A 56,000-nucleotide genomic window follows, 5' to 3' on the forward strand; every position below is an offset into this window, starting at 1 on the left:
CTGCTTCCACATCGGTGGCACCGGATATGGCATCACGGTGATGACCAACGGCGCGACCGGCGTCATCACCCGCGAGTTCGATCCGGGCGGGGTGCTCGACCTGATCGAAGCCCATGGCATCTCGAAAATCTTCATGGTCCCCGCGGCGATGCAGATCATCGTCAATCAGCCACGGGCGCGCGAGGTCGATTTTTCGCGCTTGCGCCACATCGCTTACGGCGCCTCGCCGATCCCGCTCGACCTGCTGCGCCAATGCATCGACATCTTCCAGTGCGGCTTTGTCCAGATGTACGGGATGACCGAAACATCGGGCACCATAGCAGCGCTGCCGCCCGAGGATCATGATCCCGCCGGCAACGAACGCATGCGGTCGGTCGGCAAACCGCTGCGCGGGGTCGAAATGCGGGTGATCGATGCGAGCGGCAACCCCCTGCCCCCGCGCGAAATCGGCGAGATCGCGATCCGGACCCAGGCAAACATGCGCGAATATTGGGGTCGGCCCGAGGCGACGGCCGAGACGATCGACGTCGATGGCTGGCTGCGTACAGGTGATGCCGGCTACACCGACGAGGACGGCTATTTCTACCTCCACGACCGCGTGAAGGACATGATCATTTCGGGCGGCGAGAATGTCTATCCGGCCGAGGTCGAGAACGCGATTTACAGTCACCCTGCCGTTGCCGATGTCGCGGTGGTCGGGGTGCCCGACGATCGATGGGGCGAGGCTGTGAAGGCGTGCGTCGTGCTGCGCGAAGGCCAGGCCGCCGATGCTGCGGAGATCATCAGCTGGGCGCGGACACGGATCGCCGGTTACAAATGTCCCAAGTCGGTCGACTTCATCCCGGCGCTGCCGCGCAACCCATCGGGCAAGATCCTCCGCCGCGAACTGCGCGCGCCCTATTGGGAAGGACGCGAGCGGCAGATTGGGTGAGACCAGTCTCATCGCAATAAATAGGGACAGTCCCTATTTAATCGGGGCCGATGGCTGGAGATTGCCGCGTCGCCTGCGGCTCCTCGCAATGACGAAGAAAATTATTGCGCCTGCAATTTAGCCATTGCAGCCCCCACCGCCGCCGCAATATCGCCCTCCTGCGGATTGCCGCGCAGCGCGAGCCCGCCGTTGGGCTGCAAATTCTCGCCCGTCACAAACGCCTCGTCGCTTGCCAGCCACAGGCACGCGTTGGCGACATCCTCTGCCGTATTGAGCCGCCCGAGCGGGTAACGCGGCAGGAAGGCATCGACCAGCCCCGGCGTCGCAAACGCATCCTTTGTCATCGGCGATTCGGTAAACGCTGGCGACACGATGTTCGCGCGGATGCCCGCCGCCCCGAAATCATTGGCGACGCAGCGGATCAGAGCCTCCGATCCCGTCTTGGTGCCGATATAGGCGGCATGATTGCTGATCGGCGATCGCGTCGTCGCCGACGACACCTGAATGATCGACCCGCCGGTCGGATCGTTCGTCAGCATCGCGCCGACGAACGCCTGCAGGAAATGATGCACCCCGGTGAATTGCAGCGCGACGATGGTCGCCAATTCTTCTTCGGTCACGTCGAGCAACGGCTTGAGCAATCCCCACCCGCTCGCATTCATCGCGATGTCGACCCCGCCCATCTTGGCTTTCGCCGCGTCGGCGAGCGCAAAGACCGACGCTTTGTCGGTGATGTCGCAGAGCGCGGCATGGCCGCCAATCTCCGCCGCGAGGGCGTCGAGCGGCGCCTGTTTGCGCCCCGCGACCAGCACCGTCGCCCCTTCGCGCGCAAAGATCCGCGCCGTCACCTGCGCCATGTTTCCCGTTGACGCGGCGCCGATGATGACGGCGCGCTTGCCGGCCAGCCTGCCCATGTCGATCTCCCTATAGTTTCAAGAGTTGCTTGCCGCGGTTCTGGCCGCTGAACAGCCGCTTCAACGTCGCCGGGGCGTTTTCGAACCCCTGTTGAACATCCTCGCGATAGGTCAGGCGGCCGTCCTGGACGAAGCCTTCGAGCCGCTTACGGATCGCCGGGAATTCTGCTGCCCAGTCGGTCACGATGAACCCCGCCATCGTTGCGCGCCGGAACACAAGATTGAAATAATTCTGGGGTCCCGCGGGCAGCGACCCCGTCTCGTACCGGCTGATCCCGCCGCAAATCGCGATGCGCGCGCCAGTTGCGATCTCGCCGAGCATGTCGTTGAGGATCGCGCCGCCGACATTGTCGAAAATGACATCGACGCCGCCGGGACAATATTCCTTGATCTGCTTGCGCAGGTTACCTGCTTTGTAATCGATCGCCGCGTCATAACCCGCTTCCTCGACGAGCCAGCAGCACTTGTCCTCACCGCCCGCGATGCCGACCACCCGGCAACCCGCAATCTTTGCGAGCTGCCCGACAACCGAGCCGGTCGCTCCCGCTGCACCCGAAACCAGCACCGTCTCGCCCGCGACCGGCCGCCCGACCTTGAACAGCCCGCAATAGGCGGTGACCCCCGTTGTCCCCAGCACCGACAACATCGCAGTGGGTGGCAGGGTGGTCTCAATCTTCACCAGGCCGTCGCCGTTCGACACATGCCATTCGGTCCAGCCGGTCGAGCCCATGACGATGTCGCCCACCGCAAAACCGGGATGCTTGCTCTCGACAACTTCGCTGATCCCGCTGCCGCGCATCACATCGCCAATGGCCATCGGCGCGACATAGTCGGCGATATTTTCCATCCAGCCCTTTTGCGCCGGGTCGAAACCTAGATAGAGCGTCTTCAGCAGCAGTTCGCCCGCCCCCGGCGCACCGATGTCAGTCTCCACCAGCTGAAAATCGCCATCCTCTATCCCGCGCCCGCGCGGATGTCCGTTCAGCAGCCACTGGCGCGATGTCGGCATCGATACTCTCCCTGTTCTTTGTCTGGAAAATGCGCCTGCGCTTGGCCAGCAACCACCGCCAAAAGTGCCAGTCGCGCGGGCCGCACGGGGGCGTAGGGTGCGATCAGGGAGAGATAAGATGCCCGACGTCCGCCGCAGTTTCTGCCGCTTCTGCCATGCGAATTGTGCGATGCTCGTCACCATCGACGAAGGCCGCGTCACCAAGGTTCAGGGCGACGCCGATGACCCGGTGTTCGGCGGCTATACCTGCATCAAGGGTCGCCAGTTGCCCGAGGCGCACCACGGTCCGCAGCGGCTGATGGTGTCACAGAAGCGCGTCGACGGCGCGTTTCAGGATATAGCGATGGAATCCGCGCTCGACGAGATCGGCGCCAAATTGTCGGCGATCATCGCCGAGCACGGCCCGCACGCGGTCGCCGTCTATGGCGGCACTTATGCGTTTCAGAACAGCGCCGGGGTCGGCAGCGCGATGGCGTTTGCGCAGGGGCTTGGCACCCGCAACATCTACACATCGGTCACCCTCGACCAACCCGCCAAAGTCTATACGACGATGCGATATGGCAACTGGATGGGCGGGATGCACACATTTGCCGACGCCGACGTCGCCTTTTTCATCGGCAACAACCCGATCGTCTCGCACTATGGCCCGCCGGGCGGCCTGCCCCCCTTCTCACCCTCGCGGCGCCTGCGCGACGCACTGGAGAAGGGGTTGAAGCTGATCGTCGCCGATCCGCGCGAGAGCGACGTCGCGGCGCTCGCGCATATTCATCTGCCCGTCCGCCCCGGCGAAGATCCTGCGCTGCTCGCCGGGATCATCCATGTCATCCTGTCCGAAGGGCTCTACGACAAGGGCTTCGTCCAGCAATATGTCGATGGCTTCGACGAACTCGCCCGAGCCGTCGCCGACTTCACCCCCGCCGCCGCCGCCTCGCGCGCCGGGGTCGAGGAAGACCAGCTGATCGCCGCCGCCCGCATGTTCGCCACCGGTACCAAGGGCGTCGTATCCACCGGTACCGGCCCCGAAATGGCAGGCCAGGGCACGCTCACCCAATATCTAGTATCCTCGCTCAACATCATCTGCGGGCGGTTCTGCCGCGAGGGCGAAAAAAGCTCCATCCCGCGGGTCTTCACCGCTGTTTCGCCGCGCCGGGCACAAGTCTCGCCGCCGATGACGCCTTATGGTGAGGGCTTCCCCGCGTCGCGCATCCGCGGCCTGACCCATCTCGGCATGGAGATGCCGTGCAATGTGCTGGCTGACGAGATGCTCACCCCCGGCGAGGGGCAGATTCGTGCGCTCATCTCGATAGGCGGCAACCCGGTCGTCGCCTTCCCCGATCAGGACAAGATGACCCGCGCGCTGGACGGCCTGGAGCTCCTCGTCAGCATCGACGTCAACGCCGAGTCCGCCACCGCGAAACGCTCGGACTATATCCTCGCCCCCACCATGTGCCTCGAGCGTGAGGACATCAGCAACCTGTCCGAATGGTGGTACGAGATACCCTATGCCCGCTACACCGAGGCGATGATCGCGGCGCCGGGTGACCTGATCGAGGAGTGGGAAATGCTCTGGGGCCTAGCGCACCGCATCGGCAGCCCGATCCCGCTCGCCGGCGGCCGGTGCCCGATGGATGCCAAGCCGAGCAAACAGACGTTTCTCGATCTGATGACCGCCGGCTGTGTGGTCGAACCGGGCAAAGTCCGCGCCGACACCGTCGATGGCAAAGCGGTGATCTATCCCGACCTCCACCCGATCGTCGAAGCCGGTGACCCCGATGCGCCCGGCCGCTTCGACCTCACCGCCGGGGCAATGCCCGACCAGCTGATCGCCTATGCCACCGCCGACCAGCCGACTCCCGATTTCCCGTACCGCATGGTGTCGCGCCGCAGCCGCCACCGGTTCAATTCGACCGGGCAGAATCTGACCGCCTTGACCGCCAAGCGCACGACCAACCCCGCCTTCCTGCATCCCGACGACATGGCGCGCATCCCGTGCAGCGAGGGCGACATCGTTCGCATCCGTTCGGCAGCGGGCGAGGTGGTCGCAGAGGCGCGCGCCGCGGCGGGTATGCGACCCGGCGTCGTGTCGATGGCGCATGCGTTTGGCGGCCCCGACGTCGGCCCCGACGAGGTCCGTGAGCGTGGCGCCTCCACCAACCGCCTCGTCAGCGAAACCGTCCGTTATGATCCGATCACCGGTCAGTCGCTGCAAAGCGCGATCCCGGTCGCCATTGTTCCCGCCTGAGGAGTTTTCATGCCCGATAACCGCCGCTTCCTGCTCATCCGTCGCCCCAATGGTGAACCCGTGCAGGCGGACTTTTCGCTCGTCACCGAACCCGCGCCCGAGCTGGCCGACGGCCAATTCCTGATCCGCAACCATTATGCCTCGCTCGACCCCGCGATCCGCGGCTGGATGGACGATGCGCCCAGCTATATGCCGCCAATCCCGCTCGGTACGCCGGTGCGCGCGTCGACCGTCGGCGTTGTCGAGGCGAGCAAGGCCGAAGGCTTTGCGCCCGGCCAATGGGTGATGGGCCTGAACGGGATCGAGGAATATTCGGTCGGCACCGTCGGCGGCTTCACCCAGCCGATCGACGCGGGGCTGGTACCGTCGGTCACCAACTATCTGTCGGTGCTCGGCGCGGTCGGGATGACCGCCTATTTCGGCTATATCGAGGTGTGCGAGCCGAAAGACGGCGATGTCGTGCTCGTCACCGGCGCCGCGGGCGCCGTCGGATCGCTCGTCGGCCAGATCGCGAAGATCAAGGGCGCCGGCAAGGTCATCGGCATCGCGGGCGGCGCAGAGAAATGCGCCCGGCTGATCGAGCGATACGGCTTCGACGCGGCGATCGACTATCGCAGCAAGGACGTCCACGCGCTGACCGAAGCGATCCGCGTCGAAGCGCCCGACGGTGTCGATATCATCTTCGAGAATGTCGGTGGCGACATCCTCGACGCCGGACTGATGAACCTGCGTCACGGCGCACGCATCGGCCTGTGCGGCCTGATCAGCGAGTATAACAGCGTCGAAAAGGTCGGCGCGCGCAATATCTGGCAGCTAATCGTCCACCGCGCCTCGATCCGCGGGCTACTCGTTGCCGACTATATCGCGCGCTTTGCCGAGGGCGGCGCCGAGATGGCAACGTGGCTGCAAGCGGGCAAGCTGGTCGCCGACGAGCATGTCGACGAAGGCATCGAAAACAGCTTCGACGCCTTCATGCGGCTGTTTTCGGGGAGCAACCAGGGCAAGATGATTCTGAAGATCGCATGACGGTGACGAGGCGCCTGCTCGTCCTGTCGGGCGGCCATCCTTATGAAGCCGAGCCGTTCGCAGACCTGCTCGCGAGCTTTGATGGCTGGACGGTCACGCATCTGATCCATCCCGAGGCCGAGGCGGCGGTCGCGGCGGGCGCCGCGCGCGAGGCCGACGCGATCCTCTTTTACGACATGCCGGGTTACAGCTTCGGCGGTGGCCGGGTGATCGCGCGCGCGCCATCGTGGACCTATCGCCGCGCGATCACCGACCATTTCGCGCGCGGGGGTGGGGCGGTCGCGATGCATCATGCGATCGCGGGCTGGGCCGCGTGGCCCGAATGGGCCGATATGCTTGGCGGGCGCTTCCTTTACGAAGCGGGTGAGGCGAACGACGCAGCGCATCTCGACTCGGGTTACCGCCACGATGTGCGTTACGAAGCCGTAGTGCTCGAGCCTGATCATCCGGTGATGGCAGGCCTACCGTTACGCTTTCCGCTGTGTGACGAGCTGTATCTGGCGCCCGTCTGGGGCGCGGCGACGCCGCTGCTCCGCGCCGATCATGCGTTCGTTCGCGAGAATTTCTATTCGGCGACACAAGCAGTTGCGGGCCGCATGTTCAGCAATAGCGGGTGGGATCATCCGCCCGAAACCGACGTCATCGCATGGGAAAAGCCGGTCGGCACCGGCCGACTCGTCTACCTCCAGCCCGGCGACGGACCTGCCGCCTATGCGGACCCCAGCCTCCGCCGCCTGCTCGCTAACGCGCTGGACCATGTGGCCCCCACTTTGGCGGGCGCCTAACGAAATTGTGCATCGCGCCGCCGCTGCGGCTGCATATAGTTGCGCGTATAAAAAGAAGATTGAGGGAAGAGGCGCGTGAACGATATCGCCGCAAGTAGTTTTTTCGAGCCGAAGGTCATCGCCGACCCGTTCGATTATTATCGCGCGTGGATGCCGAAGAGCCCCGTCGTGCAATTGTCCGAGGGCATGTTCCTCGTCCTGTCCTATGAGCATTGCGCGCAGGCGACCGGCGACGTCGATACCTTCTCTAATAATTTTCAGGGCACACTGTCGGGCGCGATGGCCGAGGACAGCGACGTATCCGCGATCCTTGTCGAAGGCTGGCCGCAGGTCGATACGCTGCTGACCGCGGACCCGCCGACGCACACGCGCTTCCGCAAGCTCGTCAATCTCGCATTCTCAATGAAGCGCGTCGCCGCGATCGAGCAAGATATGCGGGGCGTCGTCGTCAACCTGATCGAGAAGATGGCGGCAAAGGGCGAGTGCGATTTTGTCCGCGATTTCGGCATCCCGCTGCCCGTCGCGATGATCGCGAGCCAGATCGGCATGGAGGGCGATCTGAGCCGCGTGAAGCGCTGGTCCGACGCCTTCGTCGATCGCCTCGGCCGGATGATCCCCAAGGAACGCGAGCTGGAATGCGCGCGCGAGGTCGTCGAATTTCAGCATCATATGAAGGCGAAGATCGACGAGCGGCGCGCGAACCGCGCCGAAGATCTTCTCTCCGACCTCGTCCATGCCGAGATCGACGGCGAGCGCCCGCTCGAGGATGCCGAAATCCTGTCGATCATGCAGCAGCTGATGGTTGCCGGGAACGAGACGACGACCTCGGCGCTGGCCGGCGGACTGCTCCAGCTGATCGAAAATCCCGACCAGATGGCAAAGGCGGTCGAGGCGGTCGACGGTGGCAATGACCGCGCGATTCTTAACCTGGTCGAAGAAGTGCTGCGCACCGAGAGCCCGACCGCGGGCATGTGGCGCATGGTGCTGAAGGATGCCGAACTCGGCGGAGTCAAAATCCCGCAAGGTGCGATGGTCCAGCTGCGCTATGCCGCGGCGAACCGCGATCCCGCCAAATATCCCGACCCCGACCGTTTCGACATCGAACGCGCCAACGCGCGCAGCCACCTGGCCTTTGGCAAGGGCATTCACATGTGCGTCGGCAACATACTGAGCCGCAAGGAAATGGCGGTCGCTTATTCCGAGCTTCTGAAGCGCCTCACCGACTTTCGCGTCGCGGACGGGCATGTGCCGAGTTGGCCACCCAATATGCTGCTGCGCGGGCTGACTACGCTGCCGATCAGCTTTCGGCGGCGCGCATGAACTTCGATTTCGACGACGACCAGCAGTTGACGCGCGACACGATCGACCGATTCCTCGGCCCGATCGACATCGCGGCGCGGCATGCGATGCGCAAGGTCGAGGGTGGCTATTCGCGCGACCGGTGGCAGGAGGTTGCCGGCCTTGGCCTGCTCGCGCTTGCGGCGCCCGAGGCGATGGGCGGCATCGGTGGAACGATGGTCGACCTGGCGCTCGTTGCCGAGGCGCTCGGCAAGGGGATCGCGATCGACCCATGGCTCGAAAACGGCGTGTTACCGATACGGCTCGCCGCAGCGGCAGGCGATGACGCGCTGGTCGAAGACCTGCTGGCCGGGTCGCGCTTCGCCGCGGTCGCTTTTGCCGAACCCGGTCGCCGCTATGAAACCGAAGCGGTCGGGTCGCGCGCCGAGGGTGGCCAGATCATCGGTGCCAAGACCTTCGTTCTCGGCGCCCCACTCGCCGATACACTCCTCATCACACTCGCCGAAAACCAGCTTGCAAAGGTCGCCCGCGATGCCGTGGGTGTTGTGTTGCAGGACTATCCAGTGATTGACGGATCGAACGCCGCGACGATCGACTTGCACCGTGCACCCGCCGAAATCCTCGACCTGCCCGCGGCGAACTTCGCGCGCGTGATCGGCGATATCCGCCTGCTCGCCGCCGCCGAAATGCTAGGGCTGGCACAGAAGATGTTCGACGACACCCTCAGCTATGTCGGCGAGCGCCAGCAATTCGGCGCCGCGATCGGCAGCTTTCAGGCGCTGCAGCACCGGCTTGTCGAATGTTACGCCGCGCTCGAACAGGCGCGCTCGATGGTGCTGAGGACCGCAATGCTTGACCCGACCACCGACGATATCAACTGGCCGCGCATCGCGGCGGGGGCCAAGGCCTTTGTCGGCGAAGCGGCGATGAAGATTGGGCTTGAGGCGGTGCAGATGCACGGCGGCATGGGCCAGACCGACGAACTGGCGATCGGCCATGCGCTGAAGCGCGTGATGCTGCTCGACAAGTTGTTCGGCGATCAGCACCATTGCCTGCGCAGCTATGCGAGGGCCGCATGAGCGCACTCGCCCCCATCGCCCCGGGTCTGTGGACCGACGAGGCCGAACCACGGCTGATCGGCGGGCGGCGAGCGAGCGGCGAGATTGTCTTTCCCGTTCCCGATGGCGACGCGGCCGCGCTGGTCGAGCCCGTTGCGCTGTCGCGGCATGGGACCTTGTGGTCGTGGACGACGCAAAGTTTCGAGCCGAAATGGCCTTATGCGGGTCCGCAACCCTTCACGCCTTACCTGATCGGTTATGTCGAACTGCCCGGCGAGGTGATCGTCGAGACGCATATCGTGGGCGCCGGCCCCGCCGACCTGACGATCGGTATGGCGATGGATCTCGTCATCATTCCGTTCAACGCCGAGCGATCGACCTATGCCTTCCGGCCGGGGAGCAGTTCATGAACGACGACGTCTATATCATCGGCGCGGGCATCCACCCGTTTGGTCGCACCGACGGTCGGTCGGGGCGCGACCAAGGCGTCTTTGCCGTGCGCGAAGCGCTCGCCGACGCTGGGCTGGAGTGGCGCGACGTCGAATTCGCCTATGGCGGCTCGGCAGCGGCTGGATCGGCCGACATCATGGTCAACGAACTGGGGCTGACCAGCGTCCCCTTCATCAATGTCGCCAACGGCTGTGCGACCGGGGGCAGCGCGTTGACCGCGGCGGGCAACGCGATTGCGGCGGGGGCGTGCGACATCGCGCTGGCGGTCGGGTTCGACAAGCATCCGCGCGGCGCCTTCAATGCCAAGCCGTCCGATTATGGCCTGCCCGAATGGTATGGCGAGACCGGCATGATGCTGACAACGCAATTCTTCGCGCTCAAGATCCAGCGGTATATGGCGTTGCACGGGATCAGCCGCCGGACGCTGGGCCTGGTCGCCGAAAAGGCGTTTCGCAACGGCACGCTGTGCGAGCATGCGTGGCGGCGCTCACCGGTCGATCTCGACACGATATTGAATGCGCCGGTCGTCAACGACCCACTGACCAAATATATGTTCTGCTCGCCCGCCGAGGGCGCCGTCGCGCTGGTGCTCGCGAGTGCCAAGAAGGTGCGCGAACTGGGGTCAGATGCAGTGCGCATCGCGAGCGTCGCCTTTCGTACCCGGCCCGAGGGTTCGTTCGAAGTGTTCGCGCCGTCGGTGGCGGTCGGCGGCGGCGGCAAGCCGACCGAAGTCGCGAGCCGCGCCGCCTTTGAAATGGCGGGCATCGGCCCTGCGGACGTGTCGGTCGCGCAATTGCAGGACACCGAAAGCGGCGCCGAGATCATGCATATGGCCGAGAACGGTTTTTGCGCCGACGGCGAGCAGGAACAATGGCTGGCCGAGGGATGGAGCGAGATCGGCGGAAAGCTGCCGATCAACACCGACGGCGGCTGCCTGGCGTGCGGCGAACCGATCGGCGCGTCGGGCCTGCGGCAAGTTTATGAAAATACGGTGCAACTGCGCGGTCGCGGCGGCGAGCGGCAGGTGCCGAACGACCCCAAGGTGGGGTATAGCCATGTGTATGGCGCGCCCGGCCTGTCGGCCGTGGCGATCCTCGAACGTTAGCGGATTTATGGATCTCGACCTCACCCAAGCCGAACTGGATTTCCGCGACGAGGTGCGCGATTTCCTGCGCACGTCGCTTCCCGACCATGTCCGCGACGGCGCCAAACGCACCCCCGGGGTCTTCGTCGAGCCCGACATCGGCCTCGTCTGGCACCGCATCCTGAACGACAAGGGCTGGGTCGCCTATCACTGGCCCGAAGATTGCGGCGGCACCGGCTGGACGGCGATGCAGCGCTATATCTTCGAAAAGGAATGCGCGATCGCTGGCGCGCCGTCGCTCTCGGTGCTCGGCCTGCGCCTCGTCGGCCCGGTGATCTGCGCCTTTGGCACGCAGGAACAGAAGGACCGCTTTCTCCCTGCCATCCGTGCCGGGACCGATTATTGGTGCCAGGGCTATAGCGAACCGCAAAGCGGCTCCGACCTCGCTTCGCTGCGCACCCGCGCGCGGCGCGATGGCGACGACTATGTCGTCGACGGTTCGAAAATCTGGACCACCCACGCGCACCACGCGAACTGGATCTTTTGCCTCGTCCGCACCGACAGCGAGGTGAAGAAGCAGGCAGGAATCAGCTTCCTGCTGATTCCGATGGACCAACCGGGCGTCACCGTCACCCCGATCATCACCATGGCGGGCGATCATGAGGTCAATCAGGTTTTTCTCGACGGCGCCCGCACCACGGCCGACAACCGGATCGGCGACGAAGGCCAAGGGTGGACGATCGCCAAATTCCTGCTCGAGAACGAACGCGGCGGATCGTTTCACGCGCCGCGGCTGATCCGCGCGATCGACGATCTGGAACAACTCGCGGGGATCGCGCCGAGCGGACATAATGGTTCGCTGGGCGGCGATATTCAGGTCGCGATCCGGATCGCACGGCTGCGGCTCGAAGCCGAAGCGCTGGAAACCACAGAGCTCCGCATCCTGGCCGACATTGCCAAGGGCCGTCCCGCCGGCCCGCAGACCTCGCTGGTCAAGCTGATCTCGTCCGAGATCCACCAGCAGATCGACGGCCTCGCCATGGACCTCCACGGCTATGACGGGCTGCAACTGCCGACCGTCCGCCCGCTCTATGGCAATGAAGCGCCGCCGCCGATCGGCGACGACGACGCACAGATTGCCGCCGCCCGCTATCTCAACAGCCGTGCCTGGACCGTATTCGGCGGTTCGAGCGAAGTTCAGAAAAATATCATAGCAAAGACGGTGCTCCGCTTATGACACATGCATTGCGACTTGCCGGCCCGTATGAGATAGTCCCCGATATGGGAGAACAGGCAGAAAAACTGCCGGTCGACGGGTTCGCACCCCCAATGGATGCCAGAACCCTGGTCGACGCGGTCACGATCCGGAATGTGGAGGATATCCACGATGCCGCGGTGCTGCTGCGCGACTATGCCGCGGCCTTTGGCCTGCGTGCCGCGCTGTGCGACGATATCGCATCGGCGGAAACGATGGTCGATGCCGATGGCGCGGTGCTGGCGGCCGATCTGTTCGGCTGGCTCGGCGATGGCGAACGGTGGTGGGAAGATCATCGGCTGGCGCTGCATTCGCCGCTGCCGCGCTCGTGCCGATACGAGAGCGAGCCGTTCTGGTGCAACAGCGACGGGTTTCGCACAGCGCAGCCCAACCCCTATCTCGAAGAAATCGACCCGGCGCGCTACTTCGCCGCAAACCCGCGTTACAAGGCGGCGATCGTCGTGCCGGTGCATCTGCCATTCGGCCAGATTTCGGCCAACAGCTTTCACCCGACCGATCCCGAGATCGACGATCTCTCCGACTTGTTCGCGGAGATTGGCGACACGCTGGCGCTCGCGACGCGGCGCTTCATCGCTGGCTATGCCTCGGCAATGCGGACCAAGCGGCGGATTCCGTCGGACTGCGAATTGTCGAAGCGTGAGGTCGAATGTCTGCGCTGGGCCGCAATCGGTAAGACCGACCGCGAAATTGGCATGATCATCTCGCTGAGCCACGCGACGGTGCGTTATCATGTCCACCGCGCGGGCGAGAAACTGAACTCGGTCAACCGGGCGCAGACGATCTTCAAGGCCGGGCAACTGGGGTATCTGGGGGCGAATAGCTGAATTAATCTCCCCTCCCGCTTGCGGGAGGGGAGATTAACCTAGGGACCGCAGCGGCTCGCTGCCGTTCCATCCCCTTGCCGCGTCGCGCATCATCGCGAACAATTCTCTAGTTCCCGCCTGCGGTTCCAGCAGCTCGACAAGCGTGCCCGGACCCGTTCCCGGATCGGCGTAGATCACCCCGCCGCTATCGCCGACCGGCGCCTCGAATATGATCTCGGCGCCGACCTCGCCGCACCGCGTCCGCGCCTCAGCGATCGAATCGACCAGCACGCACACATGGTGCAGCCCCTCGCCGACCGCATATTCGCCGCGATAGAGCGACTTCGCGTCATTCTCGGGCCGGATCAGTTCGATCTGCATATCGCCCCAATATCCCAGCGCCATGGTGAAGACCGGATCGCTCGCCTCGCCGCGATAGCGACCGCCGGGAAGCGATACGTTCGGCAGCAGGAAAAAAGGCCCGGCGCCGATCACTTCGGTCCAATGCTTCACCGCCGCGTCGAAGTCCGCCGGCACAAATGCCAGCTGCATGACGTCACCCATCGATGCGATCGTTGCGGGTTTGGTCATGGGGCAATCCTCCTCAAAAGCGATAGCGCACAAGCTTGCGACTCTGTGCGATAAGATAACAGAGACCCGGAAGCATACTGGGCAAAATGTGAGGAGAGCCATGGCCGAGTCCGATCCCCAAATCGCCGCCAAGGATTGGCCCGCCGTCCGAAAACGCAATGGGCGCATCGGGCTGCGCAAGCTGGTATCGATCATCGCCGAGAACCGTACCGATCGCGCCGACGCGCCGCTACCGCTGCACAAATCAGTCTATACCGGCGAAGCGCGCAATGCCGCCGAGATGGAACATATCTTTCGCAATGAACCGATCGTCGCCGGATTGAGCGGCGACATTCCCAAGCCCGGCGACACGCTGGTTTTCGATTCCGTCGGCCCCTCGATCCTCGTCGCACGCGGCAAGGACGGCGTCGCGCGCGCCTTCCTCAACATGTGCACCCATCGCGGCGCCAAGCTGGTCGAGGAAAAAGAACCGTGGAGCGGCCCGCGGCCGCGGCTCGTCTGCCCCTTCCATGCGTGGACCTTTGACCCGACGGGCGAACTTGTCGGGCAGCCCGGCAAGGAAGGCTTCGCCAACTGCGAGATCGGCGCCCGCAATCTGATCGCACTGCCCTGTACCGAACATCTTGGCCTGATCTTCGTGCGCGCCAATCCCGATGGCGAGCCGATCGATGCCGCGGCGCATCTGGGCGATTTCGGCCCAGTGCTCGCACAGCTCGAACTCCACCGCGCCGAACCGGTCAAAAAGGGCATCCTCACTGCCGATTCGAACTGGAAATTCGCGCTCGACACCTATGGCGAGGGCTATCATTTCAAGATGCTCCACAACACGACGATCGGGCAGACGCATTACAGCGACCGCAATGTCTATGAACCGATCGGGCACCATCATCGGGTGAGCTTCCCCGACCTGTCGATCGGCAACCTCGTCGGCAAGGACGAGAGCGAATGGCCCGACACCGAATATGGCGGGGTGCATTTCCTGTTCCCCAACACCGTGATCTTCTTCGGCGCGGTGACTCCCGGAGTCTATTTCACCCAGGTGTTCCGCTTGTTTCCCGATGGGCCGGGCAAGATGTTCTGCCAGTTCGCGGTCTATGCGCCATTCGGGGTCGAAGATGACGCGCACCGCGATATGTGCGTGATGGCGTATGATGCGACCGCCACCGTGGTCCAGACCGAGGATTACCGCGTCGCCAGCAATGGCTATGCAAACCTGCTGACCGCGCCCGCCGATTTCCGCGTCGTTCTCGGCGCGAACGAGCCGGCGCTGCACGGCGTCCACCGCGCGCTCGCCGCCGCCTGCGGCATGCCGCTCGACCAGCTCGCCTGAACCCGGAGCCAAAGATGAACGATCTCAGTCCTCCCCAAGCTTCCGATCGCGACGATCGCTGTCCCGGGACCAGCTACACCGACATGCTGAAGGCCGACACGCGGCGCGTGCCGGATTATCTGTTCACCGAATCGAATCTGGATATGGGCGACGCGCCGATCCCGATCACCCGCTATGTCAGCGAGGATTGGGCAAAGCTCGAACGCGAAAAGATGTGGCCGAACATCTGGCAATATGCGGCGCGCGAAGAGGATATGCCCGACCCCGGCGACACCGTCGTCTATGATATTAACGAGAAAAGCATCCTGCTCGTCAGGCAGAAGGATCTGTCGATCAAAGCCTTTTACAACGTCTGCCTCCACCGCGGGCGCAAGCTGCGCACCGAGAGCGGGCGCGCGGTCAATTTGCGCTGTCCGTTCCACGGCTTTCAGTGGAACCACGACGGCAGCTTCAAGGAAGCGCCGTGCGCGTGGGATTTCACGCATCTGAACGACAAGGATATGAGCCTGCCCGAACTGCGGGTCGAGCGCTGGCAGGGCTTCGTCCTCGTCACCGAAAATCACGACCTGCCGTCGTTCCGCGACTGGGTCGGCCCGGGCGTCGAGCATTATGACAATTGGCGGCTCGATGAATGTTACACCGGCGCGTGGGTCGGCCGCGTTATTCCGGCGAACTGGAAAGCGGTGTCCGAGGCATTCATGGAGGCGTGGCACAGCATCGTCACCCATCCGCAGATCCTGGGCTTCACCGCCGACGCCAACACCCGCTACGACCTGTACGGCGATTTCCTCAACCGCGCGATCACCCCGGCGGGCGCGATGTCACCGCATATCAAGGGCAAGGATCAGTTCTACGTCTTGAAATCGCTGGAGGATTTCATCGGCGCCGGCGACAGCCGGGCGCGCCGCGCGACCGGCGATCCGGCCGATCTGAAAGGGTTTGAGGCCGACGATCCGATGCTGGCGCGCAAGGTGCTGGCACAGGCGAACCGCGACGCCTTTTCCGCGATGAACGGGCATGATTATTCGGCCGCGACCGACAGCGAGATGCTCGACAATTTCACTTATAATGTCTTTCCCAACTGGTCGCCATGGGGCGGACTGGTGCCGAATATCGTCTATCGCTGGCGCCCGTGGGGCGACGCCGACCATTGCCTGATGGAAGTCCGCATCTTGATGCGTACACCGAAGGGCGAAAAGCCGCCGAAGGCGGCGCCGATGCACCTGATCCCCGACGACCAGCCCTTTTCCAGCGCCAGCCATCTGATTGGCGCCGCGCTCGCCGGGGTGTTCGATCAGGACATGGAAAACCTGCCCTATGTGCAGGAGGGGATGAAATCTTCGCCGAATGGGGTGCTTGAGCTCGGCCATTATCAGGAAAGCCGCATCCGCCATTTCCACCGCACGCTGGAAAAATATATGGACGGGACGCTGCCCGACTGATGGCGAAGTCAGGCCCATTGCTGTCGCTCGCGGCGGGGGTGATGCCCGACTTTTCGCCGCAGCAGACGGTGGCGGCGGCATCGGCAAGTGGCTGGCCGGCGGTCGGAATCTGGTACGATCCCGAAACTTGGACGCCGGCCACAAAGATCGAAATCCGCGATCGCATCGCCGACGCCGGACTGGTCGCGCTCGATATCGAAGTCATCTGGCTGAAACCCGGCGTCGACGATCCGGCGCATTTCGCCGCGATCGACGCCGGCGCGGCGGTCGGCGCGCGCAACGTGCTGGTGGTGAGTTCCGAACCCGACCCTGCGCGCACGACCGAAAAGCTCGCGCGACTGAGCGCGCATGCCTCGGCGTCCGGGATGCGGGTCTGTCTGGAATTTGCGGCGTTTACGACGGTCGGCAATATTCAATCAGCGCTGACCATTCTCGACGCAGCGGGATGCGAAGACGTCGGCCTGTTGATAGATCCGTTGCACCTTGCGCGAACGGGTGGATCGCCCGGCGACCTCACTGCAATCGATCCGCACCGCTTTCCCTATGCGCAATTCTGCGACGCCCCGGCGAGCGGCCCGCCGCCGAGCGATGTCCCCGCGATCATCCACGAAGCACTCGACCTGCGGCTGATGCCCGGTGCAGGCGCGCTGCCGCTGACCGAACTGTTGGCAGTGTTGCCCCGCGACACGCCGCTGAGCGTCGAGCTGCGCAGCGCCGCCCTGCGCGATGGCTATCCAGACCCTGTCGAGCGCGCTCGAACGTTGCTGGCCGCGACGCAGCGCTGGCTGCGCTAGCCTAACCCCAATCCTGCCGCTTGGCCCATTCGACCAGCGGCGTCGGGGTCAATCCCAGCCGCGCCGCGGGCGCCGGATCGACGACCAGCGGCGACACCGGCTGATCGTTATACCAACCATAGAATTTGGCCATGCCGTCATAAATGCTGTGCGGCTGCACCTCGCGCGATCCGGTGACGAGCTCGCTCATGCTCGCGGCGAATTCATCGGGCGCGAGGCTGAGAAAGCGGATCGGGCGGCCCAAGGCTTCCGATAAGCGTTCGGCCACTTCGTCGCCGACCAATGTCTCAGGCCCACCGAGCGGCAGGCGTAGCGGCGCGTCCGGCTGTTCGAGCGCCGCGACCATCGCCGCGGCGACGTCGTCCAGGCACACCCAGTTGATCCGCAATGTCGGCGCGGCGGGATAGGCGAAGATGCCGCGCTGCGTGATCGACGGTTTGCTCCACACGCGGATCATGTTGTCCATAAACACGACCGGCTCAACAAAGCAGCAGCGCGCGCCGGTGGCCTGCAACGCCGCCTCGATATCGCGCCGCCCGTCGTGTGCCGACAGACCCAGTTCATGATCGGCGACAAAACAGGCGGTGTTGAAGATGATGTCACGGATGCCCGCCGCCTTTGCCGCCGAGCCGATCGCCTGCCCATAAGCGGCGGCGCGGTCGCGTTCGAATTCGAACGGCAGGTGAAAGGCGAGCGCATCCTGGCCCGCAAAAGCCACGGCCAGTGACGCGCTGTCGCTGATGTCGGCATGGACCGTGGGCAGATCCGGAAACGGCGTCGTCGCCATCGCGTCGGCGCGCCGCGCGCCTGCTGTTACATGATGGCCCGCGGCCAAAAGCGCGCGCACGAGCGGTACGCCCTGATCCGCCGACGCTCCGAGCACGAGCACGCGCATATCAGGCTCGCAAATGGTCGAGCATAGCCGCGGTGTCGAAATAATGGATGCGCATCGACGCCATCTTGCCGGCGTCGTCGAATTCGGTGACCTCGGCGATATGCGTTTCGAAGCGCTTGCCGCTCGATTTGGCGGTTACGGTAAAGTGGAGCAGTGCGACGGCATATTTGTCTCCGCCGACCAGTTCCTGCCATTGGACGACGGGATTTTCCCAAAAGGTCATCACATGCGCGTAGAGTTTCTGGAGCGCATCGCGCCCGCGCCATTCGCCGCCATAGGGCAGCGAGGTGGGCTCGTAGATGACGAGATCGTCAGACATGAAGTCGGCGACGACATCCCACTCGCCCCGCGCGACCGCGGCATACATCGCCTTGCTGGCTTCGAGAGGACTCGTCATTCGATCGTCCCGACCAGCGCCCCGACAGGATAGACCGCGCCTTCGATCCCGACCGGGCGGATGATTCCCGCGACCTGCGCCTCGATCTCGACCGTCGTCTTGTCGGTCTCGACCGTGTAGAGGATGTCGCCGACCTCGACACGCTCGCCGTCGCCGAACATCCATTCGTTGAGGGTCATTTCGGTCGCCGACATGCCGACCTTGGGAATGCGCAGTTCCTCTGCCATGGTGTCAGCCTTTCCAGTTCATCGCGGCGCGCACCGCATCGGCGATCGCATCCTTGTTCGGGATCCACGCCTGTTCGAGTGCATTGGCCATCGGCACCGCAGAGAAAGCCCCGCCGATCCGCGTCACCGGCGCCTTCAGCTTGCCGAACAATTTTTCGTTGAGCCGCGACGCGATCTCGGCGCCGGTGCCATATTGCTTCACCGCTTCGTGGAGCACGACCGCGCGACCGGTCTTCTCGACCGATGCGGTGACGGTCGCCTCGTCATAGGGCGCGATGGTACGCAGATCGATCACCTCGACCGAAATCCCCTCGCCCGCGAGTCGCTCGGCGATTTCGAGCGCGTCGAGCACGGTGCGGCCATAGGTGATGATCGAGCAGTCGGTCCCTTTGCGGGTCACCGCCGCTTTGCCGAGCGGCACGATATGCCCCGGCCCCGGATCGTCCGATTTCAGCCCGTAGCAGAGGATATTCTCGATGAAGATCACCGGGTCGTTGCACGCGATCGCCGCGCGCATCAGTCCCTGCGCGTCGGCGGCGTTCGACGGCGTCACAACTTTCAATCCCGCGACATGCGCGAACCAGGCCTCGAGCATATCGCTATGCTGGCCGCCAAAGCCGACTCCGACGCCGGTCGTGGTGCGGATCACCATCGGCACGTTGGTCTGTCCGCCTGACATGAAGCGCAATTTCGCCGCATGATTTACGATCTGATCCATCGCGACGGTGACGAAGTTCATCAGCATGATCTCGGCGATCGGCCGAAAACCCGCGAGCGCCGCGCCAACGCACGCGCCAACGATCGCCTGCTCTGAAATCGGCGTCGCGCGGACGCGGTTTTCGCCATATTTTTCGCTGAGCCCGGCCGAGATTTTGAACACCCCGCCGCCCTGCTTCGCCGCGACATCCTCGCCGAGCAGGATCACGCCATCATCCTCGGCCATCGCTTCGTCGATCGCGCGGTTGATCGCCTGCGTCATCGTGATCTGGGCGCTCATGCCGCAATCTCCTCTTCGAAGACATCCTTGCGGATTTCCTCCGGCCCGGGCAGCGGACTGTTCGCGGCGAACTCGGTCGCTGCGTCCATCTGCGCGTCGAGGTCGGCGACGATCGCGTCGAGCTCGGCCTCGGTGAACTGATGATCGAGCATCAGCTGGCGCAGCCGCGGCAGCGGATCTTCGGCCGCCATTTCGGCGAGATGTTCGGGCGGCATGTACGAGAAATCGGCGCCGAAGAAATGGCCGAGCATCCGGTAACACATCGCCTCGATCAGCGTCGGACCGTCGCCGGCCCGCGCGCGGTCAACCGCCCCCTTGGTCGTGTTGTACATCGCGATCGCGTCGTTGCCGTCGACCTTCACGCCGTCCATTCCATAAGCTTTGGCGCGGGTGACGATCGAATCGACCTTGGTATGGTCGGCAAAGGCGGTATGCTCGCCGTAACGGTTGTTCTGGCACAGGAAGATCACGGGCAGCTTCCACAGCTGCGCCATATTCATCGCCTCGTGAAACGCGCCGATATTGGTCGCGCCATCGCCGAAGCAGACCATCGTCACCTTGCCATCGCCGCGGTTTTGCGACGCGAGCGCGAGGCCGTTGGCAATCGGTAAGCCGGACCCGACGACCCCGGTGGTCACCATCACGCCGGTTTCGGGATGGGTGATGTGCATCGATCCGCCCTTGCCGCGGCAGGTGCCGCCGACCTTGCCCGCAATCTCGGCGAACAAGGGGTTCAGCGGCACGCCCTTGGCGATCTGGTCGTGCTGGCCGCGATAGGTGGTGACCAGATAATCGTCCTGGTTGAGCGCCGCCATCGCCGCCGCCGACACCAATTCCTGCCCGCGCACGGTGTAATAGATCACCGCGAGCTTGCCGGTCATCAGCAGCGAGCGGAATTTTTCGTCGGCACGCGCGACCCGCATCGTGCGGGTGTAGATGTCGCGCAGCGTATCGCGATCAATCGAGGCTTCGGTCATTCAGTCTCTCCTCAGGCGGGTTCGGCCACGCCCTGTTTATGATTGGCACTGTCGGCAGCACTCGGCCGCAACGCGACGCGGCTCCGCCACGCGACCAGATTGGTCAGCGCGGGATCGAGCCGCTGCCCAACCATCGCGCCGAATTCGACGAACGAAAACAGCAGGATGTCAGCAAGGCTGAACCGGTCGCCCGCCACCCACGGCCCGGCACCAACGATCCGGTCGATGGCCGCCAACCCGTCCGCCGCCTGGCGCTTGAGGTCGCCTGCCGCGTCGGGAAGGCACAGCATCCGCGGCTGAAACATCGGCAGTCCCTCAGCGCCGCGGAACGCCAGCGTCATCGGCACCACCGCCTGCTGGTCGATGATCCGCAGCAGCATCCGCGTTTGCGCGCGCTCTTCGGGGGTTGCGCCGAGCAAAGCTCCGCCCGCCAGCGTCTCGTCGAGATATTCGCAGATCGCGATGCTCTCGGCGATCCGCTGACCGTCATCAAGTTCGAGCAGTGGCGTGTGACCCAGCGGGCTTTTGGACAGAAAATCGCCTTGCCGATTTTCGCCCGTCATGATGTCGACCAACTGACGTTCGACGCTGAGCCCGGTCTCGGCGAGATACATCAGCACGACGCGCGGGTTGGGGCCGATTGATTGATAGAGTTTCATGGTGCCGCGCCGATCAGAACTGGACGCGCTTGGTAAAGCCGCCGTCGATCACCAGATGCGCGCCGGTCATGTAGGGACAGGCGGGCGACGCCATGAAGACGATGCCCTTCGCGACTTCCTCCGCCTCGCCGAACCGGCCCATCGGCATTTGCGCAAGGGTCGCGTCATACAGCGCAGGCACCGCCGACTTGATGACCTCCCAATTGCCGCCGGGATAATAGATTGCGCCGGGCGAGACGATGTTGACGCGGATATTCTGCGCCGCGAGCGCCTGGCTCAGTTGCGAACCATAAGTAATCAGCGCCGCCTTCAGCGCGTTGAACGCCTGCGGGACGATGAAGGTCTCGACCGCTGCCGTCGATGACATGAAGATGATCGATCCCGAACCCGATGCCGCGAGCGCCTCGGTCAGCACCTCGACCCCGTGGACCGCACCCATGACGTCCATGTCGAGTCCGCGCTGCCAGTCGCCGGTCGCGCCCTGCCCCGACGAACTCGCGGTGTGGATGAAGATGTCGCAGCCGCCGAGCGCATCGCGCGCCTTGCCCAGCCATTCGCGATAACCGTCGGGGTTATCGGTCATGTCGAATTGTTCGCCATGAACCTTGCCGGGGCCCGCCGCGTCGATCACCGCGACGGCCGCCTTCACTTTTTCCGCATCGCGCGAGAAAAAGGCGACATCGGCGCCCTCGGCGGCAAAAATCTTGAGCGACGCGAGCCCCAGACCGTGCGCGCCGCCGTTCATAATGACTTTCTTGCCTTTGAGACCCAGGTCCATCGCATCCTCCTCTTGTGATTTTGGGGAGGAGAGTATCGTGCGAACGCGCGCGGCGACATCAGCAAAAATGGGAGCGTCTTGGCTCGCGAGGATATCTCGAACCAACGATCGTGCCGCATATCCTTGAGGAAGGTCGGCTCGACCGCTGAACTTTGCTTTCCAAAAGCAAGAACAATCAGTCAACGTCCAACTTGAGGCGCGAGGCTGTGGAACGCCTCATTCGGATAGAACGACCGCTTTTGAGCAACAGCTCATTCGGGATGGAGGTCGGAATGAGGCGCTAAGCCGCCACGAGAAACGCGGGCGCGAAGCCGGGATCAAGTTCATTGCGAACAGGCGTCAGCGAGTCTCCGACGGTTTGTACAAACCCACGCGAAGCAAAGATCGCACTACGAAAAACTTGGATTTCTGGTGCTTTCGTGGTGATTATATGGCGTCCAGCTAGGTTCCGAAATCGGCATATTCACTTTTATTTTCAATATTTTATATCAGATCTGTCATAAATTCTGGTATTTCTGCCACCGTCGGCGCTGACCCGGAAAGTTCCAGCGCGCAAACAAATGGGGCGGCCTCGTTATGAGTGCCGCCCCAGTTTAGTGGAACCGTCGGGGAGAGGGAGAGGACGGTCCGGAGATTGGTGTCTAGTCTAGCTTGGCGCGCGATCTTAACGCGACGCCATCTGGCTGTCGGTTTCGACTTCGGCGACGCCGGCAATCTTCAGTGCCGAACGGAACTGCTTGGCGGCGGCGCGTTCATTACCGGCTTCGCACAGCTTTTTGCCGGTCGAAACAAAGCGCTTCGCGCTCGCCTGCTTGCCGCCTTCAACGCCAGTGGCAGCGACATGAGCTTGCTCGGCCAGGCCGGCGCAGCGATAGTCGCTACCCGACTGCGCGTAAGCGGGGGTTGCGGATGCCATCAGGCCGGTGAAGGCCAGCGCCGACGCGGCGACGATGGCGAAAGCGGCGGGAAAGCGGCGGAATGAGGAGATCTGATAGGCCATGGGAGAGGTTCCTTTCGTTTCGTTGTGCAACCTTTTTAGTCGCTGTTGCGCACATAGATAATCCATTATAATCTGCAAGTGCTTTGAAGCAGGATTTAACAATCCCCCATGGGGCGCTCGACGGGATCGAAGCTTTCCTGCGCGTCGCGGAAAGGCGCAGCTTTTCCGCCGCCGCATCCGACCTGGGGGTCTCGCCGTCGGCGATCAGCCAGACGATCAAAGGGCTGGAAGTTCGGGTCGGTTCGCCGCTGTTCATGCGCACGACGCGCAGTGTCGGGCTGACGCAGGCCGGCGAACAGTTTCTCGAACGCGCCGCGCCCGCCTATGCCGGCCTTGCCGAGGCGTATGAAGCAGCGCGCAATCTGGGCAACCGACCGGCAGGCCGATTGCGCATCAATTTGATGCGGGGCGCGGTGCAGCCAATGTTCGAACCCATCCTCGCGGGCTTTTGCGACGCCTATCCCGACATCGAGCTCGAGATATTCGGCGACGACGCGCTATCGGACCTGAATGCCGGAGGTTTCGACGCGGGGGTGCGGATGGGCGAGGCGCTCGACGCCGACATGATCGCAGTCCGCCTGACCGGGCCTTTCCGCTTTACCGTGTTCGGCGCGCCGAGTTATTTCGAACGCTTTGGCAAGCCCGAGACCCCCGCCGATCTGCGCCAGCATCGCTGCGTCAGGTTGCGGCTGGCGAGCGGCGGCTTGATTCCCTGGTCTTTCATGGAAGGCAATCGCGAGATCGAAATCCCGGTCACCGGGCCGGTGATTGTCAACGACCAGGCCGCGATCATCATGGCGGTGCGCAGCGGGGTCGCGCTGGGCATGACCGCCGAGCCGGTTCTGAAAGAACATATCGAGCGCGGCGATCTGGAAATCATCCTCGCCGACCGGGCGGCGTCAACGGCCGGACTGTTCCTCTATTACCCCAGCCGCAAACAGGTGATGCCCAAATTGCGCGCCTTCATCGATTATGCGCGCGAATTTCTGCCCGAGGATATCGGGCGATAACGCCGCGCTGCGTCGTCCATTCGGCGCACAAACAAATCCCTTCGTCGCCAGCAGAAAAATTACACTGGCGACTCACCGCTAAATCCGGCAGCCGGTTCTCAACTAAAAAAGTTGGGATACTGACATGCACGAGCTTGCGGCATTCGATCTATCGGCGATTCTTCCCTTCATCCTGATCGGCTTTGCCGCGCAGCTTGTGGACGGCGCGCTTGGCATGGCGTTCGGCGTCATCTGCAACACCTTGCTAGTCGCGGTCATGGGCGTCCCGCCCGCCACCGCGTCGGCGCGCATCCACGTCGTGGAAACCTTTACCACTGCGGTATCGGGCATCAGCCATTTCTTCCATGGCAATATCGAATGGCCCTTGTTCTGGCGCCTGCTCGTCCCCGGGGTGATCGGCGGCGTCACCGGCGCCTATCTACTCACCTCGATCGACGGCAATGTCATCAAGCCCTTCATCCTCGGCTATCTGGTCGCCGTCGGCCTTTGGCTTCTTTTCCGTGGCCTTTTCTACCCGCCCAAATTCAAGAAACCGACGATCATCGCGCCGCTGGGCCTGGTTGGCGGCTTCCTCGATGCGATGGGCGGCGGCGGCTGGGGGCCAGTCGTGACGTCGAACCTGCTGGTCCAAGGCGCCGAACCGCGCAAGGTCGTCGGCACCGTCAACAGCGTCGAATTCTTTCTGACTCTCGCAGTGTCGGCGACGTTCATCTATCATCTCGGCCTTGCCGATATTGCCGGTGCAACGCTGGGCCTGCTGATCGGCGGCGTCGCCGCAGCCCCGCTGGGTGCGTTCATGGCCAAGCGGTTCTCGCCCAAGCTGTTGCTGGTGCTGGTCGGCATCGTCCTGACCGCGACGAGCAGCTTTGGGTTGTGGAAGGTTTTGGCCGGGTAGGTTTTGCGCGCTGGCGGCCGTAGCGGTGTCAACACCGGTCGCGGCGGATCGCGTGGCGGCTCACGACCGGACGCTGTACGTCGAAATCCGTTCGCATTGCGCGAAGTCGCGATGCCCATCGTCGTGGCGCGACATCGAGGGGTGTCTCGACTTCGCTCGACACGAACGGAAAACGGAGGGCGTCCGCTAACGACCAATTGCTGACCTATATTGTCGTCATCCCGGACTTGATCCGGGATCCATCCGCCCTCTCAGTATAGGCGGTGCAAGGCCGCATGGACCCCGGATCAAGTCCGGGGTGACCAAGATATGAGGGCAGCGTCCCACCCCAAACCAGCCAATCCGCTCAATTCGCCGCCTTGGTCTCGTCGATCTTTTCGACCCATTCGGGATAAAAGCTTGGTTCACGCGCCGACCAGCCCGGCGCGGTGGCGGCGGCTTCGCTGATCGATTGCAGCAGCAACCGACGCTTGTCGGGGTGCAGGTGCGGCAGCGACGCGGCAGCGCAAAAGGCGCCCGGCAGCCACGGCCGCGCATGTCCGCCGAACAACCGCTCGTACAGAAACCGGTATGCCGCAAAGCTGGGCAACCGGTCCTGCCCCAAATCGAACGCCGAAACGGCAATCAGCGGCGCCATAAAGCCTTCGAGCGCGTCGAGGCCGCTGTCGTCGGGAATATGGGCGCGGATGTCGGTTATCCGCTGATAGACGCGCGCCTGAACGCGGATTGCGGTTTCTTCGACCATGTCGCGCGACCAGCGGGCGATCGCATCGTCGCGTTCCAGCCCGATATCGAGCGAGCGGCGAATATAGCGCTGCGTCGCCGCCGGAAAGGCTGCAAATTCCTTGATTTCCGCTATCGACAGATCACCGGCTGCCGGTCCCGAACGCGTCGCCATGGTCATGCTCCCGCACGGCGCCCAGGGAGCCATCCCCCCGGAGGTCTGCAATTTGCGCAATCTGCCACTAAAATGGTTAGCGGCAAGTTAACCATGATGTCGGCTGCTATTCAGCAAGTTTGTGGGGCGTTGCGCCGCGCCGCGACCGGGCCTAATCAGCGTGCCTTGAAACCATAAGACACACGCAGGTCCATCATGTCGCACACACCGCAGCCGGTCATTTCCGCCACCGGCCTTTTCACCCCCGCCGAACGCATCGCCAACGAAGAACTTGTCGCCAGTTTTAACCAGTATGTTGCGCTGCACAATAGAGAAAATGCCGCGGCGATTGCGGCGGGCAATATTGCTGAACTGACCGAGTCCAGCGTCGAATTCATCGAGAAAGCGAGCGGCATCGGGTCGCGCTTTGTCGTCGACAAGGCGGGCATCCTCGACCCGGCGCATATGGCGCCGCGCCTGCCCGAACGCAGCAATGACGAACTGTCGGTCCTCGCCGAAATCGGTGTCGCCGCGGCAAAGGATGCGCTGAAGCGCGCCGGGCGCGATGCGGGGGACGTCGATGCGGTGCTGTGCGCGGCGTCGAATATGCAGCGCGCCTATCCGGCGATGGCGGTCGAAATTCAGGACGCGCTGGGCATCGACGGGTTCGGGTTCGACATGAATGTTGCCTGCTCATCGGCGACGTTCGGCATCCAGACCGCCGCCGACTACATCCGCGCCGGCCATGCCCGGAGCGTGCTGGTGGTGAACCCCGAAATCTGTTCGGGCCACCTCAACTGGCGGGACCGCGACAGCCATTTCATCTTTGGCGACGTCGCCACCGCGATCCTGGTCGAGGACAAGGATATCGCGCCCGCCGGGCATTGGGACATCCTCGGCACCAAATTGAAAACCGTCTTTTCGAACAACATCCGCAACAATTTCGGCTTCCTCAACCGCGCCCATGGCGGCATCGATCAGGACGGGCCTAGGACCGACAGATTGTTCGTCCAGGAAGGCCGCAAGGTGTTCAAGGAAGTCGTGCCGATGGTCGCCAACATGATCGTCGAGCAGATGGAAGTGCTGAGCCTCGAGGGTACGGACATGCGGCGGCTGTGGCTGCATCAGGCGAACACCAACATGAACCGCCTGATCGCGCAGCGCGTGTTGGGGCATGAGGCCAGCGATGACGAAAGCCCGACGGTGCTCGACACCTATGGCAATACGTCGAGCGCCGGATCGATCATCGCGTTTCACCTGAATCACGAGGATATGGTCGCGGGCGACACCGGGCTGATCTGTTCGTTCGGGGCGGGCTATTCGGCGGGGACGGTGTTTGTGCGCCGGACCTAAGGCACGAAGGTCGTGAACAAATAGATCGCGAACAGCATCAGGTGGATCACCCCCTGCAGCACCGTCGTCCGCCCGTTCGCCAGCGTCTGTGACGCGACGATCAGCGACAGGAACAGCAGCACCGTCGATTTGGCGTCGAGGCCCAGGCTGATCGGCAGGTCGGTGACGATCGACAGCACCGCGACCGCGGGAATGGTCAGGCCGATCGTTGCCAGCGCCGACCCGAGCGCCAGGTTCATGCTGGTCTGGAGCCGGTCGGCCTTGGCCGCGCGCACCGCCGCCAGCCCCTCTGGCGCGAGGATCAGCGCCGCGATCAATACGCCGAGCACTGCGGGCGGGGCGCCCCAGTCGGAGAGCAGCGCGCCCATCACCGGCGACAGATTCTTGGCAAGCAAGACGACCGCGACGAGGCTGGCAAGCAGCAGCGCGCCCGACATCATCGTGCGATTGATGGTCGGCGGTTGCGCGTGGGCGTCGGGCTCGCCGTCGCCATCAGCGTCGCCGTCGGGCAGGAAATAGTCGCGGTGACGAACCGTCTGCACCAGCGCAAAGGTCGCGTAGAGGATCAGCGAGACCACGGCGACGAAGCCGAGTTGCACCGGCGAATAAAACGGCCCCGATACGCTTGAGGTGAAATTGGGCAGCACCAGCGTGACGACGGTCAGCACCGTCAGCGTCGCGAGCGCGGCGCCGATGCCGGTGCGCTGGAACCGCTGTTCATGGTGCCGGATCGCTCCCAGCAGCAGGCACAGCCCCATCAATAGATTGAGGATAACCATCACCGCCGCGAAAACCGTGTCGCGCGCCAGCGTCTGCGCCTTTTCGGGTTCGGCCTGCATCAAGGTGAGGATCAACCCGACCTCGATCACCGTCACCGCAAGCGCCAGGATCAGGGTGCCGAACGGTTCGCCGACGCGGTGCGCGATCACCTCGGCATGATGGACCGCGGCAATGATCGCGCCGATCAGGATGACCGCGACCAGCCACGAATTGAGCGGCATCGCAAGACTGGCCATCGCCGCAAGGAAGCCCAGAATTGGAAAAAGGTCGTGGGTGCGGTCGGCGATGCGGAGCTTTTGGGTCATCGGGCTTCTATTGCAGCCCCCTTCCCGCATGGCCACCCCAAGCCGCCAATTGGCGGTATTGATGCGTGCGGACGGGCAATCCGGCGGCGGCGAGCCGCGCGTGCGCCTCGGCGATCGTGGCTTCGCCGAAGTGGAAGATGCTGGCGGCGAGCACCGCGCTGGCACCGCCCTCGATCACGCCCGCGACGAGATGGTCGAGATTGCCGACCCCACCCGATGCAATCACCGGTACGCTGACCGCATCGGCGATCGCGCGGGTCAGCGCGAGGTCGTAGCCGTCCTTGGTGCCGTCGCGGTCCATGCTGGTGACGAGCAATTCGCCGACACCCAGATCGGCAAGCCGGACGGCATGTGCGAGGGCATCGATGCCGGTGGGCGTGCGCCCGCCATGCGTGAAGATTTCCCAGCGCCCGTCCCCCACGCGGCGCGCGTCGATGCTGCCGACCGCGCACTGGCTGCCGAAACGATCGGCGATGTCGGCGACGAGTTCGGGGCGCGCGACCGCGGCGCTGTTCACCGCGACCTTGTCGGCGCCCGCGAGCAGGAGCGCGCGCGCATCGTCCGCGCTGCGCACCCCGCCGCCGACGGTTAGCGGCATGAAGCACACCTCGGCGGTGCGGCTGACCATGTCGAGCAGGGTGCCGCGCCCCTGATGGGTGGCGCTGATGTCGAGGAAGCAGAGCTCGTCGGCGCCCGCGGCGTCATAGGCGCGCGCCGCCTCCACCGGGTCGCCGGCATCGCGCAGGTCGATGAAATTGACGCCCTTGACGACGCGGCCGTCGGCCACGTCGAGGCAGGGGATGACGCGGACGCGGACGGTCATGCGGACAATCCCTCTGACCCGTTCGTGTCGAGCGAAGTCGAGACAGCCCGAAGGGCAACGCCCAGCCACGACGTGTCTCGACTTCGCTCGACACGAACGGAACGGGGGATGTTTTTCATCGCCGCCCAGCCGCAATCGCTTCGGCGAGATCAAGGCGCCCGTCATACAGCGCTCGTCCAGTGATCACGCCTTCGATGCCGTCGGAGACATGCGGGCGGAGCGCGTGGATGTCGCCAATGTCCGCGACCCCGCCTGACGCGATCACAGGAATGGCGACCGACCGCGCCAAGGCGACCGTCGCCTCGACGTTGCAGCCCTTAAGCAGCCCGTCGCGGCCCACATCGGTGAACAGCAGCGCCGCGACGCCCGCATCCTCGAACCGCCGCGCAAGGTCTTCGACGCGCACGTCGGACACATCGGCCCAGCCCTCGGTCGCGACCATGCCGTCGCGGGCGTCGACGCCGACGATGATCCGGCCGGGCAGGTCGCGCGCGGCCGATTTGACGAATTCGGGATCTTTGAGTGCGGCGGTGCCGATGATCACCCGCTCGACGCCGAGCGCCAGCCAGCGGTCGACCCCGGCGCGGTCGCGGATGCCGCCGCCGACCTGCACCTTGCCCGGAAAGGAGGCGATGATAGTTTCGACCGCGGCGCCGTTGACGCTGGCCCCGGCAAAGGCGCCATCGAGGTCGACGACATGGAGGTGCGTCGCGCCCGCATCGGCGAACATCCGCGCCTGCGCCGCCGGATCATCGCCATAGATGGTCGCACGATCCATATCACCCTCAGCCAGTCGCACGACCTGCCCGCCCTTGAGGTCGATTGCGGGGAAGATGGTCAGGGCCGCCACGTCAGGAACCTTTCAAGCGTCGCGAGGCCATAGGCCTGGCTTTTTTCGGGGTGGAACTGGACCCCAATGATATTGTCGCGGCCAACAGCGGCGGTGAACGAGCCGCCATGGCTGCTCGTCGCGAGCACGTCGGCGGTGTCGGCGAAATGATAGCTGTGGAGGAAATAAGCCTCGCCTTGGGCGATTACCGGATGCGCGGCGCTGGGAACGACATCGTTCCAGCCCATATGCGGGATGCGCAGACCCGGCGTGGGGGCAAAGGCGCGGACGGTGCCGCCGATCCAGCCGAGCCCGGCATGGCGTCCATGCTCCTCGCCCGCGTCGGCGAGCAATTGCATACCGACGCAGATGCCGAGAAAGGGCGCGCCGTCGGTGCGGACGCGGCGCTCGATCGCTTCGACGAGGCCGGGGATTGCGGTCAGCCCATTCATGCAAGCCGCGAACGCCCCGACGCCCGGCAACACAATGCGGTCGGCCTTGGCGACGATATCGGGATCGGCTGTCACCGCCACATCAGCAGCGCCCGCCGCGACGAGCGCATTATGCACCGAGCGAAGATTGCCCGCGCCATAGTCGATCAGGGCAATGGTCACTGAATTCCCCTCCCGCTTGCGGGAGGGGTAACGGAGCTTGCCAGCTTGCTGGCTAGCGCAGTGGGGTGGGCAGCGGAGGCATGACCCACCCCACTGCGACTAGCGAACAAGTTCGCAAGTCTCGCTGCCCCTCCCGCTTGCGGGAGGGGGGATGTCACAGCACACCCTTCGTGCTGGGGATTGCATCGCCCTTGCGGGGGTCGATCTCGACCGCCTGGCGCAGCGCGCGCGCCAGCGCCTTGTACATGCTTTCGGCGATATGGTGGTTGTTTTCGCCGTAGAGCGTCTCGATGTGCAGCGTGATCCCGGCGGTCTGCGCAAAGCTGTGGAACCAGTGCGGGAACATCTCGGTGTCCATTTCGCCGAGCCGCGGCTGCGAGAAGCTGGATTTGTAAACGCAGTGCGGCCGCCCCGAAATGTCGAGCACACAGCGGGTCAGCGTTTCGTCCATCGGCGCATGCGCCTCGCCGTAACGCGCGATGCCGCGCTTGTCGCCTAGCGCCTTCGCCACCGCTTCGCCGAGCGCCAGCGCCGAATCCTCGACCGTATGGTGCTGGTCGATGTGGAGGTCGCCCTTCACCTGCATCGAAATGTCGATCAGCGAGTGGCGCGACAATTGTTCGACCATATGGTCGAGGAAACCGATACCGGTCGAAACCGCATAATCGCCGGTGCCGTCGAGGTTGACGGCGATCGCGATGTCGGTTTCCTTGGTCGTGCGCTGGACGGTTGCAGTTCGCATGACCTGCCCCATAGCAGCCACTTTTCACCATGCAAGGCGACTCTATCCGCCTCGACCCCCTTGACCGGCGCGCCCGGTCCGTTCATCCCCCTGCCCCATGACCGATGACGTGCGCGACAGCCTGATTCCCTATGACGAAATCGTGCAGGACGCGCTGCGCGCCGTGGTCGGCCGCGTGCTGAACCAGATCGTCGGCTATGACAGTCTGCCCGGCGAGCATCATTTCTATATCACCTTCAAGACGCAGGCGCCGGGGGTGTCGATTCCGGCGCATCTGATCGCCAAATTCCCTGACGAAATGACGATCGTGCTGCAAAACCGGTTCTGGGATCTGAAGGTCGAGGACAGTTATTTCAGCGTCGGCCTGTCGTTCAACCAGACGCCGTCGATCCTGACCATCCCCTATGCGGCGATCACCGCCTTTGTCGATCCGTCGGTTGATTTCGGATTGCAGTTTCAGGTCAGCGACGACGATGTCGCCGAGCCCGAACCGCATGACGAGGCCGACAACGACCGTCCCGACGTCGTCAGCGAGGATGGGTCGAACGTCGTGACGGTGGATTTCGGCAAGCGGAAATAGCGCCGTGGCACCGCCATGGCCCCCCAGCCGTTTTTGGCAATATTGGGCGCTTGCGGGGATGCTCGTCCTGACCGCTGCCTTTTGGTGGAGCGTCGAGGGCTATACCTTGTTCGAAGAAGCCACAGCGCGCGGCCAGATCGCCGACGGATTGCTGCGCTTCAGCCTGCTGATCCTGACCCCGGCGCTGGTCCTTTTCTGGCTGCTCGCGGCCTGGTTTCGCCGCCGCGTCGGTGACAAGGGATATTGGCAGATGCTGGGCCTGGTCGCGATGATCTGGACCGGGTCGGTGCTGGTGACGCGGATGCTGGTCGGATGAGCACGCGAATTGAGAGCGACAGCATCGGCGAGATCGAAGTCGCGGTGGAGGCGTATTGGGGCGCGCAGACGCAACGATCGATCGAAAACTTCCCATTCGGCGCACGCGAGCGGATGCCGATCGAGATCGTCCATGCGCTCGCGCTCGTCAAGCAGGCTGCGGCGCGCGTAAACCGACGGCATGGGCTTAGCCCAGCGCTGGCTGACGCCATCGAAACGGCAGCGGCGGACGTCGCAGCGGGAAAATTCGACGATCAGTTCCCGCTCGTCATCTGGCAAACGGGCAGCGGCACCCAAAGCAATATGAACGTCAACGAGGTGATCGCCGGGATCGCCAACGAACGGCTGGCGGGCACACGCGGCGGCAAGTCCCCCGTGCACCCTAATGATCATGTGAACATGAGCCAGTCGTCGAACGACAGTTTCCGACCGCGCTGCACATCGCGGTCGGGTTGGCGCTGCGCAATCGCCTGCAACCGGCGATCATGCATTTATGTGCCGAACTGGAAGACAAGGCGGAAGCTTGGACCGATATCATCAAGATCGGCCGCACCCATTTGCAGGACGCCACGCCACTGACATTGGGCCAGGAGTTTTCGGCCTATGCGATGCAAATCGCCAAGGCGAGCGTTCGTGTCAGCAGCGCTTCAACCGACATTTTTCAACTCGCCCAAGGCGGCACAGCCGTCGGCACCGGCCTCAACGCGCCGGAGGGGTTCGGCGAGGATTTCGCCACAGTCGTCAGCGAACTGGCGAATACCCCCTTTTGCAGCGCCGATAACAAATTCGAGGCATTGGCCACCAACGATGCGCTCGTCGAGCTGTCAGGCGCACTCAATGTGGTTGCCGTATCGCTGACCAAGATCGCCAACGACATTCGCCTGCTCGGCTCTGGCCCGCGCGCCGGACTCGGCGAGCTCGAGCTGCCTGCCAACGAGCCGGGCAGCTCGATCATGCCGGGCAAGGTCAACCCGACCCAGTGTGAGATGCTGACGATGGTCGCGGCACAGGTCATCGGCAATCATCAGGCCATCACCATCGGCGGCATGCAGGGGCATCTCGAACTCAATGTCTTCAAACCGCTGATTGGCGCCAATGTGCTGCGTTCGATCGATCTGCTCAGCATCGGCATGACCAGCTTTGCCGATCGTTGCGTCGATGGACTTGAACCGAACCGCGCGCGCATCGCCGAACTGGTCGACCGCTCGCTGATGCTGGTCACCGCGCTCGCGCCTGAAATTGGGTACGACAAGGCAGCAAAGATCGCCAATCACGCGCATGAGACCGGCAGCACGTTGAAGGAAGCGGCACTCGCGCTGGGTTATGTGGACGCCGCAACCTTCGACCGCTTGGTCGATCCGCGAACGATGTTGGGACCGGAACCGAACGCCCCATCGGCGAATTGATAGGGGAGAAGGAGATTTGGGCATGATAGGCAGGATCGTTGGCGGTGTTTTGGGCAGCGCAATCGGACGGACCAAGGGCAATCACCCAGTGGCCGGCGCGGTTATCGGCGCGGGCGCGCTGTTCGCGGCGCGGCGCCTGTTTCCGCAGCGCTATGCCGCGATGGCGGCATGGGCAGCCGCTGGCTATCTGACCAAAAAATGGGCCGAACGCGCCGAGGCGCGTCAGGCCGCCGAACAGGCGCATGCGCTAGACCCTGCGCTGGCCGCCGCGGGCGTGGTCGACACCTATGCCGGCACCGCAGATTTGCCGCCCGACGGCCAGACAATCGGTGACGCGCTGCCGCCGGCGATTCCGGCGACCGACGACGAGAGACGCCCCGTCATTCATTGAATGTGACCCGGTATCTTGCCATCGCCGCCATCAACTGTATTGCATGTCCAATACAGTTGATGGGAAGTGGTAATGGCACGGAATGAATCGGCGCGAATCATATGGGCGGGGGCGATCTGGAGCGGCGTTGCCGCGCTGACCTGCAGCCCCGCGATCGCGCAGATCGGTGACACCGCTACGATAACCGCGGCAGAGATCCAGGAGGCGGTTGCACAGGACCGGGCCTTTGCAGTCGATTTCGACCGCTTTCTTGACGCGGCCATGATGCGCTTCCCCTCAATGCCCGCGATATCGGTCGCGGTGGTCCATGATGGCGCGCCGGTGTTCGTGAAGGCGAAAGGCCGCGCCGATATCGAGGCCGGGGTCGCCGCGACGGCCGACACGCCGTTTTACATCGCCTCTTCGACGAAAAGCTTTGTCGGGACCGCGATTGCGCTGCTCGACGCGCGCCGGACGATCGATCTAGACTGGACCATGCGCGACATGGCGCCAGACATCGCCTTTCCATCCGCCATCCATGCCGACCAGATCACCCTGCGCGATCTGCTGTCACATCGCCACGGCCTGAGCGGCGACGGCATGGCCTTTCGTATGGCCTATAGCGGCGAATATGACGATGCCACGCTGCTGCGTCTGCTGACCGAACTCAAACCCGACCCCGAGGCAGCGCACGGCACCTTCCACTATGGCAATATTGGTTATAATGTCGCGGCGCTGCTGATCGAGCGGCGGACCGGTCGCCGCTGGCAGGATATCGTCGGACAAGAGCTGCTGCGCCCTTTGGCGATGACCGAAACATTGACCGAGGGATTGGACAGACGCGGCGCGCATCCAGCCGTCGCGGCGCCCTATGGCGCCGGAAAGCGGCTTTATCTCGTTAAGGCCGATACGACCATGCACGCCGCGGGCGGCATGTATGCCAGCGCCAACGACATGGCGCGCTGGCTTACCGTCCAGCTTGTCGGCAAGGGCGACCTGACTCGCGCAGCAGCGGCGGCGCGCGACCCGGTCGCGACCCTCGACACCGACTTCGGCCCCTTTCGCCGGACGGGGTACGGACTGGGCTGGTATTCGGGGGCGTATGAAGACGCGGTGCTCTATCATGCATTCGGATCTTTCACCGGCGCGCGCGCCCACGTCTCGGTGTTACCCGCCGCCGGGCTTGGCGTGGCGGTGGCGACCAATGACGATGGCGTCGGATTTCGCCTCGTCGACCTGGCCGCGCTATATACCTATGACTGGTACCGACACGGCGCCGCGCGCGCCGACGCCAAAGCGGCCAAACAGATCGAGGCGCTGGCCGGCCAATGGGCAAAGCAAGTGGATAAGGTGGCAGCACAGCGCGCTGAACGCGCCGCGCGTGTGCCACAACTGACCATGGCGCCTGCCGTCTATGCCGGACGCTATTGCAACGCCGAATATGGCACGATCGCCGTCACCGCGCAGGGTTGGCAACTGGCTTTGGCGATGGGGCGTCTGCATGCCACCACCGAACCCGGCACGGCGCCCGACACGGTGCGCGCCGAACTGATCCCCGGTCAGGGCGAGGAGCTACATTTCATCGCCGAACGCGGCGCGGTGGCCGCAATCGAAGCATTCGACAGCCGGTTCGTGCGCTGTGGCGATAGCGCGCAGTCGGCTACGCCCCCGCCTGCCACTCCTTGATCGCCTCGACCGGCGAGACCAGCATCAGTACGTTGAGCGTCAGATTGTCGCGGATCGTCCACAGCGTGAACAGTTCGAAGACAATCGCGATGACGACGGTCATCCACCAGCGCATCCGGCTGGCGGCGAGAAAGCCGAGAATCATGAAGACCGCATCGCTCACCGAATTGAGGATCGAATCGCCGCTGTAGCCGAACGCCATCGTCACCTCGCGATAGCGGTCGATGATGATGGGCGAGTTTTCGAGGATTTCCCACGCTGCCTCGATCCCGATCGCCAGCGCGAGCGCGACCCACAAGGGCTGACGCGGTAGCAGCCAGCGGCCAAGGCCGTAGAAGATGAAGCCATGAATGATATGGCTGAAACTGTACCAGTCCGAAATCTGCTGGCTGTTCTGGTCCGACTGGACGGTGCCATGCCACAGGCTGATCGTGCCGCACGGACAGATCGGCGGACGCCCCATCGCGAACAGGATCGCGGTGAACACCGCGATCAGCGTCGCTGCGACCAGCCAGCCCGTTCGTGAAATTCCTGCCATACCCTGTCCCCTTCGCGCTTGACCCGTGGCGCTGCTTTCGCGAATAGCGGCCATGGCTGAAAGCGTCCACCTCAACCGCCGCGGCGTGTTGTTCGCCCTGTCCTCGCCGTCGGGCGCCGGCAAAACCACGATTTCGAAAAAGATGCTGGCCAGCGACCCGGACATCGCGCTGTCGATTTCAGCGACGACGCGGCCGATGCGCCCCGGCGAGCAGGACGGCGTCGATTATCATTTCGTCGATGTCGAAACCTTCAAGCAGATGGCCGCCGACGATGAATTCCTCGAATGGGCGCATGTCTTTGGCCATCGTTACGGCACCCCCCGTGCGCGGGTCGACGAGCTGCTCGACGCGGGCAAGGACGTGCTGTTCGACATCGACTGGCAGGGCGCGCAGCAGCTGTATCAGGAGGCCGGCCCCGATGTGGTGCGCGTGTTCGTGCTGCCGCCGACGATGGACGAACTCGAACGCCGCCTGCGCGCACGCAAGACCGACAGCGACGAGGTGATCGCCGCGCGCATGGCGCGCGCCGCGAACGAGATCAGCCACTGGGACGGCTATGACTATGTGCTGATCAACGACCAGGTCGACGAATGTTATGGCGAAGTGATGGCGATCCTGCGCGCCGAGCGGTTGAAGCGGCGGCGGCAGATCGGACTGATCGGTTTTGCCCGCGATTTGATCCGGTCGGTGCCCGAGGGTGATACCTCGCTTTAATAGTGCCGTCATTGCGAGGAGCCGAAGGCGACGCGGCAATCTCCAGCTCTCGACCTTGCTCATAGGTCGATAGCTGGAGATTGCTTCGCTTCGCTCGCAATGACGAAAATCAGGTCGGCGTCACCAGATTGGCGGTCAACTCGGCAACCATCTCCGCGCGCAGCGGCTTGGCCTGGTTGTCGGTGCGGCACACCACGACGGTGTCGCAGGTCGCGATCGGTCGGCCGTTCTGGAACATCGCCTGCACGATCGTCCAGCTGGAGGTGCCAATCCGGCCGATGCCGGTCGCGATCGTCACCGGATCAGGGAAATTACCCTCGGCCAGATAATTGATCTCGACCGCCGCGACCATCGTGCGTTCGTTGGCGGGGCGCTCGGTCAGCGGACGTACCTGGCGATTCAACAATACCCGGCCGCTTTCGAACAAGGCGGCAAAGGCCACATTATTCAGGTGACCGTTGATGTCCATATCCTGAAACCGCGTCTGAAATTCGGCGCAGACGGGGTAGCTGGCGGCATCGAGCCGCCAGCTTTCCGGTTTCGGCATATTAGCGGGGACCCATGCGGATCCCGCCGTCGAGGCGAACGTCCTCGCCGTTGAAATAGCCGTTTTCGATCATGCACATGGCAAGGTTGGCATATTCGGCGGGAACGCCAAGCCGCTTCGGGTTGAGCACCGAGGCGCCGAGCGCATCGCGCACCGGCTGCGGCGCACCGGCGAGCAGCGGGGTGTCGAAGATGCCTGGCAGGATCGTGTTGACGCGAATCTTCTCGCTGCCGAGATCGCGCGCGATCGGCAGGGTCATGCCGACGACGCCGCCCTTCGACGCGGAGTAAGCGGCCTGACCTATCTGGCCGTCTTCGGCCGCCACGCTGGCGGTGTTGACGATCGCGCCGCGCTCGCCGTCGTCCATCGGGTCGAGCGTCATCATGCCCGCAGCCGACTTGGCGATGCAGCGGAAAGTGCCGACGAGGTTAATCTGGATGATCCAGTTGAAGGCATCGAGCGGGAAATGCTTGATGCTGCCGTCTTCCTTGCTGCGGCTCGCGGTCTTGATCGCGTTGCCGGTGCCCGCGCAATTGACGAGGATACGTTCCTGACCGATCGCTTCCCGCGATTTGGCGAAGGCGGCATCGACCGACGCGTCATCGGTGACATTGCATTCGCAGAACACGCCGCCAAGCTCAGCCGCGAGCGCGAGGCCTTTTTCTTCCTGCAGGTCGAAGATCGCGACCTTGACGCCCTTGGCAGCGAGCGCGCGCGCGGTGGCCGCACCGAGGCCCGAGGCGCCGCCGGTGACGACGGCAGATACGGTGGAATCGAGTTTCATGTGTTTCTCCTTTTAAGCCCCTCCCCTGAAGGCGAGGGGTTGGGGTGGGGGTTCGCAGTATGGCGCTAGGCCGAAAGGCCCACCCCGCTGCGACTAGCGGGCAAAGCCCACAAGTCTCACTGCCCCTCCCCTGAAGGGGAGGGGTTTGATCGATTCAAAGCCGTTCGATGATCGTGACGTTGGCCTGACCGCCGCCTTCGCACATCGTCTGCAGCCCATATTTGCCGCCAGTCGCGTCGAGCACGCCGAGCAAGGTCGCCATCAGCTTGGTACCGCTGGCGCCGAGCGGGTGGCCGAGCGCGATCGCGCCGCCATGCTGGTTGAGCCGGCCATGATCGGCGCCGAGATATTTCATCCACGCCAGCGGCACCGGCGCGAACGCCTCGTTCACTTCATAGGCATCGATGTCCCCGATCTTCATGCCCGCTTTCTTCAGCGCCTTTTCGGTCGCGAACAAAGGTTCTTCGAGCATGATCACCGGGTCACCCGCAGTCACCGAAATATGGTGGATGCGCGCGCGCGGGGTCAGGCCATGATCCTTGAGCGCCTGTTCAGACACGATCAACGCCGCCGAGGCGCCGTCGCAAATCTGGCTTGATGAGGCGGCGGTGATCGTGCCGCCTTCCTGCAGCAATTTGACGCCGGCAATACCCTCAAGCGTCGCGTCGAAACGGATGCCTTCGTCGATCAGGTGGGTCTGGCGGCCGTCGGGGGTGTCGATGTCAAGGCCGATGATCTCGCGCTGGAAACGCCCCGCCTCGGTCGCCGCCTTGGCGCGGCGGTGGCTTTCGAACGCAAAGGCGTCGAGGTCGTCCTTGCTGAAGCCGTGCTTCTTGACGATCATTTCGGCGCCCATGAACTGGCTGAACATGATGCCGGGATATTTTTCCTCGAGCCGCTCGGACTTATAATGGCCGAGCCCTTCCTTGATGAACAAGGTCGCGACGCTGCCCATGGGTACGCGCGTCATGCTTTCGATGCCGCTGGCAAGGACGATGTCCTGCGTCCCCGACATCACCGCCTGCGCCGCGAACATCATCGCCTGCTGCGACGATCCGCACTGGCGGTCGATCGTCACCGCGGGGATCGAATCGGGCAGGTTCGAGGCGAGCACCGCATTGCGGCCCAGATCCATCGTCTGCTGGCCGCCCTGCGACACACAGCCGGTGATGACGTCGTCGATCTTCGAGGTGTCGAAATCATTGCGGGCGGCGATGGCGTCGAACACCGCGGCGCCAAGGTCGACGGGGTGGATGCCGGCGAGTTTGCCGCCGCGCTTGCCACCGGCGGTGCGGACGGCATCGACGATATAAGCATGAGCCATGGGAGAATTCCTTTCACTGTCTTCCCTCTCCCCTTGCGGGAGAGGGTTGCGAAGACTTGGCGGCTCGTCCGCCTAGTCGAAGCTGGGAGAGGGGTTGCGCGAGAGCGCCAACGTAAGAACCCCTCTCAAGACTTGCTAGGCGGCAAGCCGCCAAGCCAAGTCTTTCTCTCCCGCAAGGGGAGAGAGTTTTCCGGTCAGAGCTTGCGCCCGATCAGTTCCTTCATAATCTCGTTCGTGCCGCCAAAAATGCGGGTGACACGCGCCGCGCGCCAAGCGCGGGCGATCGGATATTCGTTCATATAGCCCGCCCCGCCGTGAAGCTGGAGGCATTTGTCCATGATTTCCCACTGAAGCTCGGTGTGCCACAGCTTCGCCGCAGCGCCCTCTTCCGGGGTCAGTTCCTTTTTCAAATGCCGTGCCAGCGCCCAGTCGAGATGCGCCCAACCGACCTGCAATTTGGTCTTGAGATCGGCGAGGACGAAGCGCGTGTTCTGGAAATCGAGGATCGGCTTGCCGAATGCCTTGCGGTCGCGGGTGAATTCAACGGTATCGTCGAAGGCGCGCTGCGCCGACGCCTGCGCGGACACCGCGATCGACAGCCGTTCTTGCGGCAGTTCGCTCATCAGATAGATGAAGCCCTTGCCCTCCTCGCCCAGGCAATTGGTGATCGGGACGCGAACGTCGTTGAAAAACATTTCCGAGGTATCGGCCTCGTCCTGCCCGATCTTGTCGAGGTTGCGGCCGCGCTCATACCCCTCGCGATCGGCCTCGACGAGGACGATCGACACGCCCTTCCACGCCGGCTGGACCTCGGTGTCGGTCTTGACGCAGACGAGGATCAGGTCGGCGTTCTGACCGTTGGTGATATAAGTTTTCGACCCGTTGATGACATAATGATTGCCATCCTTTTTCGCGGTCGTGCGCATGCCCTGCAGGTCGGAGCCGGTACCAGGTTCGGTCATCGCGATCGCGGTGATCACCTCGCCCGCGACCATCTTGGGCAGCCAGTGCGCCTTCTGCTCTTCGCTGCCATATTTGACGATATAGTTGGTGACGATGTCCGACTGGAGCGAGAAGCCGGTGGTCGCGCGGCCGTAATAGGCGCTCTCTTCATCGACGATCGCGTTGTAGCCGAAATCAAGGCCAAGCCCGCCATATTCCTCTGGCACCGTCGGGCACAGCATGCCGAGCTCGCCCGCCTTGGGCCAGATCGACTTGGGGACGATCTTGTCCTCGGCCCATTGCGCGGCGTTCGGGGCGACTTCCTTTTCGAGGAACTGGCGCACGGTGGCGCGGAACGCTTCATGATCGTCGGTGTAGGCAGAGCGCGACAGGTTATCGAGCGACATGGCTTTCCTTTCCCTTGCGGCAGCCGAACGCAGGCGGGGAGTCGGCCGCATCTTTTCGATCGCCAAAAGACCTTACGTTTACGTGCACGTCAAGTGGAAAGACGTTACGGCATGAAACTCTCTCATTGGCTCTCATATACCTTCGTCATCCCGGACTTGATCCGGGATCCATGCGGCGTTGACGAGCGGGCAGCGCGCGACCGCGTGGACCCCGGATCAAGTCCGGGGTGACGGGGGTGGGGTGACCAGCCGCCTGCATTTTCCACCGCGAATAGGTTTGCAGGCGCTGGGCAGCGCCCCCTCCCCGCGCTACGACACCCAATATGGTCGAACTTCTCCTCGACGCCGGTGCCTTGCTCGGCGAATCGCCGCGCTGGAGCGCGTCGGAACAGCGGCTGTACTGGGTCGATATCGAGGGGCGGACGATCCACCGTGCCGATCCGGTAACCGGCATTGACGAGGTCATGACGCTGGACCAGCAGGTCGGCTGCGTCGCGCCGCGCACAGGCGGTGGTCTGGTCGCCGCGCTCGAAGACGGCTGCGCGCTGATCGACTGCTGGGGCGCGGCGCCGCGGGCGTTCGGTCCGGCGGTGCTGGCGGACAAGTCCGCACAGCGGTTCAACGACGGGTGTGTCGATGGTGCCGGCCGGCTGTGGGTCGGCAGCCTGACCAGCGACAAGGCGCACCCCACCGCGGCGCTTTATCGCCTCGATCCCGACGGCACCCTCACCAAAGTCTTCGGCGGGCTCGGCACCAGCAACGGCGCCGCGTTCAGCCCGGACGGGCGGACTTTCTATCACGCCGACACGCCGACCCACGCAATCCGCGCCTATGACGTAGAGCAGGCGACCGGCGCGCTTGGGAACGGCCGCGTCTTCCATCAGTTTGCGTTCGGAAACGGCCGCCCCGACGGCGCCGCGGTCGATGCCGAGGGCTGTTACTGGTCGGCGCTGTGGGACGGCTGGCGCGTCGTCCGCCTATCGCCCGCCGGCGAGCTACTCCAGACGGTCGAAACGCCGGTGCAGCGCCCGACGATGATCGCGTTCGGCGGCGCCGACATGCAAACAGCCTTCGTTACCAGCGCGGGCAAGAATCTGAGCGACGAGGAGCGGAAAGCCCAGCCGCACGCGGGCGGCGTCTTTACCTTTCGGGTCGATGTGCCGGGGTTGGAACAGCCGATGTTCGGAGGATAGATCCTCCCCGTCCCATAGCGATGGGGAGGTGGCAGCGCGAAGCGCTGACGGAGGGGCATTGGCGCGACCGTTGCCGCCCCTCCACCATCCGCTTCGCGGACGGTCCCCCTCCCCATGGCTTCGCCACAGGGAGGATCTGCTCACTCCGTTCGTCCCCCGAACCTTGCACATCACCGCCACATAAGGTTAAGACGGCCCCAACATGGTTTCGTCCGAAACCTTTTCCCCGGGGAGATTCACGTATGTCGCGCCCAGCGCTACCCGTCCGCCGTCGTCCGCTCGTTCTGCTGCTCGCATCCACTGCGCTGCTCGCGGGTTGCACGAATATGGAGAGACCGATGACCGCTTCCGCTGCACCCGCTAATGCCCCGACCGCGCCCACCGCCGCCGCGCCCGTCGATGACAATCCGATGCTCGCCAAATGGACCGGCCCGTTCGAAGGGGTGCCGCCGTGGGACAAGATGGACCCCGAGCTGTTCCCCGACGCATTCACCAAGGCGATGGCCGAAACGAGGGCCGAGGTGCAGGCAGTGATCGATAATCCCGCCGCCCCGACGTTCGAGAACACCCACGTCCCGATGATGCTGGCGGGCGACACCGCCGACCGGCTGTTCGCTTTATGGGGCGTCCAGTCGTCGAACAAGTCGAACGACCGGGTCGAGGCGATTGATGCCGAGTGGAGCCCGAAAATCTCGACCTTTTATACCGAGCTGTTCCTGCAGCCGAAGCTGTTCGCGCGATACAAGGCGGTGTACGACGCGCGCAAGTCGAGCGGTCTTGACGCCCAGCAGATCCGCATCGTCGAGCGCAGCTATGAAGAGATGGTGCGCGACGGCGCCAATCTGTCGCAGGCCGACAAGACCAAGCTGGTGGCGATGAACGCCAAGCTCGAAGGTCTGTTCTCGGCTTTCTCGTCAAAGCTGCTCGGCGATGAAAAGCTGTACACCTTCGTTACCGACAAGGCCGAACTGGCCGGGCTGGAGCCCGGCTTCGTCGCCTCGCTGGCGTCGGCGGCCGAGGCGAATGGCAAGCCCGGCCAATGGGCGATCAAGAACACCCGTTCGTCGGCGTCGCCGGTGTTGCAGAATTCGACCAACCGCGCGCTTCGCGAGCGGGTCTATAAGGCGTTCATCAGTCGCGGCGATAATGGCGATGCCAACGACACCAATGCAACGATCGCCGAAATCCTGAAGCTGCGCCAGCAGCGTGCCGAATTGCTGGGTTTCGCGACCCACGCCAATTATCGCATGGCCGACACGATGGCCAAAACCCCCGCCAACGCCATGGGCTTGATGATGAAGGTATGGCCCGCCGCGGTCGCGCGCGTGAAGGAAGAGGTCGCCGACATGCAGGCGATCGCCGACGCCGATGCCAAGGCCGGCAAGGGTCCGAAGCTGACGATCGAGCCGTGGGATTACCGCTTTTACGCCGAAAAGGTCCGCAAGCAGAAATACGACCTCGATGAGAGCGAAGTGAAGCCGTACCTCCAGCTCGACAAGCTGGTCGAGGGCATGTTCTGGTCGGCGGGCCAGCTCTATGATCTGGGGTTCAGGGAAAACACCGGCACCGTTCCGGTCTTCGACCCAAAGGTGCGGACGTTCGAGGTCTTCAACCTCAAGACCAAAGAGAATGTCGGCCTGCTCTATCTCGACAATTTCGCGCGCGACGGCAAACGGTCGGGCGCGTGGATGACCACCTATCGCAGCCAGCAGACGCTGGGCGGCGAGCGCAATGTGCTGGCGTCGAACAATAATAATTTCACCGAAGCGGCGAAGGGCGAGCCGACGCTGGTCAGCCTGGACGACGCGACGACGTTGTTCCACGAATTCGGTCATGGCATCCATTATCTGCTCCAGCACATCAACTATCCGGCGCTCGCCGGGGTACCGCGCGACTTCGTCGAATATCCGAGCCAGGTGAACGAAAACTGGTTCATGACCCCCGAAGTGCTGTCGAAATTCGCCACCCACTACAAGACAGGTGCGCCGATCCCGCAGGCGCTGGTCGACAAGATCCTGGCGTCGAACAAGTTCAACCAGGGATTCGACACGGTCGAATATCTGTCGAGCGCGATCGTCGACATGAAGATTCACGACCGCAAGGTGCCGGTGACCGACGTCGACAAGTTCGAGCGCGAGACGCTGACGGAAATGGGCATGCCGCGCGAAATCGTCATGCGCCACCGCCTGCCGCAGTTCAGCCATCTGTTCAGCAGCGACGCCTATTCGGCGGGCTATTACAGCTATTTGTGGTCGGAAACGATGGACGCCGACACCTGGGCGGCGTTCACCGAAGCCGGCGGTCCGTGGGACCGCACCGTCGCCGACCGGTTCCGCACCATATTGCTGATGACCGGCAACGAAACCGACCGCGCCGAGGCGTATCGCGCCTTCCGCGGCCGCGATCCGGATGTGTCGGCGCTGCTGAAAAAGCGCGGGTTTCCGACCGAATAATCTGGACAGAACCGGGGAGACAAAGGGGGTCTTATCGCCCCCTTTGTTTTTGGCTCAAGGGTGACCGCTACCGCCAGTTAGCCGACGTTCCATACTCTTTCACCTCGTCATCCCCGCGAAAGCGGGGACCCAGAGCGTGCGTCGGCGGGCCTGTCCCTGGGTTCCCGCTTTTGCGGGAATCACGAGGGTGAGGATGGCAGCTTATCACCTCCCAGCCGACATACCCAACACGCCCATCCGAATCCAATTGACCGTCGCCAGATTTGATATAAATATGATATCATAATTATATCGGAGGGCATCATGAGTGATTCGAGCGTAAACCCCAATCTCAACCCCACCCGCGAAGTGCGCGCGGCGACCGCCAGCGGCTATGTCATGCTGTTGATCTGGCTCGTCCTGCTGGCGGTCAGCGTGTGGTGCGGCATTCAGCTGGCCAACGACAATGTTACGCCGATGATCATCACTCTGCTGGCCACCGCGGTTGTCGGCGGCACCTTGATCCTCTGCGGCTTCTACCTGATCAACCCCAATGAAGCCGCGGCGATCCAGCTGTTCGGCAGCTATAAGGGCACCGACCGCGAAAGCGGGCTGCGTTGGGTGCTGCCGTGGCTGACGCGCAAGAAGATCGCGGTGCGCGCCAACAACGTGATTTCGGACAAGATCAAGGTCAACGATCTGCGCGGCAACCCGATCGAGATGGCGGCGCAGGTCGTGTGGCGCGTCACCGACACCGCGCAGGCGCTGTTCGACGTCGACGATTACAAGGAATTCGTGATGGCGCAGATCGAGGCCGCGGTGCGCTCGATCGGCTCGCGCTATCCCTATGACGATATCGAGCATCAGGAAATCACGCTGCGCGGCAATCATGACGAGGTCGGGGTCGAGCTGCGCAAGGCGCTGATCGAACGGCTGAGCGTCGCGGGGATCACGGTCGACGAATGTGGGCTGACGCATCTCGCCTATGCCCAGGAAATCGCTGGCGCGATGCTGCGCCGCCAGCAGGCCGAAGCGGTCATCTCGGCGCGCAAGAAGCTGGTCGAGGGCGCGGTGACGATGGTCGAAATGGCGCTGAACCTGCTGTCCGAAAAAGGCGTCGTCGAGCTCGACGACGAGCGCAAGGCGGCGATGGTGTCGAACCTGATGGTCGTGCTGTGCGGCGAACGCGACACCCAGCCGGTCGTCAACGCCGGATCGCTTTATTGACGTAAGAATCCCGCTCGTGTCGAGCGACGTCGAGACACCCATCGTGGGTACACGACCTTCGGGCATCTCGACTTCGCTCGATGCGAACGGGAATTAAGGTTTACCCTATGCCCGCGTCCGCCAAAAAGGCCTTTGCCCTCCGCCTCGATCCCGCGCTTTATGCCGCGATCGAGCGGATCGCGGCTGCCGAACTGCGCAGCGCCAATGCCGAGATCGAAATCCTGCTGCGCGAGGCGCTGGCGCGGCGCGGGGTCGGCGTGAAAACGACGGAAGCACCGAAACGCGGCCGACCGCCGAAAGAGGAAAGTTGAGCATGCCGCATGTTGTTATGCGAAAAGGTCCGTGGTTCCGCGCCAAGCGCCGCGGCTATGGCGCCGGGCTGCCGATCTACTGCGCGAAGACCGAGGGCGGCTGGCGCTGGCGATGAGCCGGGTGGAGATGATGGCGGCTTTGGGATAGGGAGAGGCGCTTCTTTACTCGTCACCCGGGCTTGACCCGGGGCCTGCCTTATCCCTCATCCGACGCTGGAAAGAAGTAAGGCGGGTCCCGGGTCAAGCCCGGGATGACGCAAGTGAAGGTCAGCAACCGGTCGTTAGCCGCCGCCACAACCTTTTCCGTCCATAGCGCCGCCACCCCGCTTGCCCCACAAGGGGTAGATGGTTAAGGCCGATGGCCATGACCGCCGTCCCGCCCTCCGTCCGCATCGCCCCGTCGATCCTCAGCGCCGATTTTGCCGCGCTGGGCCAGGAAGTGCGCGCGATCGAGGCGGCGGGCGCCGACTGGGTCCATATCGATGTGATGGACGGCCATTTCGTCCCCAATCTGACGATCGGCCCGGCGGTGGTAAAGGCCTTGCGCCCGCACTCGACCCTGCCCTTCGACGTCCATCTGATGATTTCGCCGGTCGATCATTTCCTCGACGCCTTTGCCGCGGCGGGCGCCGATGTCATCACCATTCATCCCGAAGCGGGGCCGCACATCCACCGCAGCATCCAGCATATCAAGTCGCTGGGCAAGCAAGCGGGGGTGTCGCTGAACCCGGCGACCCCGGCCAAGATGCTCGACTATCTGATCGACGACATCGACCTAGTGCTGATCATGAGCGTCAATCCGGGGTTCGGCGGCCAAAGTTTCATTTCCAGCCAGCTGCGCAAGATTGAGGCGGTCAGGAAGATGATCGACAAGACCGGCCGCGACATAAGGCTGGAGGTCGATGGTGGCATCGATGCCGGCACCGCGCCGCTGGCGATATCGGCGGGCGCCGATGTGCTGGTGGCGGGAACCGCGACCTTCAAGGGCGGACCCGATTGCTATGCCGACAATATCCGGCGGCTGCGCGGCGCCTGATCATGGAGGGGAGACCGTTGACCGCTGCCCCTGCCGACCCGCCGCTCGACCTGGCTGACGACATCGCGCCGATCGACGATTCGATCGAACCCGGCAAACGGCTGATCCGCCTGCCCGCCGACAAGGGGTTGTCGCTGGGCGACCGGATCGCGAATCATATCACCCGGCTGACCTGGCGCACGCCGCTGCATGCCTTTCGCCTTAAGGGGCGGTTTCCGCTCAAGCTGCTGGGCGTCCCCGCCGATCCGGTGCCGGGCGACACCCGCGCCGGTACCGCGATCCGCACCGGCCATTTCCTCCACCGCGGGCTCAAATTATCGCTCGGCGATCTCGATTTCGCCGCGCTCGACGTTGCGCCGACCTTTGCCGACTATCTCCACAGCTTTGCCTGGCTGCGCGACCTGTCCGCAACCGGATCGCGCGCCGACGGGGTGCCGATTGCCGAAGCAGTGGTGCGGCACTGGCTGGGGACCCACGGCGAGACGGTCAGCGAGCCAGCGTGGAAGGCTGACAATACGGCCTGGCGTATCCTGTTTTGGGCCGCGCACGCACCGCTGATCCTGTCGTCGAGCGACCTTGTCTATCGGTCCGCGGTGCTCAATCATCTGGCGCGCGGCGCGCGCCATCTGGATCGCGTCGCCGACAAGACGCGGCCCGGCACCGGCCAGATGGTCGGATGGGTCGGCATCGTCGCGGCGTCGCTGTTGATGCCCGGCGGCGAGCCGCGGCAGGTGTTCGGCGAGGCGGGGCTGCGCAAGGTGCTGGAGACGAGTTTCTACGCCGACGGCGGCAATATCTCACGATCACCGCAGGCGCAGCTGGACGCGATCATGGCGCTGTCGATGCTCGTGAAAGTTTACGACATGCGCCGCATGGAGGTGCCGCCCTTCGTTCAGGAGGTGCTGGCGCGCGCGGTCCCGGCGCTGCTCGGGCTGATCCACAGCGACGGCGGCATGGGCAGTTGGCAGGGCAGCGGCGCGACGTCGGCCGCCTATGTGCAGGCGATCGTCGACGCCAGCGGGGTACGCACCCGGCCGCTGAAGCAGGCGCGCGACTGGGGGTATCAACGGCTGGTCGCGAACAAGGTCGTGCTGCTTGCCGATGCCGCGCCTCCCCCCATAGCCCGCGTGACCGAAGCGGGCTGCGCGTCGACCCTTGCGTTCGAGCTGAGCGATGGCGACGAACGTATCGTCGTCAATTGCGGCGGCGCCGCGCTGACCGGCGCGACCATCCCCGCCGATCTGGCGCGCGGTCTCCGCACGACCGCCGCGCATTCGACGCTGATCCTGGCCGACACCAATTCGACCGCGATCCTGGCCAGCGGATCATTGGGCCGCGGTGTGACCGAGGTCGAACTCGACCGCCGCGAGACCCCGCAGGGCAGCCGCGTCGAAATGAGCCACGATGGCTATGCACGGCGCCACGGGCTGATCCACCGCCGCCTGCTGATCCTGTCGCCCAATGGGCGCGAGTTGCGCGGCGAGGACATGCTGCTGCCCGCCCCGCGCACCCGGCGCAAGGGTGACAAGGGGTTCGCACTGCGCTTTCACCTGGGCCGTAATATCTCGGCCAGCCTGACCGCCGACAAATTGGGGGCGCTACTCCGCATCAATGGCGGACCACTGTGGCAATTCCGCACATCGGAAGGCGCGCTGGAGGTCGAGCAGAGCCTGTGGGTCGATGGCGAGGGCCGCCCCCACCCGACCGAGCAGCTGGTCGTCACCGGCACGACGCCGGCGGGCGGCGCCAGCATCGGGTGGATTTTCAAACATATCGGGTAGGCGGCGGTCGTTTTCGACCGGTTGCGGCCATAGAATTCTCGTCATCCCGGACTTGATCCGGGGTCCATGACCCGTTGCACCGCCCCATGCTGCGAGCGCAGATGGATCCCGGATCAAGTCCGGGATGACGAATAGATGAGGGCGACAAACTACCCCAAAGCCGACGTTCCCCGCCTGTATATCCAACAGCCGGCGCCCCAGGGACTGAGCGCCGGCTGTTTGGTAGCTTAGAAGGCGTAGCGCGCCATCAGCTGGAACACCGGTCCGGCCTTTTCGCTTTCGAGTTCGAACTCGTCAAAGGTGCGATCGGCCTGATCCTTGACCGTCGTGAATTTGTTGAAACGTTCACGCTTGGCGCCGTTCAGCAGGTTCGATCCTACCGCACGGATGGTGAAGCTTTTACCGAAGCGCTTTTCAACAAAGATTTCGAGGTCGGCGCCATAGGTGGTGAAAACTTCCTCTCCGACAACGCGGTCGAACGCCCCGCCCTGTTTACGGTATGTAGCGCCGAAGGCCGCGCCGACCGATTTGATATCCTGGATGAAGCCAACGTTATAGACATAGTCCGACTGGCCATTGAAACGGCGTTTGCCGGCAAAATCGACGATCTTGCTGTCGAGCAGCGACAGATTGCCGAAAATGCCCGTGTCGGGCAGCCCGATGAAGCCGAGGTCGCTCGAAATGTCGAATTCGATGCCATATACCTTGCCGTCGCCGACGTTGAGCGGCTGGAATACGAAGGTGCCGCTGCCTTCCGACCCTTCGACGCCGGTGTTGGTCACTTCGATCAGGTCGTTGACCTTGCGATAGAAGACATTGACCCCGACGATGCCCGAACGGCCGATCCGCTGTTCAAAGCCAAGGTCGGCGCCCCACGCCGTTTCGGGGTCGAGCAGCGGATTGCCGAGCAGGTCGTTGTCGCCCAGTTCGGCCTCAAGCAGCGCAGGCGACAGAAAGTTGAATTCGGGACGGCGGCTGGTGCGCGCAACCGAGCCGATGATCCGGCCGCCGTTGCCAACGTTCAGCTTGAACGACGCCGACGGCAGGAATTTTTCATAGTCGTTCGTGACGCGCGTCGCCGGCGGGGTGAGGTCGTCGATCGTCAGGTCGGTCGTTTCATAACGAACCCCGGCCTCCCACGCGAAGGCGCCCGTCTTGCCCTCTACCAGCACAAAGCCGTCGAGCCGTTCTTCCTCGATCGTGTTGAGGCCGCCGGCCGCCGGAACGAAAGCGCCGAACGGACGCGCGAATTCGGTGGGGTTGCGGTTGAACTGATCATAGCCCTGCCGATTGGCAGCGGTCAGATTGTACCGATCGCGCGGTGCCTCGGTGATCGCGGTCGAGCGGTCTTTGTCCTGCCAGAAGCCACCGAACACGAGCTTGGTATCGGCACTCAGCGCAAATTCATGCTCCAGCTTCACCGAAAATTCCTTGTCGGTGATGCCGGTGCGCGTCTGATCGCCGGTAAAGCGCGGCAGCGCGCGGTCAAACTCGACTTCATATTCGGTTTCGAGACTATCCTCGTCGAAACGCGACAACCCCACTTTCAGGCTGGTTTCACCGAGCGACCAGCGGTGTGCGAGCTTGCCGTTGACGCTGTAATTGTCCTGATTGATCCGGTTCACATTGGCGTTGTCGACAGTCAGATTGCCCGGCGGCGTTGCGCGGATCGGACCGTTGATCGCGGTCGCGTCATTATATTCAAAGCTGCGCTCATCCTCGATCCGGTCGGTATGGACATAAAAACCATTGATCGAGAAATCGGTGGTGTCGCCCTTGATGTCATAGGTCGCGTTGAACGAATAATCCTTGCCGTCGCGGGTATCGCGCTGGTCTTCGCGATTGTTGAAATCGTCGGTCGCATAATCGGGATTATTCTCGGGCGAATCGTCGTAGCGCAGCGAGAATTTCTTCTTCGGGTTATGGCGACCCTGGAAATTGGCCCCGAGCAGGAAGCGACCCGGGCCAAGCGCCCCGCCGAAGACGCCGCCAAGGCTGGGTTCCAGCTCCTTGTCGTCGAAATAAAGGCCGCCGGCGCGCAAATAGCCGCCGTCGAGTTCATAGCCGTCGCGTAGCTTGATGTTGAGCGTGCCAGCGACGGCATCACCGGTGCGGCGCGCCGAGGAGGAGCGGACGATTTCGACGCGGTCGATCAGTTCGGCGGGGATGCGGTCGAGAAAGAAGCTGCGGTCGGCATTCGACCCCGGCACCTTTTCGCCGTTGATCAGGATCTGGGTATAGCCCGGCGGCAGACCGCGGAGCCGTGCGCCGTCGCTTTCGATCACGTCGGACAGAAAGGTCACCGACGGCACGCGCTTCAGCGCGTCGCCCGCGGTCAGCGGTTCGAAGCGCTGAAAGAATTCGCTGTCATAGGTCAGGATTGGTTCGGCCTGGTCGTCGTTGCGATTGCGGTAGCCGATGCTGCCGAGGACCACGATGTCCTGTGCCGAGGTAATCGTGCCATCCTCGTTCTGGATCGGCGCCATGTCCTGCGCCGTGGCCGGGACGGCGGCGAGCGCCGCTGCGAGCGCTAGAGCGGCGGCGGAATGCAGGCTGAAAACTCGAATCATGTGATCGTACCCCCGTTATCGTTGCCGGGCCTCTAAGGGGATCGTGTGACAGTTTGCGGCGAGCTGTGTGACGGTGTGATGACAGTTAAATTACGGAAATATTGTGGGATTGACGCCGCTGCACTTTACTGGGACGGGGCGCGCCAATCGCGCGCGGCGCGACCAGAAACAGGGGAAATCGTCATGACCGCCATCGTCCAATGGAAGCTGCTGACTTCGCTCGCTTTTGCGACCGCGCTCACGGGCTGCGCCGCAAGCGACCCGGTGTTCACCGGCCTGCCGCCTGCCCCCGTCACCGCGAGCGGCGAGACGGCGCCGGTCGGGACGGGCAAGGCCGATGCGGCGGACGATCCGGCGATCTGGGTCGATCCCGCCAACCCGAACCGCGCATTGATCGTTGCGACCGACAAGAAGGCGGGGCTGCACATCTATGACCTGACCGGCAAGGACATCGCCTTTGCCCAGGCCGGTCTCGTCAACAATGTCGATGTCGCGGGCAACATCATCGTCGCCAGCGATCGCAACGACGGGGTGAACGCGCATCTCGCGGTCTTTCGCCTCGATGCCGACAAGCCAGCAATCGTCGCGCTCGGCCGCGCCGCCGCCGGGACCGGCGAGGCCTATGGCCTGTGCCTCAAGAAGACCGCGCCCAGCGCGCCGCTGACCGCCGCGCTGATCGTCAAGGACGGTACGGTGCGCGTCGGCACGCTGACCATGGCCGACGGCGCAGCGCCGAGCTTCGCGATGGAATGGGAATATAAGATCCCGACCCAGTCCGAGGGCTGTGTCTTTGACGGCGATACGCTGTATGTCGGTGAGGAAGATGCCGGGGTCTGGGAATTGAAGCAGGACGGCAAAGGCGCAACCGCCCGCATCGTCGCACCTGTCGATAACCAGCGCCTTGTCGCAGATGTCGAAGGCCTCGCAACGATCGATCACAAGGGCCAGCGCTACCTGCTCGTGTCGAGCCAAGGCGACAACGCCTATGCAGTGTTCCGCCTGCCCGGGGTCGACTATGTCGGGCGCTTCGCGGTGACCGCAGGCGCGTTCGGCGCGACGAGCGAAACCGACGGGATCGAAGCGGCCGCCGGCAATTTCGGCACCGCTTACCCCGATGGCCTCTTTCTGGCGCAGGACGGCGACAACGCGCCCAAGGCGCAGAATTTCAAGCTGGTGCGCTGGGACCAGATCGCGGCGGCGCTGGGGCTTTAGCGCCGATGCAACATTAGAGCGCCGCGTCCCCGCGAAGGCGGGGACCCATCTCCGGCCGGCTCTACTTTGCACGGGCCGGTGATGGGCACCCGCCTTCGCGGGTGCACGGCGCTCTTAAGGGTCAACGCCGCTTGCGATAGCGGGCTCACCCGCCTAGGGGGGCCGCGTCATCCCATCGCCAGCCGAGGCTCTCCACAATGACCGATATTGTCCCCGTCCGCCGCGCTTTGCTGTCCGTTAGCGACAAGGCGGGGCTCGCCGACCTTGCCGCCGCGCTGGTGCGCCACGGCGTCGAGCTGGTGTCCACCGGCGGCACCGCCAAGGCATTGCGCGAGGCGGGACACAAGGTCCTCGACGTGTCCGACCTCACCGGCTTTCCCGAGATGATGGACGGCCGCGTCAAGACGCTGCACCCCACGGTGCACGGAGGCATCCTCGCGGTGCGCGACGACGCCGCGCATGTCGCATCGATGGAAGAACATGGCATCGGAGCGATCGATCTGGTCGTCGTCAACCTTTACCCGTTTGCGGCGACGGTCGCGAAGGGCGCGGCGCGCGACGAGATCATCGAGAATATCGACATCGGTGGCCCCGCGATGGTGCGCTCGTCGGCGAAGAACCACGCCTTTGTGAACATCGTCACCGAGCCTGAGGATTATGCCGCAGTCATCGAAGAGATGGACGCCAACGGCGGCGCCACCACCTTCGCGCTGCGCAAGCGCCTCGCCGCAACCGCCTTTGCGCATACCGCGACCTATGACAGCATGATTGCGCAGTGGTTTGCCTTTGCCGATCAGAACAAGCTCTTCCCCGACACGCTGCCGCTGACCGCGAAACTGCAAACCGAGCTGCGCTATGGTGAAAACCCGCACCAGAAGGCGGCGCTTTACTTGCCCACTGGTCCGTCGTCGCGCGGGATTGCGCAGGCGCAGCAGGTGCAGGGCAAGGAGCTCAGCTACAACAATATCAACGACGCCGACGCAGCGCTGGAGCTGGTTTCTGAATTCCGCGAGGCCGATCCGACCTGCGTCATCGTCAAGCACGCCAACCCCTGCGGCGTCGCAACCGCCGCGACGATCGCCGAGGCTTATGACGCGGCGCTGAAATGCGACGATGTGTCGGCGTTCGGCGGCATCATCGCAGTCAACCGGCCGCTCGACGGCGCGACCGCCGAAGCGATCAGCGGCATCTTCACCGAAGTCGTCTGCGCCCCCGACGCCGACGCCGATGCGCGCGCGATGTTTGCGAAGAAAAAGAACCTGCGACTGCTGCTGACCGGCGAACTGCCCGATCCGGCGCGCGGCGGCCTGATGATGAAGACGATCGCGGGCGGCTGGCTGGCGCAGAGCCGCGACAACGGCCGCATCACCCGCGCCGACCTGAAAATCGTCACCGACCGCGCGCCGACCGAGGAGGAACTCGCCGACGCACTGTTCGCGTGGACGATCGCCAAGCATGTGAAGTCGAACGCGATCGTCTATGCCAAGGGCGGATCGACCGCGGGTATTGGCGCCGGCCAGATGAACCGCCGCGACAGCGCGCGCATCGCCGCGGTGAAGGCACGCGAAGCCGCTGAATCACACGGCTGGGCCGAGCCCCGCACCGTCGGCAGTGCGGTGGCGAGCGACGCCTTTTTCCCCTTCGCCGATGGCCTGCTGGCGGCGGTCGAGGCGGGCGCGACGTGCGTGATCCAGCCCGGTGGATCGATCCGCGACGATGAGGTCATCGCGGCGGCGAACGCCGCAGGGCTGGCGATGGTGTTTACCGGGATGCGGCATTTCCGGCACTAACACTCCGTTCGCATCGAGCGTGGTCGAGATGCCCATCGGGCGTGTGAGACTTCGGGGTGTCTCGACTTCGCTCGACACGAACGGCTAAGAGAGGCGTGTGGTCATCACGACCCCCTGCGCCAAAGGACCAGCATGACCGCCATCACCAAGCCGCCCGGTTTCATCCAGCGCATGTACAATTGGACAATGGAGAAATCGGCGCACCCGCACGCCGAGTTCTGGCTGGCGCTCGTGGCCTTCGTCGAAGCAAGCTTCTTCCCGATCCCGCCGCACCCGCTGCTCGGGCTGATGTGCCTTGCCAATCCCAAGAAGGCGGTCCGTTATGCGATCATCTGCACCGTTGCTTCGGTGATGGGCGGCATGCTCGGCTATGGAATCGGCTTCTTCCTCTATGAAAGCGTCGGCCTGTGGCTGCTAGGCGTGCTCGGGCTGACCGATGCGTTCCCGCCGGCCGCCTGTTACCTCCGCGAATTCGGCGCCGAGATCATCTTGATCAAGGGTGCGACGCCAATCCCGTTCAAGCTGCTGACGATCACCGCCGGCTTCATCCATATGAATTTCTGGACCTTCCTGTGGGCCAGCCTCGCCAGCCGGGCCTTTTCCTTCCTGCTCGTCGGCATATTGTTCCGGCTGTTCGGGGCGCCGATCAAGGCGTTCATCGACAAATATCTGATCTGGGTGACGGGCGCGTTTCTGGTCGCCGTGGTCGCGGGCTTCCTTGCTATCGGCGCGCTGTCGGGCGATGGGAAGACGAAGGAAGCGGACAAGTGCAGCGGCGCGACGCTGGAAAGCATCGGGCTCGACCGGAAATAGCATCGCGCCGTGCAACCGGGAGCCGCGCCGCGAATTAGGGGCGTGTCGCGTCGGCTGCGGCACGGAGCATCCCATGACAAAGACCCCCGCGCGCTCGAACCAAGCCTCGGTCACCCACCACCGCGATCTGCGCACCGGCCAGTCGATCTGGTCGGCGCGGCGGCGCCCGAGTGTTCCGACCCAGCCCCTGACCCGCAACATCAGCTGCGATGTCGTGATTATCGGCGCTGGAATTTCGGGAGCGCTAATCGCCGAAACGCTATCGGAAGCAGGCTTGCAGGTGGTCGTCGTCGATCGCCGCGGCCCGCTGGACGGATCGACCGCGGCGTCGACCGCGATGCTGCAATATGAAATCGACACCCCGTTATCACTGCTGTCCGGGCAGATCGGGCGCGACCGCGCCGAGCGACTGTGGCGCCGGTCGCGCCAGTCGGTCGATGCGCTGCGCGAGCGGACTGAGCGGCTGGGGCTGAAGGTCGATGCCGCAACGCGCGGCTCAATCTATCTGCACGGCAACGTGCTGGATGCCGACGGTCTGGCGCGCGAGGCCTATGCGCGGCGGCGCGCGGGGTTCGAAATCGAGCTGCTGAAACCCGCTGCGGTGCTCGATCGCTATGGCATCAAGGGGCGGCACGCAATCATCGGCTTCGGCAATTATTCGGCCGATCCCCGCCAGCTCGCCGCGGGCTATCTCAACGTCGCGATCGAGCGCGGGGCGCGCGTCTATAGCCCGGTCGACATCTGCGACGTCGCGCCGAGCGACGGCGGCGTGACAATTCAAAGCGCCGATGGCCGCGAAATCCGCGCACGGTATCTGGTTGTCGCGACC

Annotated in this window: 54 protein-coding genes and 1 pseudogene (2 of these 55 cut by a window edge); 32 read left to right on the forward strand and 23 right to left on the reverse strand. The window is 63.9% G+C overall.

Features of this window, described 5'->3' with window-relative positions:
• Positions 1 to 931: the 3' portion of a fatty acid--CoA ligase gene (locus ACQY6T_RS11860; RefSeq protein WP_428630995.1), read on the forward strand. It extends 650 nt beyond the left edge of the window; 931 of the gene's 1,581 nt are visible here — the last part of the coding sequence; its start codon lies beyond the left edge, outside the window; the stop codon is at positions 929 to 931.
• 101 nt (positions 932 to 1,032) lie between these two features.
• On the opposite strand, the gene ACQY6T_RS11865 is transcribed toward ACQY6T_RS11860, so the two are convergent.
• Entirely contained in the window at positions 1,033 to 1,845 is an 813-nt protein-coding gene (locus ACQY6T_RS11865; RefSeq protein WP_428630996.1) for an SDR family NAD(P)-dependent oxidoreductase, read from the reverse strand.
• A 10-nt stretch (positions 1,846 to 1,855) separates the two neighbouring features.
• Positions 1,856 to 2,854: an NADP-dependent oxidoreductase gene (locus ACQY6T_RS11870; protein ID WP_428630997.1), complete on the reverse strand. Its 999-nt coding sequence runs from the start codon at positions 2,852 to 2,854 to the stop codon at positions 1,856 to 1,858.
• 118 nt (positions 2,855 to 2,972) lie between these two features.
• Here ACQY6T_RS11870 and ACQY6T_RS11875 point away from each other — a divergent pair, with 118 nt between their 5' ends.
• From ACQY6T_RS11875 to ACQY6T_RS11915, 9 genes are all read left to right on the forward strand, one after another.
• Positions 2,973 to 5,096, forward strand: coding sequence for a molybdopterin-containing oxidoreductase family protein (locus ACQY6T_RS11875; protein ID WP_428630998.1), 2,124 nt, complete (start codon positions 2,973 to 2,975; stop codon positions 5,094 to 5,096).
• Positions 5,097 to 5,105: 9 nt separating this feature from the next.
• Entirely contained in the window at positions 5,106 to 6,122 is a 1,017-nt protein-coding gene (locus ACQY6T_RS11880) for an NADP-dependent oxidoreductase (protein WP_428630999.1), read from the forward strand.
• Entirely contained in the window at positions 6,119 to 6,907 is a 789-nt protein-coding gene (locus tag ACQY6T_RS11885; protein ID WP_428631000.1) for a ThuA domain-containing protein, read from the forward strand. The genes ACQY6T_RS11880 and ACQY6T_RS11885 overlap by 4 nt, the downstream gene beginning before the upstream one ends.
• 75 nt (positions 6,908 to 6,982) lie before the next feature.
• On the forward strand, positions 6,983 to 8,227 hold the full coding sequence (locus ACQY6T_RS11890; RefSeq protein WP_428631002.1) for a cytochrome P450: 1,245 nt from the start codon (positions 6,983 to 6,985) through the stop codon (positions 8,225 to 8,227).
• Positions 8,224 to 9,285, forward strand: coding sequence for an acyl-CoA dehydrogenase family protein (locus ACQY6T_RS11895; protein ID WP_428631003.1), 1,062 nt, complete (start codon positions 8,224 to 8,226; stop codon positions 9,283 to 9,285). Before ACQY6T_RS11890 ends, ACQY6T_RS11895 begins: the two co-directional genes overlap by 4 nt.
• The gene (locus ACQY6T_RS11900; RefSeq protein WP_428631004.1) at positions 9,282 to 9,674 is read left to right on the forward strand and encodes a Zn-ribbon domain-containing OB-fold protein; all 393 of its coding nucleotides are present in this window, start codon (positions 9,282 to 9,284) and stop codon (positions 9,672 to 9,674) included. Before ACQY6T_RS11895 ends, ACQY6T_RS11900 begins: the two co-directional genes overlap by 4 nt.
• Positions 9,671 to 10,819 (forward strand): thiolase family protein, encoded by a 1,149-nt coding sequence (locus tag ACQY6T_RS11905; RefSeq protein ID WP_428631006.1) that lies wholly within the window; start codon positions 9,671 to 9,673, stop codon positions 10,817 to 10,819. The genes ACQY6T_RS11900 and ACQY6T_RS11905 overlap by 4 nt, the downstream gene beginning before the upstream one ends.
• A 7-nt stretch (positions 10,820 to 10,826) precedes the next feature.
• Positions 10,827 to 12,035 carry an acyl-CoA dehydrogenase family protein gene (locus ACQY6T_RS11910; protein WP_428631008.1) on the forward strand — a complete coding sequence of 403 codons (1,209 nt, stop codon included), beginning with the start codon at positions 10,827 to 10,829 and terminating at the stop codon, positions 12,033 to 12,035.
• A gap of 92 nt (positions 12,036 to 12,127) precedes the next feature.
• Complete coding sequence (locus tag ACQY6T_RS11915; RefSeq protein WP_428631009.1) at positions 12,128 to 12,898, forward strand: helix-turn-helix transcriptional regulator; 771 nt, start codon at positions 12,128 to 12,130, stop codon at positions 12,896 to 12,898.
• Between the two features lie 33 nt (positions 12,899 to 12,931).
• Here the strand turns inward: ACQY6T_RS11915 and ACQY6T_RS11920 are convergent, their stop codons facing one another.
• A complete protein-coding gene (locus ACQY6T_RS11920; protein WP_428631010.1) occupies positions 12,932 to 13,468 on the reverse strand; it encodes a VOC family protein in 537 nt (178 codons plus the stop codon).
• A 100-nt stretch (positions 13,469 to 13,568) separates the two neighbouring features.
• Here ACQY6T_RS11920 and ACQY6T_RS11925 point away from each other — a divergent pair, with 100 nt between their 5' ends.
• From ACQY6T_RS11925 to ACQY6T_RS11935, 3 genes are read left to right on the forward strand one after another with little or no spacing between them, the layout of a single operon-like run.
• Complete coding sequence (locus tag ACQY6T_RS11925; RefSeq protein WP_428631011.1) at positions 13,569 to 14,798, forward strand: aromatic ring-hydroxylating oxygenase subunit alpha; 1,230 nt, start codon at positions 13,569 to 13,571, stop codon at positions 14,796 to 14,798.
• 14 nt (positions 14,799 to 14,812) lie between these two features.
• On the forward strand, positions 14,813 to 16,240 hold the full coding sequence (locus ACQY6T_RS11930) for an aromatic ring-hydroxylating oxygenase subunit alpha (RefSeq protein ID WP_428631012.1): 1,428 nt from the start codon (positions 14,813 to 14,815) through the stop codon (positions 16,238 to 16,240).
• Entirely contained in the window at positions 16,240 to 17,034 is a 795-nt protein-coding gene (locus ACQY6T_RS11935; protein ID WP_428631013.1) for a sugar phosphate isomerase/epimerase family protein, read from the forward strand. The genes ACQY6T_RS11930 and ACQY6T_RS11935 overlap by 1 nt, the downstream gene beginning before the upstream one ends.
• 1 nt (position 17,035) lies before the next feature.
• On the opposite strand, the gene ACQY6T_RS11940 is transcribed toward ACQY6T_RS11935, so the two are convergent.
• The 8 genes from ACQY6T_RS11940 to ACQY6T_RS11975 all read right to left on the reverse strand — a co-directional run bounded on the left by ACQY6T_RS11940 (position 17,036) and on the right by ACQY6T_RS11975 (position 22,964).
• Entirely contained in the window at positions 17,036 to 17,929 is an 894-nt protein-coding gene (locus tag ACQY6T_RS11940; protein WP_428631015.1) for an SDR family oxidoreductase, read from the reverse strand.
• A 1-nt stretch (position 17,930) separates the two neighbouring features.
• The gene (locus tag ACQY6T_RS11945) at positions 17,931 to 18,326 is read right to left on the reverse strand and encodes a nuclear transport factor 2 family protein (RefSeq protein ID WP_428631016.1); all 396 of its coding nucleotides are present in this window, start codon (positions 18,324 to 18,326) and stop codon (positions 17,931 to 17,933) included.
• Positions 18,323 to 18,553, reverse strand: a complete 231-nt coding sequence (locus ACQY6T_RS11950; protein ID WP_428631017.1) for a biotin/lipoyl-containing protein — start codon at positions 18,551 to 18,553, stop codon at positions 18,323 to 18,325. The genes ACQY6T_RS11945 and ACQY6T_RS11950 overlap by 4 nt, the downstream gene beginning before the upstream one ends.
• A gap of 4 nt (positions 18,554 to 18,557) precedes the next feature.
• A complete protein-coding gene (locus tag ACQY6T_RS11955; RefSeq protein WP_428631018.1) occupies positions 18,558 to 19,550 on the reverse strand; it encodes an alpha-ketoacid dehydrogenase subunit beta in 993 nt (330 codons plus the stop codon).
• The gene (locus ACQY6T_RS11960) at positions 19,547 to 20,527 is read right to left on the reverse strand and encodes a thiamine pyrophosphate-dependent dehydrogenase E1 component subunit alpha (protein WP_428631019.1); all 981 of its coding nucleotides are present in this window, start codon (positions 20,525 to 20,527) and stop codon (positions 19,547 to 19,549) included. Before ACQY6T_RS11960 ends, ACQY6T_RS11955 begins: the two co-directional genes overlap by 4 nt.
• A gap of 11 nt (positions 20,528 to 20,538) precedes the next feature.
• A complete protein-coding gene (locus ACQY6T_RS11965; protein ID WP_428631020.1) occupies positions 20,539 to 21,186 on the reverse strand; it encodes a glutathione S-transferase family protein in 648 nt (215 codons plus the stop codon).
• Positions 21,187 to 21,199: 13 nt separating this feature from the next.
• Positions 21,200 to 21,964 carry an SDR family NAD(P)-dependent oxidoreductase gene (locus ACQY6T_RS11970; RefSeq protein ID WP_428631021.1) on the reverse strand — a complete coding sequence of 255 codons (765 nt, stop codon included), beginning with the start codon at positions 21,962 to 21,964 and terminating at the stop codon, positions 21,200 to 21,202.
• A gap of 664 nt (positions 21,965 to 22,628) precedes the next feature.
• Positions 22,629 to 22,964, reverse strand: a complete 336-nt coding sequence (locus ACQY6T_RS11975; protein ID WP_428631022.1) for a hypothetical protein — start codon at positions 22,962 to 22,964, stop codon at positions 22,629 to 22,631.
• Positions 22,965 to 23,047: 83 nt separating this feature from the next.
• On the opposite strand from ACQY6T_RS11975, the gene ACQY6T_RS11980 reads away from it, so the two are divergent.
• Both ACQY6T_RS11980 and ACQY6T_RS11985 read left to right on the forward strand, forming a co-directional pair.
• Complete coding sequence (locus ACQY6T_RS11980; protein ID WP_428631023.1) at positions 23,048 to 23,974, forward strand: LysR family transcriptional regulator; 927 nt, start codon at positions 23,048 to 23,050, stop codon at positions 23,972 to 23,974.
• A 124-nt stretch (positions 23,975 to 24,098) separates the two neighbouring features.
• Complete coding sequence (locus tag ACQY6T_RS11985; protein ID WP_428631025.1) at positions 24,099 to 24,869, forward strand: sulfite exporter TauE/SafE family protein; 771 nt, start codon at positions 24,099 to 24,101, stop codon at positions 24,867 to 24,869.
• A gap of 346 nt (positions 24,870 to 25,215) precedes the next feature.
• Here the strand turns inward: ACQY6T_RS11985 and ACQY6T_RS11990 are convergent, their stop codons facing one another.
• Positions 25,216 to 25,767 carry a hypothetical protein gene (locus tag ACQY6T_RS11990; protein ID WP_428631026.1) on the reverse strand — a complete coding sequence of 184 codons (552 nt, stop codon included), beginning with the start codon at positions 25,765 to 25,767 and terminating at the stop codon, positions 25,216 to 25,218.
• Between the two features lie 195 nt (positions 25,768 to 25,962).
• Between ACQY6T_RS11990 and ACQY6T_RS11995 the strand changes: the two genes are divergently transcribed.
• A complete protein-coding gene (locus ACQY6T_RS11995; protein ID WP_428631027.1) occupies positions 25,963 to 27,099 on the forward strand; it encodes a beta-ketoacyl-ACP synthase III in 1,137 nt (378 codons plus the stop codon).
• On the opposite strand, the gene ACQY6T_RS12000 is transcribed toward ACQY6T_RS11995, so the two are convergent.
• The 5 genes from ACQY6T_RS12000 to hisB all read right to left on the reverse strand — a co-directional run bounded on the left by ACQY6T_RS12000 (position 27,096) and on the right by hisB (position 31,192).
• Positions 27,096 to 28,184, reverse strand: coding sequence for a calcium:proton antiporter (locus ACQY6T_RS12000; RefSeq protein ID WP_428631028.1), 1,089 nt, complete (start codon positions 28,182 to 28,184; stop codon positions 27,096 to 27,098). The genes ACQY6T_RS11995 and ACQY6T_RS12000 overlap by 4 nt on opposite strands.
• A 7-nt stretch (positions 28,185 to 28,191) precedes the next feature.
• Positions 28,192 to 29,007, reverse strand: coding sequence for an imidazole glycerol phosphate synthase subunit HisF (gene hisF / locus ACQY6T_RS12005; protein WP_428631029.1), 816 nt, complete (start codon positions 29,005 to 29,007; stop codon positions 28,192 to 28,194).
• A gap of 115 nt (positions 29,008 to 29,122) precedes the next feature.
• Positions 29,123 to 29,857: a 1-(5-phosphoribosyl)-5-[(5-phosphoribosylamino)methylideneamino]imidazole-4-carboxamide isomerase gene (gene hisA, locus ACQY6T_RS12010; protein ID WP_428631031.1), complete on the reverse strand. Its 735-nt coding sequence runs from the start codon at positions 29,855 to 29,857 to the stop codon at positions 29,123 to 29,125.
• The gene (gene hisH / locus ACQY6T_RS12015; RefSeq protein ID WP_428631032.1) at positions 29,845 to 30,450 is read right to left on the reverse strand and encodes an imidazole glycerol phosphate synthase subunit HisH; all 606 of its coding nucleotides are present in this window, start codon (positions 30,448 to 30,450) and stop codon (positions 29,845 to 29,847) included. Before hisH ends, hisA begins: the two co-directional genes overlap by 13 nt.
• 154 nt (positions 30,451 to 30,604) lie before the next feature.
• A complete protein-coding gene (gene hisB, locus ACQY6T_RS12020; RefSeq protein ID WP_428631034.1) occupies positions 30,605 to 31,192 on the reverse strand; it encodes an imidazoleglycerol-phosphate dehydratase HisB in 588 nt (195 codons plus the stop codon).
• Positions 31,193 to 31,289: 97 nt separating this feature from the next.
• Between hisB and ACQY6T_RS12025 the strand changes: the two genes are divergently transcribed.
• From ACQY6T_RS12025 to ACQY6T_RS12045, 5 genes and pseudogenes are all read left to right on the forward strand, one after another.
• Positions 31,290 to 31,772 (forward strand): SspB family protein, encoded by a 483-nt coding sequence (locus ACQY6T_RS12025; protein WP_428631035.1) that lies wholly within the window; start codon positions 31,290 to 31,292, stop codon positions 31,770 to 31,772.
• Between the two features lie 58 nt (positions 31,773 to 31,830).
• Positions 31,831 to 32,088 (forward strand): hypothetical protein, encoded by a 258-nt coding sequence (locus ACQY6T_RS12030; RefSeq protein WP_428631036.1) that lies wholly within the window; start codon positions 31,831 to 31,833, stop codon positions 32,086 to 32,088.
• Positions 32,085 to 33,493 (forward strand): annotated as a pseudogene (gene fumC / locus ACQY6T_RS12035) (class II fumarate hydratase). The gene ACQY6T_RS12030 and the pseudogene fumC overlap by 4 nt, the downstream one beginning before the upstream one ends.
• Before the next feature lie 22 nt (positions 33,494 to 33,515).
• Complete coding sequence (locus ACQY6T_RS12040; protein ID WP_428631037.1) at positions 33,516 to 33,884, forward strand: hypothetical protein; 369 nt, start codon at positions 33,516 to 33,518, stop codon at positions 33,882 to 33,884.
• Between the two features lie 72 nt (positions 33,885 to 33,956).
• Positions 33,957 to 35,549, forward strand: coding sequence for a serine hydrolase domain-containing protein (locus ACQY6T_RS12045; RefSeq protein ID WP_428631038.1), 1,593 nt, complete (start codon positions 33,957 to 33,959; stop codon positions 35,547 to 35,549).
• On the opposite strand, the gene ACQY6T_RS12050 is transcribed toward ACQY6T_RS12045, so the two are convergent.
• Positions 35,524 to 36,087: a DUF2585 domain-containing protein gene (locus ACQY6T_RS12050; protein ID WP_428631039.1), complete on the reverse strand. Its 564-nt coding sequence runs from the start codon at positions 36,085 to 36,087 to the stop codon at positions 35,524 to 35,526. The two genes, ACQY6T_RS12045 and ACQY6T_RS12050, sit on opposite strands and share 26 nt — an antisense overlap.
• Positions 36,088 to 36,139: 52 nt before the next feature.
• On the opposite strand from ACQY6T_RS12050, the gene gmk reads away from it, so the two are divergent.
• Complete coding sequence (gene gmk / locus ACQY6T_RS12055; protein ID WP_428631040.1) at positions 36,140 to 36,802, forward strand: guanylate kinase; 663 nt, start codon at positions 36,140 to 36,142, stop codon at positions 36,800 to 36,802.
• A gap of 109 nt (positions 36,803 to 36,911) precedes the next feature.
• On the opposite strand, the gene ACQY6T_RS12060 is transcribed toward gmk, so the two are convergent.
• The 4 genes from ACQY6T_RS12060 to ACQY6T_RS12075 form a co-directional block, all read right to left on the reverse strand.
• Entirely contained in the window at positions 36,912 to 37,349 is a 438-nt protein-coding gene (locus ACQY6T_RS12060) for an acyl-CoA thioesterase (protein ID WP_428631041.1), read from the reverse strand.
• A 1-nt stretch (position 37,350) separates the two neighbouring features.
• The gene (locus ACQY6T_RS12065) at positions 37,351 to 38,133 is read right to left on the reverse strand and encodes an SDR family NAD(P)-dependent oxidoreductase (RefSeq protein WP_428631042.1); all 783 of its coding nucleotides are present in this window, start codon (positions 38,131 to 38,133) and stop codon (positions 37,351 to 37,353) included.
• A gap of 154 nt (positions 38,134 to 38,287) precedes the next feature.
• Positions 38,288 to 39,457 carry an acetyl-CoA C-acetyltransferase gene (locus ACQY6T_RS12070; RefSeq protein ID WP_428631043.1) on the reverse strand — a complete coding sequence of 390 codons (1,170 nt, stop codon included), beginning with the start codon at positions 39,455 to 39,457 and terminating at the stop codon, positions 38,288 to 38,290.
• 194 nt (positions 39,458 to 39,651) lie between these two features.
• Complete coding sequence (locus ACQY6T_RS12075) at positions 39,652 to 40,806, reverse strand: acyl-CoA dehydrogenase family protein (RefSeq protein ID WP_428631044.1); 1,155 nt, start codon at positions 40,804 to 40,806, stop codon at positions 39,652 to 39,654.
• Between the two features lie 323 nt (positions 40,807 to 41,129).
• Between ACQY6T_RS12075 and ACQY6T_RS12080 the strand changes: the two genes are divergently transcribed.
• The 6 genes from ACQY6T_RS12080 (at position 41,130) to ACQY6T_RS12105 (ending at position 48,786) form a co-directional block, all read left to right on the forward strand.
• Positions 41,130 to 41,999 carry an SMP-30/gluconolactonase/LRE family protein gene (locus ACQY6T_RS12080; protein ID WP_428631045.1) on the forward strand — a complete coding sequence of 290 codons (870 nt, stop codon included), beginning with the start codon at positions 41,130 to 41,132 and terminating at the stop codon, positions 41,997 to 41,999.
• 338 nt (positions 42,000 to 42,337) lie between these two features.
• On the forward strand, positions 42,338 to 44,452 hold the full coding sequence (locus tag ACQY6T_RS12085; RefSeq protein WP_428631046.1) for a M3 family metallopeptidase: 2,115 nt from the start codon (positions 42,338 to 42,340) through the stop codon (positions 44,450 to 44,452).
• A 303-nt stretch (positions 44,453 to 44,755) separates the two neighbouring features.
• On the forward strand, positions 44,756 to 45,658 hold the full coding sequence (locus tag ACQY6T_RS12090; protein ID WP_428631047.1) for an SPFH domain-containing protein: 903 nt from the start codon (positions 44,756 to 44,758) through the stop codon (positions 45,656 to 45,658).
• 107 nt (positions 45,659 to 45,765) lie between these two features.
• The gene (locus tag ACQY6T_RS12095) at positions 45,766 to 45,969 is read left to right on the forward strand and encodes a toxin-antitoxin system HicB family antitoxin (protein WP_428631048.1); all 204 of its coding nucleotides are present in this window, start codon (positions 45,766 to 45,768) and stop codon (positions 45,967 to 45,969) included.
• Positions 45,970 to 46,333: 364 nt separating this feature from the next.
• A complete protein-coding gene (rpe, locus tag ACQY6T_RS12100) occupies positions 46,334 to 47,005 on the forward strand; it encodes a ribulose-phosphate 3-epimerase (RefSeq protein WP_428631049.1) in 672 nt (223 codons plus the stop codon).
• 2 nt (positions 47,006 to 47,007) lie between these two features.
• Entirely contained in the window at positions 47,008 to 48,786 is a 1,779-nt protein-coding gene (locus ACQY6T_RS12105; protein WP_428631050.1) for a heparinase II/III family protein, read from the forward strand.
• A 227-nt stretch (positions 48,787 to 49,013) separates the two neighbouring features.
• Here the strand turns inward: ACQY6T_RS12105 and ACQY6T_RS12110 are convergent, their stop codons facing one another.
• Entirely contained in the window at positions 49,014 to 51,356 is a 2,343-nt protein-coding gene (locus ACQY6T_RS12110) for a TonB-dependent receptor plug domain-containing protein (RefSeq protein WP_428631051.1), read from the reverse strand.
• Between the two features lie 183 nt (positions 51,357 to 51,539).
• Here ACQY6T_RS12110 and ACQY6T_RS12115 point away from each other — a divergent pair, with 183 nt between their 5' ends.
• The 4 genes from ACQY6T_RS12115 to ACQY6T_RS12130 form a co-directional block, all read left to right on the forward strand.
• On the forward strand, positions 51,540 to 52,568 hold the full coding sequence (locus ACQY6T_RS12115) for a phytase (RefSeq protein ID WP_428631052.1): 1,029 nt from the start codon (positions 51,540 to 51,542) through the stop codon (positions 52,566 to 52,568).
• Between the two features lie 197 nt (positions 52,569 to 52,765).
• Complete coding sequence (purH, locus tag ACQY6T_RS12120; RefSeq protein WP_428631053.1) at positions 52,766 to 54,358, forward strand: bifunctional phosphoribosylaminoimidazolecarboxamide formyltransferase/IMP cyclohydrolase; 1,593 nt, start codon at positions 52,766 to 52,768, stop codon at positions 54,356 to 54,358.
• Positions 54,359 to 54,490: 132 nt separating this feature from the next.
• Positions 54,491 to 55,171: a YqaA family protein gene (locus ACQY6T_RS12125; RefSeq protein WP_428631054.1), complete on the forward strand. Its 681-nt coding sequence runs from the start codon at positions 54,491 to 54,493 to the stop codon at positions 55,169 to 55,171.
• A gap of 73 nt (positions 55,172 to 55,244) precedes the next feature.
• Positions 55,245 to 56,000, forward strand: the 5' portion of a protein-coding gene (locus ACQY6T_RS12130) for an NAD(P)/FAD-dependent oxidoreductase (protein ID WP_428631055.1). Its footprint extends 498 nt past the window's final position; only the first 756 of its 1,254 coding nucleotides appear in the window; the start codon lies at positions 55,245 to 55,247; its stop codon lies off the right edge, out of view.

Source organism: Sphingopyxis sp., assembly GCF_965279725.1.
In the GTDB taxonomy this organism is placed as follows: domain Bacteria; phylum Pseudomonadota; class Alphaproteobacteria; order Sphingomonadales; family Sphingomonadaceae; genus Sphingopyxis.

Excerpts from the sequence above, each read along its gene's own strand:
- ACQY6T_RS11865 (WP_428630996.1), bottom strand. The coding sequence starts at position 1,845 with ATGGGCAGGCTGGCCGGCAAGCGCGCCGTCATCATCGGCGCCGCGTCA.
- ACQY6T_RS11870 (WP_428630997.1), bottom strand. The coding sequence starts at position 2,854 with ATGCCGACATCGCGCCAGTGGCTGCTGAACGGACATCCGCGCGGGCGC.
- ACQY6T_RS11875 (WP_428630998.1), top strand. The coding sequence starts at position 2,973 with ATGCCCGACGTCCGCCGCAGTTTCTGCCGCTTCTGCCATGCGAATTGT.
- ACQY6T_RS11880 (WP_428630999.1), top strand. The coding sequence starts at position 5,106 with ATGCCCGATAACCGCCGCTTCCTGCTCATCCGTCGCCCCAATGGTGAA.
- ACQY6T_RS11885 (WP_428631000.1), top strand. The coding sequence starts at position 6,119 with ATGACGGTGACGAGGCGCCTGCTCGTCCTGTCGGGCGGCCATCCTTAT.
- ACQY6T_RS11895 (WP_428631003.1), top strand. The coding sequence starts at position 8,224 with ATGAACTTCGATTTCGACGACGACCAGCAGTTGACGCGCGACACGATC.
- ACQY6T_RS11900 (WP_428631004.1), top strand. The coding sequence starts at position 9,282 with ATGAGCGCACTCGCCCCCATCGCCCCGGGTCTGTGGACCGACGAGGCC.
- ACQY6T_RS11905 (WP_428631006.1), top strand. The coding sequence starts at position 9,671 with ATGAACGACGACGTCTATATCATCGGCGCGGGCATCCACCCGTTTGGT.
- ACQY6T_RS11910 (WP_428631008.1), top strand. The coding sequence starts at position 10,827 with ATGGATCTCGACCTCACCCAAGCCGAACTGGATTTCCGCGACGAGGTG.
- ACQY6T_RS11915 (WP_428631009.1), top strand. The coding sequence starts at position 12,128 with ATGGATGCCAGAACCCTGGTCGACGCGGTCACGATCCGGAATGTGGAG.
- ACQY6T_RS11920 (WP_428631010.1), bottom strand. The coding sequence starts at position 13,468 with ATGACCAAACCCGCAACGATCGCATCGATGGGTGACGTCATGCAGCTG.
- ACQY6T_RS11925 (WP_428631011.1), top strand. The coding sequence starts at position 13,569 with ATGGCCGAGTCCGATCCCCAAATCGCCGCCAAGGATTGGCCCGCCGTC.
- ACQY6T_RS11930 (WP_428631012.1), top strand. The coding sequence starts at position 14,813 with ATGAACGATCTCAGTCCTCCCCAAGCTTCCGATCGCGACGATCGCTGT.
- ACQY6T_RS11935 (WP_428631013.1), top strand. The coding sequence starts at position 16,240 with ATGGCGAAGTCAGGCCCATTGCTGTCGCTCGCGGCGGGGGTGATGCCC.
- ACQY6T_RS11940 (WP_428631015.1), bottom strand. The coding sequence starts at position 17,929 with ATGCGCGTGCTCGTGCTCGGAGCGTCGGCGGATCAGGGCGTACCGCTC.
- ACQY6T_RS11945 (WP_428631016.1), bottom strand. The coding sequence starts at position 18,326 with ATGACGAGTCCTCTCGAAGCCAGCAAGGCGATGTATGCCGCGGTCGCG.
- ACQY6T_RS11950 (WP_428631017.1), bottom strand. The coding sequence starts at position 18,553 with ATGGCAGAGGAACTGCGCATTCCCAAGGTCGGCATGTCGGCGACCGAA.
- ACQY6T_RS11955 (WP_428631018.1), bottom strand. The coding sequence starts at position 19,550 with ATGAGCGCCCAGATCACGATGACGCAGGCGATCAACCGCGCGATCGAC.
- ACQY6T_RS11960 (WP_428631019.1), bottom strand. The coding sequence starts at position 20,527 with ATGACCGAAGCCTCGATTGATCGCGATACGCTGCGCGACATCTACACC.
- ACQY6T_RS11965 (WP_428631020.1), bottom strand. The coding sequence starts at position 21,186 with ATGAAACTCTATCAATCAATCGGCCCCAACCCGCGCGTCGTGCTGATG.
- ACQY6T_RS11970 (WP_428631021.1), bottom strand. The coding sequence starts at position 21,964 with ATGGACCTGGGTCTCAAAGGCAAGAAAGTCATTATGAACGGCGGCGCG.
- ACQY6T_RS11975 (WP_428631022.1), bottom strand. The coding sequence starts at position 22,964 with ATGGCCTATCAGATCTCCTCATTCCGCCGCTTTCCCGCCGCTTTCGCC.
- ACQY6T_RS11985 (WP_428631025.1), top strand. The coding sequence starts at position 24,099 with ATGCACGAGCTTGCGGCATTCGATCTATCGGCGATTCTTCCCTTCATC.
- ACQY6T_RS11990 (WP_428631026.1), bottom strand. The coding sequence starts at position 25,767 with ATGGCGACGCGTTCGGGACCGGCAGCCGGTGATCTGTCGATAGCGGAA.
- ACQY6T_RS11995 (WP_428631027.1), top strand. The coding sequence starts at position 25,963 with ATGTCGCACACACCGCAGCCGGTCATTTCCGCCACCGGCCTTTTCACC.
- ACQY6T_RS12000 (WP_428631028.1), bottom strand. The coding sequence starts at position 28,184 with ATGACCCAAAAGCTCCGCATCGCCGACCGCACCCACGACCTTTTTCCA.
- hisF (WP_428631029.1), bottom strand. The coding sequence starts at position 29,007 with ATGACCGTCCGCGTCCGCGTCATCCCCTGCCTCGACGTGGCCGACGGC.
- hisB (WP_428631034.1), bottom strand. The coding sequence starts at position 31,192 with ATGCGAACTGCAACCGTCCAGCGCACGACCAAGGAAACCGACATCGCG.
- ACQY6T_RS12025 (WP_428631035.1), top strand. The coding sequence starts at position 31,290 with ATGACCGATGACGTGCGCGACAGCCTGATTCCCTATGACGAAATCGTG.
- ACQY6T_RS12030 (WP_428631036.1), top strand. The coding sequence starts at position 31,831 with ATGCTCGTCCTGACCGCTGCCTTTTGGTGGAGCGTCGAGGGCTATACC.
- ACQY6T_RS12040 (WP_428631037.1), top strand. The coding sequence starts at position 33,516 with ATGATAGGCAGGATCGTTGGCGGTGTTTTGGGCAGCGCAATCGGACGG.
- ACQY6T_RS12045 (WP_428631038.1), top strand. The coding sequence starts at position 33,957 with ATGGCACGGAATGAATCGGCGCGAATCATATGGGCGGGGGCGATCTGG.
- ACQY6T_RS12050 (WP_428631039.1), bottom strand. The coding sequence starts at position 36,087 with ATGGCAGGAATTTCACGAACGGGCTGGCTGGTCGCAGCGACGCTGATC.
- gmk (WP_428631040.1), top strand. The coding sequence starts at position 36,140 with ATGGCTGAAAGCGTCCACCTCAACCGCCGCGGCGTGTTGTTCGCCCTG.
- ACQY6T_RS12060 (WP_428631041.1), bottom strand. The coding sequence starts at position 37,349 with ATGCCGAAACCGGAAAGCTGGCGGCTCGATGCCGCCAGCTACCCCGTC.
- ACQY6T_RS12065 (WP_428631042.1), bottom strand. The coding sequence starts at position 38,133 with ATGAAACTCGATTCCACCGTATCTGCCGTCGTCACCGGCGGCGCCTCG.
- ACQY6T_RS12070 (WP_428631043.1), bottom strand. The coding sequence starts at position 39,457 with ATGGCTCATGCTTATATCGTCGATGCCGTCCGCACCGCCGGTGGCAAG.
- ACQY6T_RS12075 (WP_428631044.1), bottom strand. The coding sequence starts at position 40,806 with ATGTCGCTCGATAACCTGTCGCGCTCTGCCTACACCGACGATCATGAA.
- ACQY6T_RS12080 (WP_428631045.1), top strand. The coding sequence starts at position 41,130 with ATGGTCGAACTTCTCCTCGACGCCGGTGCCTTGCTCGGCGAATCGCCG.
- ACQY6T_RS12085 (WP_428631046.1), top strand. The coding sequence starts at position 42,338 with ATGACCGCTTCCGCTGCACCCGCTAATGCCCCGACCGCGCCCACCGCC.
- ACQY6T_RS12090 (WP_428631047.1), top strand. The coding sequence starts at position 44,756 with ATGAGTGATTCGAGCGTAAACCCCAATCTCAACCCCACCCGCGAAGTG.
- ACQY6T_RS12095 (WP_428631048.1), top strand. The coding sequence starts at position 45,766 with ATGCCCGCGTCCGCCAAAAAGGCCTTTGCCCTCCGCCTCGATCCCGCG.
- rpe (WP_428631049.1), top strand. The coding sequence starts at position 46,334 with ATGACCGCCGTCCCGCCCTCCGTCCGCATCGCCCCGTCGATCCTCAGC.
- ACQY6T_RS12105 (WP_428631050.1), top strand. The coding sequence starts at position 47,008 with ATGGAGGGGAGACCGTTGACCGCTGCCCCTGCCGACCCGCCGCTCGAC.
- ACQY6T_RS12110 (WP_428631051.1), bottom strand. The coding sequence starts at position 51,356 with ATGATTCGAGTTTTCAGCCTGCATTCCGCCGCCGCTCTAGCGCTCGCA.
- ACQY6T_RS12115 (WP_428631052.1), top strand. The coding sequence starts at position 51,540 with ATGACCGCCATCGTCCAATGGAAGCTGCTGACTTCGCTCGCTTTTGCG.
- purH (WP_428631053.1), top strand. The coding sequence starts at position 52,766 with ATGACCGATATTGTCCCCGTCCGCCGCGCTTTGCTGTCCGTTAGCGAC.
- ACQY6T_RS12125 (WP_428631054.1), top strand. The coding sequence starts at position 54,491 with ATGACCGCCATCACCAAGCCGCCCGGTTTCATCCAGCGCATGTACAAT.